Source organism: Stenotrophomonas sp. 59, assembly GCF_030291095.1.
In the GTDB taxonomy this organism is placed as follows: Bacteria; Pseudomonadota; Gammaproteobacteria; order Xanthomonadales; family Xanthomonadaceae; genus Stenotrophomonas; species Stenotrophomonas maltophilia_Q.
On sequence record NZ_CP127408.1, the window covers coordinates 2,522,505 to 2,577,964 of the forward strand.

Sequence of the window (55,460 nt, forward strand, 5' to 3'; positions counted from 1 at the left end):
GTTGATCTTCGACCCGCCATGGGTCACCACCTCACTGCCGCTCAACTGCACGGTGCCGCCCTGGGCCGCCCATTCGCCGATCGAGTGGCGCTGGTTGTCCAGGTAGCCGCCCACTTCCAGCAGACCACCACCGGCATACCAGCGCTCGGCGGCATAACCGCCGATACCGGCTGCGACGCGCTGCAGTTCACGACGATCGATCCAGACCTCGCTGCTGATCAGCGTGCCGCTGTCACGGTTGTCAGGCGAATCGCGCAGTTCGTTGCCCTGCACCTTCACCTGCACGTTGTTGCTTTCCATCGCCACGCGCACGCCGACTGCACCGGAGACATCGACCTGCGCCGCGTTGCCCACGTAGCTGCGGCGCGCCGCATCGCCGACCACCTGGCCGCCGGTCGCAACGGTCAGCGAGCCATCCTTGAAATTGATGTCGCCACCGGAGACGATCTCCACGCGCGACTGGTCACGACGGTCCTGCAGCCGCGAGAGGTTGTCGAACGTGCCAGCGCTGCTTGCCGCGCGCAGTACATCCTGCTCCGCCGAGGCCTTGATCAACGCGTCGCGCTGGCTGTCCAGCACCGCGCTCTTGCCGTCGTCTTCGATCAGCACCGCGGTGGTTGCACCGGATTGCAGGGTCACCTGGCCCTGGCGATCACTGATCGCGTTGAGCAGATGGATGGTGCCGCGCTGGCCCAGCGTGGTCGTGGCGACGGCAACGCCGGCCTGCTCGACCCTGCGCCCGGCCAGGGTGATGTCGCCCTCGCGCGCCTGGATCAGGCCACTGTTGCGCACGTCGCCGGCACTGCTGCCCTGCACGAAACGCGGCGCGATCTCGTTGCCGGCCGTGGTCGACGCAGTGTTCTGCGCGGTGCCGACGCCGCGACGGATCACGAAACTGTCACCCGCCGCCAGCTGCGCCTGGCCCTTGCGGGTCTCGATCTGTCCCGCATTCTCCACGCTGCTGCCTGCCAGCAGCACGTAGCCGCCGCCGCGGGTGGCGCTTGAAGGATCGTGGGTGGCAATGCGCGCGCCCTGCTCCACCATCACCTTGCCGAAGGCCTCGGTCAGCGCGGCAGTGGTGCCGTCGGCACTGAACAGGCCGTTGTCGCGGAACTGCCCATCACTGATCCGTGCGGCTGCGGCAACCAGGTTGCGGACGTTGACCTGGCTGTTGTTGCCGAACACCACGCCATTGCGGTTGGCCACGAACACCGTGCCATTGGCCTTCAGCTGGCCGAGGATCTGGCTCGGCCTGGCAGCGGGGTCGTTGACCCGGTTCAACACCGCCCAGTCCGCATTCTGCTGGAAGGTCAGCGTGGTGTTGCCACCGATGTTGAAGGTTTCCCAGTTCAGGATTGCCTTGTCCGCCGTCTGCTCCACGCTCACCTGGACGCGGCCATCGCTGCCCTGTGTCTGGATCGCCTCGCGCGCATTCAACCAGCCACGGGTCAGCGGGTTTTCATCGACCTTCAGGCCGTCCTTGCCCAGCCCGTCGGCCACGATGAAGCCAGCCTCCCGACGCACCTGCCGGGCCTGCTCCTGCAGCCGCTGCTGCAATGCAATCGCCTGTGCGGCGGTGCCGAGGTTGTCGATGGATTGCTGCAGCTTCTGACGCGCGGCGTCCTGCTGTTGCGCCGGCAGCTGGAACTGGATCGGTACCCCGTTGGGCATCCGTCCACTCTGCGCTGCCGCGCCCTGGGCCGCGCCGCGATCCGCGAACCATCCTGGGCTGAAGGCCTGCTGCGCCTGGCTGGCGGGAGCGACCACCGTACCCAGCGCGACCGCGACGGCCCACGCCATCGGGTGACTGCGGCGCAGCATGGACGGACGGGAAACGGTCGTGAGCGGATGCGACATCTGGACCTCGTCAACCTGATTGGGCGGCCGCAGCCGCATCACTGTCTGATGGATGGGGCGATGGGTGCCCTGCACCTGTTAGACGAGGCTGGGGGCGTGAAGCCGACATCAAGAAAGCGTTCGCCACAATGAAAAAGGCGCCGGCAATCCTGCCGGCGCCTGTTCATGGCATATCGCCAACACCGCCACGTCACGGACGACCGATGCCCGCGCAGGTGCTCGGGTTGTTCAAGCCCGTCGGCACGCCCGCCACGGCGAACCGGCTGCGGATGGCTTCGGCCCAGGCGGAGGACAGCGGAACGAACCGATGCGCGCTGACGGCCGCATCATTCCGCCTGGCGTAATGCGGAATCAGAAACACCCGCAGCGACATCGCTTCCCAGACCTCGGCATAGCACTGGCTGAAGATCAGATTGGTGGTGCCGACGATGGGATAGCCCACAGGCGGGTAGCTGTACGTCGGCACCCAGTTTTCCGGTCGCTCTGCCGCAGAACCGGTCGGAGGCGCGATCGAGTTCAAGGTCGCGCGCACGCTGGCATCATCGGGCGAGTAGCCGCGCACCCTGGCAACGCGGGTTGGATCGGACAGCGGTGCGGCGATATCCGGACCGCTGTATCCGATGGCACCGGCAGTGGCCAGCACCCGGTCGTACTGTGCCTGCTCGCTGGTTGCAGCCACGAAGTTGGTGGGCAATGCAGAGAACAGCGAAGCAAAATCGCGGGTGGTCCTGAACGTGCCTCCCACCAGCCTGGAACCCTCGGTATCCATCCGTGAGCACGCCGTGGACAGGAAGCGGGTCAGCAGTTCAGTGGTTCCGCTTTTCTCGGCGCGGTAGACCACCGTGACCACGCCGGCACGGCCAGGATCGAGGTCATTCCAGTACTCGACCTTGCCCGAAAACAGGCGGCACAGCTGCGGCACGCTCAGATCCAGGGTGCTGCCGGGCGCGTTGAACGGCAACGCAACCGCCAGGCCGGCTACAGGCACCTGGATGAGCGCACCAAACTGCTTTGCATATTGGGTGTTGTATGCGTGGATCTCGGCGCTGGTCAGCACCGATTCGGTTGCGATGAAATGGGGCGGCCGGGCCTCACCGGCAGACTCGGGCACATTCTCAAGGAACGCCCGCCGCGCAGGTTCATCACCCACAGCGCGATAGGTCACGTTGGCCGGCAGGATCCTGTCCACCGATTCCGCATAGAGCTGGGCGGGCACGGCCGATCCCGCGCCCTTGATGGGCAGGACCTTGACCTGCGCAGCTGCGGTTCCACACAGCGAGGCACCGATGCACAGCGCTGCCACAACCAATGTACGTTTCATCTTCCTCTCCCTTGGGTACCCACGTCCTTGCCGACCCGGGCCGACACGCAAGAAGGCGCCGACCTCGCGGCCGGCGCCCTTTTCAGCAGTACCGCTGGATCAGCGGCCGACGCCGGTGGTGCAGGTGCTGGGGTTGCTCAGGCCGGTGACGGCCGAAGAGGAAACCAGGTTGGCAGCAACCGCTTCACGCCAGTCCTGGGTCAGCGGGATGAAACCGTGCGCACGCACCGCGGCATCGTTGTTGCCGGTCGCGCCCACGTTGTAGTGGTTCTGCAGGAAGTCGCGGATCGCATTGCGAGCCAGGGCGACGCGGTAGCACTGGCCGAACACCAGGTTGGTGTAGCCAGCGATCGGGTAGCCCGCCGACGGGTTGGTGAACACCGGCACCCACTTGGCCGGGTTGGCGATGTCGGCAGCCGAGGACGGCGGAGCGATGGTGTTCAGGGTGGCAGCAACGCTCACTTCATCCGGCGAATAGCCCTTCAGCTTGGCAACCTTGGTCGCGTCCTGCAGGTTCGGGATCACGTCCGGGCCGACATAGCCGATGCGACCGTCAGCGGCGTACACGGCGTTGTACAGCGCCGTGCCACCGGTGGCCGGCGCAGCGACGAAGTTCGACGGCACGGTGGTGAACAGGTTGGCGAAGGTCGACTGCACCGAGAAGGCCGGCGCACCGTTGGTCAGCTTCAGGTTGGTGCCGGCAACGTCGCCCGGCTGGCAGGCGCTGGTCAGGAAGCGGGTCAGCAGCTCGCTGGTGCCGCTGCTCTCGCCACGGTAGACAACCTGGATCGGGCCAGTGCGGCCGGTGCCGGTGCTGGACCAATCGGTGATCTTGCCCGAGAAGATGCCGCAAGCCTGGGCCACGGTCAGGTCAACGGCCGAGCCAGCCTTGTTGAACGGAATGGTGACCGAGGTGGCGACCGACGGCATCTGCAGCAGCGGACCGAACTTGGTGGTCGAGGTCGCGGAGTTGTAGGTGGTGTTGTAGGTGTCGATTTCGGTCTGGCTCAGCACCGAGTCGCTGCCGGCGAAGTGGACGTTGCCGGTGCCGGTCGGGATGAACAGCGCGATCTTGTTTTCCAGGAACGCCTTCTTGCCGGTGCCCGAACCGGTCACGGCGTAGCTGAAGGTCGACGGCAGGATGCTGTCGGCCTGGCCCTTGTACAGATCGGCCGGCAGCGAAGCGCCGCCGCCGTTGACGAGGGACTGCTGCGCCGAAGCGGCACCGGCGGTGGCGAGCAGCGCGGTGGCAACCAGCGCGGCCAGGGTCTTGTACTTGTTCATGATCTTCTCCTGAAGGGTTTACTGCGAAGGGAAACACCAAGGGAGGAACGGTCACTACACGCCTGCTGCCGCCGAGGGCCTCCCAGCCCACTCTGCGGCGACGTGGCTATGCTGGTCCGCGCCGATGACAGGCTGCTTAAGAAACCTGTGGAAGATCGAAAAAAGGTGTGGAGGATTGTGTGGAGAATCGGCCCATGCCACCTTCCAGCGACGCCGTTCGATCGACTGGATGGAATCGACTGGATGGAATCGACTGGATCGAATCGACTGGATCGAATCGATTTGATGGGATCGACTGGATCGAATCGACTGGGTAGAGTCGACTGTTAGTCGACTGCTCTTCACACGCAGCAGCAGTACGAAGCACGCGCTCTGCACGCTAGTCGACTAACAGTCGACTCTACCCGTGATGCGCGTTGCGCATCACTGCACCAGCTGGTTCATTTCCATGATCGGCATCAACACGGCCAGCACGATCGTCAGCACCACGCCGCCCATCACCAGGATCATGGTCGGTTCCAGCAGCGCAGTGAGCGCCATCGCGCGACGCTCGATCTCGCGCGAGATGGTCTGCGCGGCGCGATCCAGCAGCGGCGCCAGCGAACCGGTCTTCTCGCCACTGGCCACCAGATGTACCAGGATCGGCGGATACACCTTCTGTACCTTCAGCGCGGCACCCAGTGCCGCACCTTCGCGCACGCGCGCGGACACGTCATCGGCACAGCGCGCCAGCAACGCGTTGCCCAACGTCTGCCGGGCAGCTTCGAGTGCACGCAGCAGCGGCACACCGGCATCCAGCAGGATCGCCAGCGTCGAGGCGAAACGCGCGCTGTTCACACCCAGCACGAAGCGCCCGACCATCGGCAGCCGCAACAGCATCGCATCCCAACGCAGGCGCAGCTCGGGCTCGCGCAGGGCCAACCGCCAGGCCACCACCAACGCCGCGATGCCCAGCCCCACCCACACGCCCCAGCTGCGTACGAAAGCACTGGCCGCCAGCATCACCTGCGTGAGCATCGGCAGCGTCTGCCGCGCCTGCACGAACGCGGTCACCACCTGCGGCACCACGTAGCTGAGCAGGAAGATCACGATCGCCACTGATACCAGGCTGATCGCCGCTGGGTAGATGAAGGCGGTCAGCACCTTGGCCTGCAGCGCATTGCGTTCTTCGATGTAGTCGGCCAGGCGCTCCATCACCCGTGCCAGATCACCGGAGTCTTCACCTGCACCCACCAGTGCCCGATAGATCGGCGGGAAATCACGCGGCCGCGCGGCGAGTGCCACGGTCAGGCGCTGGCCAGCACGTACATCCGCACGCACGGCAGTAAGTGCATGCGCAACATGCGGGCGCTCGGCCTGCTCGATCACCGCGCTCAAAGCACCTTCCAACGGCAGGCTGGCGGCCAGCAGGCTGGCCAGCTGGCGCGTGGCCCAGGCCAGCTCGCTGGCGGACAACCGGCGAGCACCCCAACCATGGCCGGCACTGCGCGCCGCACTCACCTGTACCGGGGTCAGCCCGCGCCCGCGCAGCAGCTGGCGCGCACCGCGCGGGCTGTCGGCGTCGAGCTGGCCTTTCTCGATGCGGCCCTGCGCGTTGGCGGCCTGGTAATCGAACAGTGCCATCGTCGTCTCAGTCGTCGCCAGTGACGCGCAGGATTTCTTCCAGCGTGGTCACCCCGCTGTCGACCCAGCGCTGACCATCCTGCCGCAATGTCCGCATGCCAGCGCGCCGTGCCGCCTCGCGCAGCGCAGGCTCACCTTGCCCTTCATGGATCAATGCGCGCACGCGGTCGTCGACCACGAACAGTTCATGGATGCCGGTACGACCCCGATAGCCGCTGTTGGCGCAGGCCGCACAGCCCACCGCGCGCCACACGGTTCGGCCTTCGCCATCCACCTCGGCCCGCCGGCACTGCGTGCACAGCCGGCGCACCAGCCGCTGCGCCAGTACGCCGCGCAACGACGAGGCCAGCAGGAACGGCTCTACGCCCATGTCGGCCAGGCGGGTCACCGCCGAGATCGCATCGTTGGTATGCAGCGAGGCGAGCACGCCGTGGCCGGTCAGTGACGACTGCACGGCAATCTGCGCGGTTTCCAGGTCGCGGATCTCGCCGATCATGATGGTGTCCGGGTCCTGGCGCAGGATCGCGCGCAGCGCGGTGCCGAAGCTCATGCCGATGCGCGCGTTGACCTGGATCTGGCCGATGCCTGCGAAATCGTACTCCACCGGGTCTTCCACGGTGAGGATGTTGCTGGTGCTGCTGTCGAGCTGGCCCAGGGCAGCGTACAGCGAGGTGGTCTTGCCGCTGCCGGTCGGTCCAGTCACCAGCACGATGCCATGCGGCTGCCGGATCAGGCCGGTGAACGTGGCCAGCGTATCGTCGGCCATGCCAAGGCGCTGCAGCTGGAGGCGACCGGCATCCTTCTCCAGCAGGCGCAGCACGGCGCGTTCGCCATGCCCGGTCGGCACCGTGGAGACGCGGATATCCAGCGGTCGACCGCCCACGCGGATCGCGATGCGCCCGTCCTGCGGCAGCCGCTTCTCGGCGATGTCCAGGTGGGCCATGATCTTGATGCGCGACACCAGCGCCGCGTGCAGTGCGCGCCGTGGCTGCACCATGTCACGCAGCGTGCCGTCCACACGGTAGCGCACCACCGAATGGGTCTCGAACGGCTCGATGTGCAGATCGCTGGCGCCATCGCGCGCAGCCTGTGCCAGCAGCGCGTTGATCATGCGGATCACCGGCGCATCGTCCTGCGCATCCAGCAGATCGGTCACCTCCGGCATGTCCTGCATCAGCCGGTCCAGATCAACTTCGCTTTCGGCGGCACCGACCACGGCCGCGGCATCGCCGCCGTCACGATACTGCTCACCCAGTCGCTGCTGCCAGGCTGCCGCATCCAGCGCCTGGAACGGCAGCGGGCCATGCCGTCTGCGCAGCTCGGCGACGGCCCAGGCCGCGGTATCGGCGGTGCCCAGCAGCACCGGCTCGCCACCGGCTTCGGACAGCATCACACCGTGGCTGCGCACCCACGCATACGGCAGAGGCACAGCGGCGCTCACGGCCCGATCACCAGTTCCGGCGTGTAGCCCAACCCGCGCAACTGCTGCAATGCCGGATCCAACTTGGCCGGATCACGCGGCAGGCGCACGCGCAGGCGTTGCCCACTCTCGCCCGGCGTCGCCTCGGCGTAGGCCTGCAGGCCCAGGGCCCGCACCTGTGCAACCCCCTGGCTGGCACGGGCCGGGTCCAGTCCCTGCGCGAACTGCACCAGCTGCGCGTCGCCATCACCGGCCGGATACAGCGCCGCCAGGCTGGTGTTCTGCAGTGGCTGGCCCTGGCCGTCGCGCGCATTTCCCTCGCCGAGTACGGACAGGTCCTGCGGTGGCAGTTGCGGCGCCGACAGCGCGGGCAATGCCCAGCTCTGCACCGGCTGCGCGCCGGCCTGCGCATTGCGCATGTAGTCATAGCGGTCGCGGGTCAGGCGCTGTCCGGCCGCCGGGTCGCGCACCACGTGCGGGCGCAGGAACACCATCAGGTTGGTCTTGGCACGCTTGCGCGTGTCGCTGCGGAACAATGCCCCCAGCACCGGCAGCCTGCCCAGGCCAGGCACCGCATCGCGCCCATGGCTGACACTGTCTTCCAGCAGGCCGCCGAGCACCATGATCTGGCCATCATCCAGCAGCACGCTGGTGTCCAGTGCGCGCTTGTTGGTGATGATGCCTGCGGTGCTGTTCGCGCTCTGCGCATCGATGCTGCTGACCTCCTGGTAGATGTCCAGCTTCACCGTGCCACCTTCCGAGATCTGCGGCCGCACTCGCAGCTTCAGCCCCACGTCTTCGCGCACGATGGTCTGGAACGGGTTGTTGCTTCCGCCGCCACCATCGGTCACATAGCGCCCGCTGACGAACGGCACTGTCTGGCCGACCATGATGCTGGCCGCTTCGTTGTCCAGCGTCATCAGGTTCGGGGTGGACAGGATGTTGGCACCGCCCTTGCTCTGCAGCGCGTTGGCCAGCGCCTTCATGTTGAGGATCTGGCCGACACCGGGCAGGTTGATGGTGCCGTCGATCACGCCGATCTTCAGGCCATCCTTGGGCAGCACGTCCAGGGTAGTGCGCGCACCGGTGTTGAGCCCGCTGCCGCCGGTGGAGCCGCCGAAGTGGGTGCCGCCGAAGGTGCGTCCGTTGCCCAGCATCCACTGCACGCCCAGCTCGGCGGCGTCGGTCTGGTTGACCTCCACGATCAGGCTTTCCACCAGCACCTGCGCACGGCGCTGGTCGAGCTGGTCGATCACCCTCCGCAGGTTCCGGTACACCGGTTCCGGCGCCGAGATCAGCAGCGTGTTGGTGGCCACGTCGGCCTGTACCGAGATGCCGTTCTGGCTGAAGCCGGTGCTGCCGGCGTCGATCGGGTCACGCCGGTTCGGGTCCAGCCGCTGCGATTCCAGTGCGTTGCCGCCGGTCTTGGCCTGCTGCGGCTGTGACGGCTGTGCGGGTGTGGAGCGGTTGGCGTCGCCAGGCAGCGGCGTGATGCCTTCGTTGCTGCCCATCGCCGGGGCATCGCTCTGGCCGGCCACCACGCCGCGCAGCACACCAGCCAGCTGGTTGGCCTGGGCATTGCGCAGATAGACCACATGCAGATTGCCGGACTCGTCCTGGGCACGGTCCAGCTTCTCCACCAGCTGCCGCGCCAGGCGCGTGCGACCGGGGCTGCTGGAGCGCAGCAGCACGCTGTTGCTGCGCGGGTCGGCCATCACCACCACCTTCTGGCTGGGCTCGGCGCCCTGCGCATCCAGCAGCGGCGCGACCATCGCCGCCACGTCAACGGCAATGCCCTGCTGCAGCTTCACCACGTCGGTGTCCATGCCGGCAGGCGTATCGACGCTGGCGATCACCCGCGCGATGCGCTCCAGGTTGTCGGCATAGTCGGTGATCACCAGGGTGTTGTTGCCCGGATTGGCGGTGATCGGGTTGTCCGGGCTGATCATCGGCCGCAGCACCGCCACCAGCGCGGCCGCATTCTCGTAGCGCAGCGCGAAGGTGCGCGTGGCCACTTCGCCACCGGCACCCCCGGCCCCCACCCGCCCACCGAGCAGCTTGGCATCGGCCTGTGGCACCACGCGGCTGACGCCACCGTTCTCGACCACGGCAAACCCGCGCATGCGCAGGGCGCCCAGCAGCAACTGGTAGGCCTGCGTACGGCTGACCGGGCCATCGGAAACCACTGTCATCTTGCCGGTCACCCGCGGATCGACCAGGAACTGCCGCCCGGTGAAGCGCGCCGCCATGCGCAGCACGCCGCCGATATCGGTATCCACAAGGTTCAACTGCACCGGTTCATCGCGGGTGTCCTGTGCCAGCACAATTGCCGGCACGTGGGCCATGCCCACGATCAGGGCCAATGCGGTGCTGCAGGCAAGGCTGCGCATTGCCCTCATGGATGGGCACCCGCAGTGAGCGCCATCACGATGTTTCCGGAAATCCGTGCCGCCGGCATGTTCGCGTCCCCTGTCCGTGTCAATTGCAGCTGCTGCAGTTCGATGGCCGGATCGGCCAGCACCGGCAACAGCCAGTTCCACAGCGCGTCGGCAGGCACGGCCTGCACCTGCAGGTGCCAGCGCCCATCGCGTGCTTCGATATTCAGGGCACCGGCGAGACCGGCGGCCTTGATCTGCTCGCGCAGCCCGGCCAGCGTCGGGCGCTGGCCTTGCGCCTGTTGCTGGCGTTCACGCGCGCGCAGCAGTGGTGCCAGCGTGCGGGCCTGCGCCTGCAGCCGCGGCAGCTCAGCCTGCCAGTGCGTGCGCTGCTTCAGCAGCGGCTCAAGCCAGAACGACCACAGGCCCGCTGCCAGCATCGCCACCACCATCACCCGCAGCATCAGCCGGTCGCGCGACGTCAGGCGCTGCCAGCGGTGCTGCAGAGCCGCCATCCTTTCACCCAGCCTCAGCGTCCTGGCGGTCACTGTTCGCCCCCGCTCACGCGCAGGCGTCCACCCGCTTCACGCGCCAGCTGCAGGCCCTGTGCCTGCACCGCTTTCTGCCAGTGCTCCATTCGCTGCGGATCATCGGCCAGCGCCTGCGTATCGGTGTCCAGTTCCATGTCCAGTTGGCCGGGCTGGTAGTGCAGGCTGCGTACCTGCCCCGCCAGCTCCGGAACCGCCTGCAGCGTGCTGGCCACCTGTCGCTGCACCGACGGCAACGGCTGGGCCGGAACTGGCACCGCCAGTGCACGCCTTGCCTGCAGCACCGGGTCCACCACGTCGGTGATCTCGGGGAAGCGCGCACTGAACTGGCGCGCCATGTCCTGCTGCAGTGCCTCGCCCTCGCTTCGCCAACGCGAGACCTGCAGCTGCAGGCCCAGCGCAGCCATCAGCATCGCCGTCAACGCCAGCCCGATCGCAAGCCGCGGCGCCCTCTGGCCGGAACCCGGCAGCGGCAATGACCACCCTGGCAAGGGCCCAGAGCCTTGCCGTTCATGTGCAACGGTGGTGGCCGGCAGGCTATCCGGCCATGCCGGCGGTACGCGGTCGATCCATTGCACCGCGTGCACGCCGGCCTGTTGCAGACGCGATGCCAGGGCCTGCATTACTGCGCCCGCGTCACGTCCGCCACACCATTGGACGGAACCCCGATCGCGCCCGCTGCGCACCAGCAGATGCTCGCCACTGGCCTGCAGCGTTGCCTGGCCGTCCTGCCACGGCAACAGCAACGGCGTTGGATACAACGCCTGCAGCCGCAGCCCACACGACGCCAGCAACTGCCAGGCCTGCGAGATCGCCTGCTGGCCGAGCCAGGCCACCGGCACGGTGCCATCGGCGGCCTGGCTGCCGTGCGCCAGCGCCACCTCCTGCAGGTCATCCAGCAACATCGCCTCCACCTCACCCTGCAATGCGGCCTGCAGCCTGCGTCCGGACAGCGGTGGCAGCTGCAGCTCCAGCAGGATCAGGTCCTGGGGATCGAGGCAGGCCAGCACCTCGGCCTGCGGATGGCGATGGCCCAGCACAGCCAACGCTTCGCGGCCGTGGGCCTGCACAGCCCCCTTGTGCAGCTGCACCCACTCGACCTCGCTGTCGGCGCGCAGGTGTTCCAGTGGCGGCAGGCGCACCCTCAGATGCACGCTCATGCGCCGATCCTTGTCCACACGCGCTGCACACGCACGCTGTCATCGCGGTATTCGCGCCAGATCAGCGCGCGGAAGTCCACCGTGCTGCCGTCGGCCTGCACCTGGCCGACGGCGAGGAACCATTCGCTATGGATGCCAAGGGGCACTACGGCCATCTGTGCGTTGCTCAGTTGGAGTCGATGGGCGATGTCGCCGCGGTTGAGCAGCCATTGGCCGCCGTCGCGCTCGCCGAGCAGCGCCCGCAGGCGCGCCGGCTCGACACTGGGTACAACGGCCTGCAGAACGCTGATGTCACTGGTATTGGCATTGACCAGGGTCTGCGCCGGCAGCACCACCGTGCGGCGTGCCAGCGCCTGTAGTGCCACCGGATCGGCACCGGGCAGGGCCTGCTCGACCATCGCTTCGCGCGGCAGCGGCGCCTGCGCCTGGATGTCGCCATCGCGCAGGCGTGCCTGGATGTGGTCCGCCGCGGAGGCACAGGCACCCTGCCCCAACCCCTGCCCGGCGCACAACGCAACGAAGGCGCGCCGCGCTTCGGGATCCGGCTGGCCATGGGCCAGCAGATTGCGCAGGTTGAACATCGACTGGGCATCGACCAGCTGCAGCTGCACCGGCAACGGTGCCTGCAGCTGCAAAGGACGCGCCCAGCGCCCGCCGCGTACCGTGGTCAACTGCTCCCTTACATCCTCACGCAACTGCTGCGCCGCCCGCTCCAGCGTGGCATCCACCGCCATGCGCACCTGCGCGCGCAGCTGGTCACCACGCAGCGCACGCAGCTGCGCCGACTGCCGGGTCAGCAGCGCGGTGGCGATCACGGCCACAAGCGCCACCACCAACATGGCGACGATCACCGCCATGCCGCGCTGGCGGGCGCGCGAAACCGAACGCATCCGGGTTGCCATCGGTGTGCCTCACAACTGCCAGGAGCCGATGTCCGCGTTCCCGGCGTCGCCCCCGGGCTTGCTGTCCGCGCCCAGCGAGAACACATCGATGTCGCCGTGCGTGCCGGGAATCTGGTACTGGTACGGATGGCCCCACGGATCATTCGGGAGGCGGTCCAGATAGGGCGTGACCGGCATCGCACCGCTGCCCTGCGGCGGCTTCACCAGCACCTGCAGGCCCTGCTCGGCACTGGGGTACTTTCCGTTGTCCAGCTTGAACAGCTTCAACGCCTGCATCAGCGCCGCGATGTCCTGTCGCGCCGCGACAACGCGTGCCTGGTCGGGGCGATCCATCAACCGCGGCACGATCAACGCGGCGAGGATGCCGATGATCACCACCACCACCATGATCTCGATCAGGCTGAAACCCTGCTGCCGAGCCCTGCGACCACGAACCTGCCTTGCCATTGTTCCGCCCTCGTCATCCTGGAAGAGACCGCCGCACCATGGTCAGCGGTGCATGTGTCAGTACGATAAACAACCGCCGGCAATTCGCTGCGCGCGCTCCTGTGCAGGCACGGCACGTGCAGCCGGTGCACATGCAGCCTCGAACAGATGGCGCGGGATGGCGGCCAGAGTGTCGTCGATGCAGCCACGCAGCAGCGGGTTCGCGCAGGCCTGCAGCAGGCGCACGCACTGCATGGGCGCCCATGCCGTCCCATGATCGAGGCCGATGAACGACCTGTATGCCTGGTGGTAGCGCAGGTCGTCGTACACGCGTTGCGGACTGTTGAGGTCACGCACGACCACCAGCAGCGCTGCACGTTGCACCAGCCGCGCGTCGACTGCTTCAAGCGGCAGCAGGCTCATGGCCGCTTCGGGCCACGGCCGCAACTGCAGGTCGAGCGCCCTGCGCAGCGCCAGCAGCGGGTGTGAGCTGCTGTCCAGAGCAGCCCAGCGCGCCGCGTCCGCCCACGCATCGCTGGAAAGCACCCAGACCCAGGAATGTCCATAGCGCTGCACGTTCAGGGGAGTGTGCCGCGCCTGCTCCAGCGACTGGCTCAGGTGGCGATCCAGCTCCAGCATGCTGATCCTGCGACTGTCTGCCATCTGCGTCGCCTATGCTCCGCGACGCGTGGTGCGTCGTACACTGGAGAAGACGTCAGCAAGGCAGGTGAAGCGACACCGCGAACACAACTCTGTGCGCTGCGTAGTGCTTCATCGGCAACGTCATCGCAGCGTCATCCGCTTGCAGGCTTCGCGCTGCAGGCGCGGCGCGTCGCCGCCGCAGCGGCGGGCCAGCATCGCCACGTCGCTGCGCGCGGCGAACGCGACCAATGCATCGGTCATGTCCACGTCATCGCACCATGACGCCATCGCAACGCGCAGCGCCGGCAGCTGCCAGCCCTCCATCACGCCGTGGCTGCCTGCCACGAACCAGTGCCACAGCCGGTGGTGCAGCACCTGCTCGTGCAGCTGCACGAGATCGTCAACGCCATGCATGTCCATCAGCAGCAACGCACGCGCAAGCGCCGCAGGTGGCAGTGCCCCGCTTTCAGGCAGCTGCAACAGCTGCTGCTGCAGCCGCAGCAGCATTGCCAACGGATGCGATTGCGGATCGAAGTCCAGCAGCACCGCCTGTTGCTGCCACTGCGCGTCGGACACCACGCACACCCACGGCGAGCCGTAGCGATGCACCATCAAGGGGCGTCGCTGCGTGGTTTCCAGCAGCGCCGACAGATTGCGACGCAGATCCAGCACGCCGATGGTCTCATTGCGCATCCTTGGCCTCTCCTTGCTTGCAACAGCCCTGCGCGACGCGCATGGCCAGCGTCTGCATCTATCCAAGGACGGCGATGCCACCCGGAAAGCGACGCAGATCCAGCGACATCGTCAGGCGCAGCTGCTCCAGTGCCGCATCCGGATCATCGATGCGGAAGCGGCCGCTCACCGGGGCACGCGCCAACGCCGATTCACCCAGCAACACCTTTCCGCGGCGGTAACGATTGATCTCGTCGACCACCTCGCGCAGTGGTGCTCGGCGGAACACCAGCATGCCTTCGGTCCAGGCACTCACGTCCGAGGCCACAGCCTCGGCCACCACGCCACTGAGGCGCTCGTCGTACCGGGTCTGCTGGCCGGCCTGCAGCTGCAACCGGCCCTGCGGGTGCTCGATGCGGGCACTACCGTGCAGGCAGGTCACCCGCACCTGGCCTTGGGTGTTGCGTACGTCCAGGCGCACCGCACCTTCATCGGCAATCACGCAGCCCGCCCCCGCGAACAGCGCCAGGCGCAGGCCGGCCCGGGTCTCGATCGCGGCCTGCCCCTGCATCAGCTCGAAGCCTTCGCCCTGCGCGTCCGCGCGCCGGCGCAGGCTGCTCTGCGTATCCAGTTCTATCTTCAGCTGCGGCGAAGGCGCGATCTGCAGCCGTTCACCGGTGCCGGTGTGGAATTCGGCCGTCATCGCCGTCACCGAGGGCCACAACCCCAGCGGTGGGCGGATCGCCGCCACCACCACCAGGCTGGCCGGCGCCGCAATGGCAGCACCGAGGAAGGCGCGCCGGCTCCAGCGCTGGGCCGGCGTCGGCGCGACCGGTTGGCGCGCCGCGGGGGGCAACTGCTCGCCCGCCAGACGGACCTGCTCCCATTGCCGGCGCGCACGGCCGAACGCCTCGCGATGACGGATGTCGGCCTCACACCACGCGCGGAACCTGTCCCCATCGGCGGCGGTGGCTTCGCCCGAGGTCAACCGCACCACCCACGCGTGGGCCTGACGCTCGACGGCATCCAGCGGGCGTTGCGGGCGATCGTCAGGATCCATGGGGACTCATGCCGGACCCGCACGCTGCGGGGGTCTGCTCGGCGTCAAAGTGTAGACGGATGCCGCCGCTCAGAACCGCACCTGGCGCCCCTGCCCACTGCGTTCGGCCAGGTAATCCTGGGCCGCCTTCAGCTCGCGCTGCACCAGCCGCAGCGATACACCGAGGTGATCGGCCACGTCGCGCTGCTGCAGGCCGTCGACGCGGATCGCCAGCAGGATGCGGCGACGGCGCTCAGGCATGCGCTGCAGCAGCCCGACCATGTCTTCCAGCGCGAACTCCAGCTCGGCCGCCTGTGCCGGGCCCGGTGACGGATCGGCCATGTCCATCAGCGTGTCCACTTCTTCCAGGCTGAGCAACCGGTGGTCGGCACGTTGGCGATCGATCACGGTGTTCATCGCCATGCGCAGCAGGTAGGCCGCCGGATTCTGCACCGCATCCAAGCGGTCACGGCGCGCGCTCAGGCGCATCCAGGTGTCCTGCAGCGCATCGCCGGCCAGCTCCTCCGAACCCAGCTTGCGCACCAGCCTGCGCTTCAGTTCGTCATAGGCGCCCAGAAGGTGGTCCATCAGGTCAACTGCCCCAGCCGTACCGTTGCTCATGTTCGAATCCTTGAAATCATGGAAGGGGCGCACGCCGGCCACAGTCGTGGTCGGTGCCGGAAGGGCGGATCTGCAGCGTCACCGGCTGCGGCAGCGCGGCGGCTTCGGCAGCCAGCACCAGGCCCTGCAGCGCCTGCAGCAGGCGCGCGTCGCGACTGGCGCTGCCACTGCCGGACAGCAGTTCGGGGTCATGCACCTGGCCGTCTCTGCCAACGCTGAAGCGCAGGGTCGCGGCATAGCGACCCGGAGCCAGCTCGGAATCGTCACAGAACGCTGCGCGCAGGCGTTGCTGCAGGCCACCGTAGCGACGGCGCCGCTCGGCATCGGGCAGTTCCGCGCCAATGCCGGGCTCGGCCGTGGAGGACGCGCTCCGACGCAGCACCACGCGCTGCTCGCCGATCACCTCGGCCTCGATACCGGAATCCTGCAGCAGAACCCGCAAGGCAGGCAGCGGCGCCAGGCTGGCGCGCAGCACGTGGCTGCTGCGGCCCGCGGCAAGGTCGCCCGGGTACATCACCGACCACCCACTGATGACACTGAAGCGCTCGACCGCCTGTTCCAGCGGCTGCGCAGGGATGTCGTAGGCATGAACACCGTCCTGGGCGGCCGCGGCAAAGGCCAGCAGCAACCATCCGGCGATGGCCAGCCTCCACGTTCTGATCGCATGGTGTCCATTCAGCCCCCTGACGTAGAACACATGACCCTCGGCAGCGACAGCGGCTGCAAGCGGATCAAACCGTACCGGGAGCACATGTCATTGCGATGACCGCCGCGCACGGCCAACCGTTGGGCCAGCCCCCTGGAGCCAGTCACTAATCAGGAATCAGGAATCAACGAATCGAACAGACATGTTCATCTGCTCCTGGGGTCAGAGCCCGTTGCGCAGCAACGGGATCCGACCCCGTGCCGACCAGAACGTGTCGACCAAGGTCGACACCCACCAAGAGCAGCTCATGCCGTTCCGGCAGCCTGCCTGGCCATACCGCCACGCCGCCCCAAGCAGCATCGCCGTTGCTGTTGCTGTTGCTGTTGCTCCTGAGGTTGCCGGCCAGCGGCCGTCACTACCGCGGGTGCCGGGTGCAACCCGGCCGTACCTCTCAAAGCGGCAGCTGGGTCGTCTGCTTGATCCGCTGCATCGGAATCTCGGTCTTGGTGTTCTGCACCCCGGCAATGCGGTTCAGGTGCTGCATCTGGAACTGCCGGTAGGCATCCAGGTCGGCGACCGCCACCCGCAGCAGGAAATCGCAGTCACCGGCCATCAGATGGCATTCAAGCACTTCCGGGAAAGACTTGATGCTGTTGATGAAGTGATTGGTGGTGTCCTCATCCTGCCCGCGCAGCCACACCCGCACGAACACCGTGAAGCCACGGCCCACCTTGGCCTCGTTCAGCAAGGCCACGTAGCGGTCGATATAGCCGCCCTCCTCCAGCAGCCGCACCCGGCGCAGGCAGGCCGAGGGCGAAAGGCCTACCAGCCGGGCCAGCTCCAGGTTCTGCAGGCGGCCGTCGCGTTGCAGGGCGTCGAGGATGCGCCGATCGAGGTTGTCGAGCTGGTACTGCATTGAATTTCACTCTTGGCGACCCTGGCCGCACGGAACATCAATATTCCCGAATCCAATGGCATCAACGCAACCCGATTTCGTGATCGGACCGCTAGCATGGGCCACCCCCACCCTTGTTGCAGCTCCATGGACGCCCGCACCACCCTCCCCCTGCCAGACACCTGCGATACCGCGCCGCGTGCCGAGTTCCTGCGCGGCCTGCGCGCCGCCGTACCGGTAATGATCGGCTTCATTCCCTTCGCCCTGGTACTCGGCGCCCAGGCGGCCCAGAAGGGCCTGAGCGCACTGGAAGTGCCGCTGATGACCGGCCTCAACTTCGCTGGCGGCTCGGAGTTCGCCGCCGTCGAACTGTGGACCTCGCCACCGCACATCGCGTTGATCGTGGCCATCACCGCGCTGGTCAACAGCCGCCACCTGCTGATGGGCGCCAGTCTGGCCCCGCTGCTGCAGCACCTGCCACGCCGCCGGGTGCTGCCGGCCCTGTTCTTCATGTGCGATGAAAGCTGGGCAATGGGCGTGGCCGATGCGCGTCGCCGCGCCCTTGGCTTCAGCCTGGCCTATTACCTGGGCGTGTCGGCCGGCCTGCACACGGTCTGGGTAGCCTGCACCGCATTGGGCGCGATCATCGGCCCGATGCTGGGCGACATCCACGCCTATGGTTTCGACATGGCTTTCCCCGCCGTGTTCCTGGTGCTGCTGCGCGGCATGTGGCAGGGCATGAAAGCGGCGCGGCCGTGGCTGGTCAGCCTGGTGGTGGCCGCTGCCACCTACCTGCTGATCCCGGGCGCGTGGTACGTGGCCAGCGGCGCCCTGGCCGGCCTGGCGGCTGCCTGGCTGCTGGCGGAGGACGCAGCATGATCTTCAACGGCCTGATCCACTGGACCTCGGTGCTGACCATCGTGCTGATGGCTGCCGCCACCTACCTGACCCGCATCGTCGGTTTCCTCGCGCTGCGCAACCGCACGCTGAGCAAGCGCGCGGTAACAGTGATGGAAGCCGCACCGGGCTGCGTGCTGATCTCGGTGATCGCCCCGGACTTCGTTGCCGACAAGCCCGCCGACCTGGCCGCGCTGGCGATCACCCTGCTGGCCGCCACACGCCTGTCGATGCTGCCGACCGTGCTGATCGGCGTGGTCTCGGCCGGGGTGCTGCGCTATCTGATGGGCTGACGCCTCTTCGCCGGGCATGGCCCGGCGGAACACCCCTGCGACACCCGGTCGCAGGCCATCGCGCACCCCACTTGACCAATGTCAAACCGCCCGCCGCCGTGCGGGCGTATCTCTATGCAGGACCCGAACACGCCGGCATCACCGGCATCCAAAAGGACCCTGCGATGAGCTACACCCCCGACAACGCCCAGCTGCTGAACGCCATGCAGAACGTCATGGTGATCTCCACCACCGACCTGCAGGGCAACATCACCTACGCCAACGACCTGTTCTGCACGCTCACCGGCTTCGCCCGCGAGGAGCTGATCGGCCAGCCGCACAGCATCGTGCGCCACCCGGATGTGCCCAAGGCGGTCTACAAGGACATGTGGGACACCATCAAGGCCGGCAAGACCTGGACCGGCATCGTGCCCAACCTCGGCAAGGGCGGCGTGCTCTACGTGGTCGATACCACCGTGCAGCCGCTGTTCGACGCCGACGGCAACATCACCTCCTACATCAGCATCCGCCGCGTGGTGAACGACCTGATGCAGAACTACGACCTGGTCGAGTTCAGCAAGGAAAAGTTCGACGACTTCTACGAGGCCGCGTGAACGCCCTCCCGACCAGTACGCCCTTCAGCCGCCTGCTGGTGGGTTTCGCGTCCGAGTCGGGCAATGCCCGCGCCCTGGCCCAGCGCCTGGGCGCGGACCTGCAGCCGCACGGGCCGCAGGTGCTTCCGTTCAACGACATCGACGTGGCCAGCCTCGGCCACGGCGATGTGCTGCTGGCGATCTCCAGCTCCTTCGGTGATGGCGAGCCGCCAGCCAACGGCGAGCAGTTCTTCGAAACGCTGCGCCAGACCCCGACGCTGAGTGGCCTGCGCTACGCGGTATTCGGCCTCGGTGACACCGGCTACCCCAGCTTCTGCGGCTTCACCAAGGCACTGGATGCCGCACTGAGCGAGCGCCAGGCGCAGCCGTTGCTGCACCGCGTGGATGCAGACCTGGGCTACGAGCAGTTCTTCCAGCAATGGCAGCCGGTGCTCGGCCAGGTGCTGGACGGCGACCTGAGCGCTGGCCAGGACCTGCACCTGCAGGTCACCGCCTATGGTGAAGACAATGCGTTTGCCGCGCCCATTCTTGAACGCCGCCGCTTGAACAGCAGCGATCCGGCGGCCTGGCATCTGCGGCTGGACATCAGCGGTAGCGGCATGGCCTACCGTGCCGGCGACACGCTGCACGTGGTGCCGGAAAACGATCCTGCCCTGCTGCAAGCGCTGGCCACCTGGTATGGCGACACCGCCGCCGTGGCCGCCCTGCATGACCGCGAGCTGCGCCTGCTCAGCAAGGGCGTGCTGCGCGAACTGGCCAAGCTGGGGGGCAGCGAGCTGCTGAAGGGCCTGTTGAAGGTCAGCCAGAAGCGAGAGTTGGAAGCCTACCTACACGGCCTCGACCTGCTGGACGTGCTGCAGGACCACGCCACGCCGGACAGCGTGCCGCTGGCCCGGTTGCGCGAACTACTGTCACCGCGGCTGCCGCGCGCTTATTCCATCGCCTCGCACCCGTGCGACGACCAGTTGAGCCTGTGCGTGCGCGAAGTGCGCTACACCCTGCGCGGCCGTGAGCGCTTCGGCACCGCCACCGGCAGCCTGCTGTACGGCGGCGACCACGCCCGGGTGTACTGCCGCTCCAACCCCGGATTCCATCTACCTGACACCGGCGAAGCGCCGCTGCTGCTGGTCGGCACCGGTACCGGCATCGCCCCCTTGATGGGCCTGATGCAGGAGCTGCAGGCCAACGCCAGCGAACGCGAGGTGCACCTGGTGTTCGGCGAGAAACACCGCCAGCACGACTACCTGTATCGCGACCAGCTGCAGGACTGGCACACGCGTGGCGTGCTGGCCGGCCTGCATACCGCGTTCTCGCGCGATGGCGTCGAAAAGGTCTATGTGCAGCACGTGCTGCAGCAGCGCGCCAGCGAGATGCGTGATGTGCTGGCCCGCGGTGGACATCTGTACCTGTGCGGCAACAAGAGCCACCTGGAGGGTGCGGTACGCGAGGCCATCGATGCCATCGGCGATGAAGGGCAGTGGGATGCGCTGCGCAGTGAAGGCCGCATCCACTGCGAGCTGTATTGACCCGTTGACCCTGTAGAGCCGAGCCCACGCTCGGCTGCTCTGCGCGACACCGCCAACGGCAGCCGAGCATGGGCTCGGCTCTACAGACGGAGGCCAATCGCCGACGAAGCGCCCGCCAGCACCCCCACCGCTCAACCCCCGACGATGCGGCCGTCCACCACCCGCGCCACCTGCTGGCCGAACATCGCCACATCCCGTGGATCGTGACTGATCAGCAACAGCGGGATGCCGGTCTTGTCCAGCGCCGTTTCCAGCTCCTGGCGCAGATGCTCGCGCAGGTCATGGTCCAGCGCGGAGAACGGTTCATCCAGCAGCAGCGCCTGTGGCTGCGTTACCAGCGCACGTGCCAACGCCGTGCGCTGGCGCTGGCCACCGGACACCTGTGAAGGCAGCAGATCGCCCACTGTGTCGATGCGGAATGCGTGCAGCCACTGCTCCACCGCGTCGAAGCGTTGGCCAGGACGCGGATTGAGCCAGCCCTTCTGCAATCCAAATGCCACGTTCTGGCGAACGCTCAGGTGCGGGAACAGCGCGTAGTCCTGGAACACATAGCCCAGCCGCCGACACTGCGGCGGCAGGTTCACGCCGGCCGCCGCCTCGAACAGCGCCTGCCCCTGCAGGCGCACGTGCCCCTGGTCCGGGCGCAGCAGCCCGGCCACCGCCTTCAGGGTCAGGCTCTTGCCGGCGCCCGAGGGCCCGAACAGCACCACCTGCCGCTGCGTGCACTGCAGCGATACGTCCAACACGAAATCCTGGCCGGCCGCCTGCAGGCGGCGCTGCACCTGCAGGTCAAGCCACATCACGCAGCTCCCGGCGGCGTCCGCCCACCAGCCGCGCAGCCAGCAACAGGATCACGATGCAGACCACCGAGGTCAGGATCACCAGTGCATTGGCCCTGCCATCCTGCCCCGCCTGCACCGCCTCGTAGATGGCGATCGACAGCGTCTGCGTGCGACCAGGAATGCTGCCCGCCACCATCAGTGTCGCGCCGAACTCGCCCATCGCGCGCGCAAACGCCAGCAACAGCCCAGCGAGAATGCCGCGCCAGGCCAGTGGCAGCGTGATGCGGAAGAACACTGCCGCTTCAGACACACCGAGCGTTCGTGCGGCCTGCTCCAGCTGTCCGTCCACTTCCTCGAACGCCGCGCGTGCCGGCTTGAACACCAACGGCAGCGAGGCGACCGCCGCAGCGATCACCGCCGCCTGCCAGGTGAACACCAGGTTGATGCCGAACCACGATTGCAGCCACGCGCCGATCGGGCCATTGCGGCCGATCAGTACCAGCAGGTAGTAGCCCAGCACCGTCGGTGGCAGCACCATCGGCAGGGTCAGCAGCGAATCCAGCAGCTCACGGCCTGGAAAGCGCCGGCGCGCCAGCAGCGCGCCCAGTGCCACGCCCAGCACCAGATTGATCGCCGTGGCCCAACCGGCCACCTTCAGCGACAACCCCAGCGCGCTCCAGTCCAGATCCATGCCTCAGGGCTTGCCGAACCCGTGCTTGGCCAGGATCGCCTGGCCCTGTGCCGAGCGCACGAAGTCGGTGAAGCGCTTGGCCTCCGCCGGCTGTGCACTGGCCTTGATCACTGCCAGCGGATACGCGATGCGACCGGCCACCGGCACCGCAAACGCCCGGCGCACCCGGTCGGCCATCGCCTGCGCATCGGTGGTATAGACGAAGCCGGCATCCACTTCACCGCGCGCCACGTAGTCCAGCGACTGGCGCACGTTCTGCGTGGTGATGACCTTGCCCTTCACCGAAGGCCACAGGCCCGCCGCTTCCAGTGCACCCTTGGCATAGCGGCCCACCGGCACGCTGTCCGGGTTGCCCAGTGCGATGCGCTGTACGCCAGCACCGGCCAGGTCCTTCAACGTACGCGGCGCCGCCTTGGCCTGCGGCGGCACCACCACCCACAGCGCATTCACCGCGAACACCTCGCGGGTACCGGCCGCCAGCAGATCCTGCTGCTGGGCCTGGTCCATGGTGGTTTCGTCGGCAGACGCGAACACGTCCACCGGCGCGCCACGACTGATCTGCTGCAGCAGCACGCCTGACGCAGCGAAGTTGAAATCGACCTTGGTGCCCGGGTGCGCCTTCTCATAGGCCGCGCCCAGCTCGCGGAAGCTCTCGGTCAGGCTCGACGCCGCCGACACCGTCAGCTCGGCCGCCCAGGCCGGCACCGTGGCCAGCATTCCCAGCAACAACAGCCCCGCTCGCTTCATGGTCGGCCCCTTGGTTGTCTGATCAGTCCAGTCCGGATTCCCGGGTCACGGCCAGTTCCGCCAGCCGCTCGGGTTGCAGCAACAGCATCTCACGTTGGTTCACCGCAATCACACCCTCGTCGCTCAACCGGCGCAGCACCCGGCTCACCGTCTCCGGCGCCATCCGCAGGTAGTTGGCAATCTCGGTACGGGCCATGCTCAGGTTGAACCGAGTGGCCGAGAATCCGCGCCGTGCATAGCGCTCGGAAAGATCCAGCAGGAACGCCGCCATGCGCTCCTCGGTGCGATGGTTGGCGGCCAACGTAGCGACCTTGCCGATCTCGGCACTGAGCAGGCTGAACAGCCGTGCCTGCAACCCCGGCATGCGGGTGGCCAGCAGGCTCAATCGCGGGAAGGAGATGCGGCACAGATAGACCGTGTCCAGCGCCACGGCATTGCAGGGAAAGCGCGCACCGTGGATGGCATTGAGCCCGATCACTTCACCGGGCAGGCTGAAGCCCAGCACCTGCTCGTTGCCCTGGCTGTCATCGACAAAGGTCTTGACCATGCCGGCACGCACGGCGGCGATCGAATCGAACGGATCGCCGGCACGGAACAGGTAGTCACCGGCCTGGAACGGCCCCACGTGGTCAACCAGCACATGCAGCTCGCCCAGCGCGGTCTTGTCATAGCCCTGCGACATGCAGGCATCGGAGAACGCGCAGGTGCTGCAGAAATGCAGCGCATCACCGTCATCGGCCGCCGCAGGATTGGGCGTGGCCGGTCGCAGCGGAGAAGGAGCAGAGGGGTTCAGGGGCATTGCAGCGACGCAGGAACGAAGGCCCCCATCATACGACAGCGTGCCGCCCGCCCATGCGCAATGCACCTACTCCGACGCAGGCTCCGAACGCCGTTGCGCACCGCGCTGCCGCACGCTGTCGCGCACATCCACGTCGAACTGGAGTTGCAGCATGCTGTCGTCATCCAATGCGATGCCGAAGCCAAGACCCTCACGGCACGGCAGGCGCGCTGCCAGTGCCTCCACTGCTTCGCGTGGCAGCACCAGCCGGCAGAACGTACCGCCATCGAGCAGCACCGCCTGATCGCCGGCATGCAGCGACAGTGCCACACCCCAGCCACCGCCGCCGCCAAAGCGGGTCAGGTTCTCCAACGACTCACCGGCCAGCAGCCGCGCCAGTTCCTCTTCATCCACGCGCAGGCGCATCGATTGCTGTTGCAGCTGGACTTTCATGATGCGGTGGACTCCCATTCCGACGGGGTATTGCAGTTGAGCAACAACGCCTGATCCCCTGGCGCCAGTGGCAACCGGGTCACGCCCAGGCGTTGCTGCAGGACGCGCAGTGAACGACGCGCGGTCGGATCTTCAATCAGCTCCTGCAGCACGCGGCGGCAATGATCATCGATCTGCAACCGCATCGGCAATGGTTCGTCGGCAAACACCGCGCAGGCGGTGTCTTCTGCCAGGCACAATCGCTGCAGCAGTACCGCGCTCAACAGTGGCGTGTCCACCGGCACCACCCAGGCCGGGCCGTCAGGCATCTGCATCGCCGCGCTGTAGAGCCCGCCCAGTGGCCCGCATCGGGGCACACGATCAGGGATGCCGCCGAAGGCCGGATAGTTGCCGCTGATCCAGACCGCGCGCGCGCCGGCCTGCGTCAACAGGCCCCGCATGTGCTCCAGCAGGGTGCGGCCCTGCCACGGCAGCAGCGCCTTGTCGCTGCCCATCCGGCTGGACAGGCCACCGGCCAGCACGATGCCGTTGATCGTCCCGCTCACGGTAGAGCCACGCCATGCGTGGCTGCATCGGCCGGGTGCGTCGGGAAAGCCCCATCCACGCATGGCGTGGATCTACTGGCGTCACGGGCTGTGGCTGTGCGCATGCGCAGGCTCATCGTCCGCATGGCACAGGCTGCAGCCCTCGCTCCATTCGCTGTCGCCGTCCTCGTAATGCTCTTGTTTCCAGATCGGGCACTGGTGCTTCACCACCTCGATCAGCTGCCGGCAGGCGCGGAAGGCCTCGTCACGGTGCGGGCTGCCGGCGGCGACCACTACCGCCACATCACCAATGCCGAGCCGGCCCCTGGCGTGGGCCACATACAGCTTCAGCCTCGGGCCGAACGTGACCTCGACCTCGGCGCCCAGGCGCTTGAACTCGTTCAGCACCAGCGGCTCGAACAGGTCGTAGGTGATGCCGGTCACTGCGCGGCCGACGTTCACATCGCGCACCTTGCCGATGAACACATCGATGCCGCCAAACCCCGGATCGGATACCGCCGCGATGCCTTCGGCCGGATCGATCGCCGCCTGCGCGCGGTCCACCACCTTCGCGATGATCTTCTCGTTCATGGCTCAACCCCCGCTTACCGGCGGCAGGATCGCCACCCGGCCATCGTCGGGCAGTGCGTCGTGGTCCCGCAGCACGCGTTGCTGGTCGGCGAAAGCCGAATAATCCAGCAGGCCGGCACGGAAACCCGGCCAACGCACCGGCAGCAGCTCGCGCAGCGCCTGGCGCAGATCGGCCACGGTGCCACCGCTCACGTCCACCGCAATCTCGCGGCTGGCGTCCAGATCGGAGAACGCACCAAACAACTGCAGCGTTATCTGTCTCATTGCATTTCCTGGCTCACCAACTGCACCGGATCCTGGTGACCCCAGCCATGTACGCGCACATAGGTCCCCGCGCTGGCCAGGTCACCGTCGGCCTCCAGCACCACCCAGGCGTTGGCCTGCAGCATGGACATCAATCGGAACGACTCCTGCCCTGCCAGCACGCGCGCACTCAGGCGGCCCTGCCCGTCCATTTCCACCCGCGCCCGCGCGTGGAAGCGCAGACCGGGCGGCTTGCGCACGTCGGCCTGCAGCGGCAGCCGCAACACCGGTTCCGGTGCAAGCCCCAGCAGGCGGCGCAGTACCGGCTCGACGAAGAAGCGCTGGCCCACGGCAGCCGAAACCGGGTTGCCGGGCAGGCCGAAGTACAGCGCGCCATTGGGCAACACCGCGAACAACAACGGCTTGCCGGGGCGGATCGCCACCTTATGGAAGACGATGCGCGCACCACGGCCACGCAGCGCGTCGGGAATGAAATCATAGCGCCCGGCCGACACCGCGCCGGTGCTGATCAGCAGCTGCGCGCCGGCGGCCAGCGCCTCATCCATCACGGCATTGAACGCGGCCGCCTCATCACCCACCGTGCCCTGCCAGACCACTTCGGCACCGGCGGCCTGCAGGCGGCCGACCATGTACGGTCGGTTGCTGTCACGGATCTGGCCGGATTCCAGCGTCTGCACTGCTTCGGTCACCAGCTCCTTGCCAGTGGCGATCACCGCCACCTTCGGCCGTGCCACCACCCCGACCTTGCCCACGCCGATGGCATGCAGCAGCGTGCGCGCGTTGGTATCCAGCACCTGCCCGGCCTGCAGCACACGGTCGCCGTCGCTCACATCCTGGCCGCGCAGTCGCACGTTCTGGCCCGGCTTCACCATGCCCTTCAAGGCAATGCGGGTCGGATGGCCGTCCTCGCTGGCAAGGATCTCCACGTTCTCGACCGGCACCACCGTATCCAGCCCGGAGGGCATGCGCGCACCGGTCATGATTTCCCAGGCCCCCTCGCCGCCCTCGGCACCGGCATCGCCGGCCGCCTGCCAGCCCTGCACCGCGAACCCGGTACCGGCCTCGAACGTCGCGCCGTTGGCGCGCAGCGCGAAACCGTCCATTGCCGAGTTGTCGAACGGCGGCAGCGACTGCGCGCTGTGGATGTCACTGGCCAGGACCCGGCCGGCCGCCTCATGCAGCGGCAGGTGTTCGGCCGGCAACGGCGTGGCCGCGTCCAGCAGGTGCTGCAGCGCTTCACTGTAGGCAATCATGCGTGCCCATCCCCCTCGACCATCGCCAGCGCATGGCCCAGCACTGGCGCCAGGATATCCAGGCACTGCGCCGCCGCCTTCGGGCTACCCGGCAGCGCGAACACCAGCATGTTGCCCAGTTGCACCACCTCGGCGCGGCTCAGCCAGGCCATCGGCGTGTGCTGCGCGCTCAGCGCCCGCACCATCTGCGCCAGGCCATGCACCGGCCGCGCATTCAACGAACGCAGCGCCTCCGGGGTCAGGTCGCGCGGGCCCAGCCCGGTGCCGCCGGTGCACAGGCACAGGCGCACGCCCTCGGCCGCCAAGGCCCGCAGGCGGCCGGCCAGCGGCTCGATGCCATCAGGCAGCACTTCGGCGGCCACCACCTCGCCACCCAGCTTCTGCAGGCCCGCCACCAGGGTTGGGCCGGACACGTCTTCATACGCGCCGTCGCTGGCGCGGTCGCTCAGCGTGATCACCGCGCAGGCCGTGCCTTCCAGGCCCTTCGGCGCACGCGGCTTGAAACGCGCGCGCTCGGCATCGTCCATCCCGTCGGGGTGCAGCCAGACACCGCGCTTGCCGCCTTCCTTGAACAGCAGGCGGATGCCTTCGATGCGCAGCGCCGGTTCCACCGGCTTGCTCAGGTCGTACAGGGTCAGCAGCGCCGCGTTGACGCCGGCCAGTGCCTCCATCTCCACGCCGGTGCGCGCCTCGCTGGCGCACTCGCACCACACGCGGATCGCCTGCCGCTCCGGCACCGGCGCGCAGAACACCTGCACCAGTTCCAGCGGTAGCGGGTGGCACAGCGGCATCAGCATCGAGGCCATCTTGGCGCCCTGCAGGCCGGCAATCTCGGCCATCACCAGCGCATCGCCCTTGGGCAGGCGGCGCTCGACGATCAGCGGATAGGCCACTGGACCGGCATGCAGCTCGCCCACCGCCACCGCACGGCGGCGGCTGATGCGCTTGTTGCGGACATCGGCCATGTGGAAGGCCGCGTTCAATTCCCCACTCATCGTGTTGCTCATCCTCCGATCGAGGCCAGGTGCGGGGTCAGCCCGGTCTGGCCCTGGTGCAGTCCGTGCCCGGCCGCTTTCAGGCCAAGCTGGGTAGTGATACGTGCCAGCAGCGCGTCATGGTCCTCGTCGCTCTGCAGCAGCGGGCGCAGCGGCACGCCGAACTCGCCGAACAGGCACAGCCGCAGGTCACCCTTGGCGGTCACCCGCAGGCGGTTGCAGCCCTTGCAGAAATCACGCGAATACGGGGCGATGATGCCGATGCTGCCGCGATGGTCAGGGTGGCCGAACTCGCGTGCCGGACCGGCATCGGCCGCGCGCGGGCGTTCGCGCCATCCGGCGGCCAGCAGCTGCTCGATCACCACGTCGGCGCGCAGGTGGTGGCGCTGGAAATAGGCTTCGTTGTCGCCGGTGCGCATCAGTTCGATGAAGCGCACGCTGAAGGGCCGGTCACGCAGATACTCCATCCACTGCGGCAGCTCGTCGTCGTTCAGGCCGCGCAGCAGCACTGCGTTGAGCTTGATTGCCGAAAGGCCCAGCGCCTGCGCCAGCGCCAGGCCCTGCTGGATCTCCGGCAGGCGGTCATGGCCGGTGATGGTGTGGAAGCGCTCGCGTTGCAGGCTGTCCATGCTCACGTTCAGCGCGGTCAGCCCGGCCCGGTGCCAACCCGGCAGGCGCCGCGGCAGCAGCGTGCCGTTGGTGGTGATGGCCACCTTGCGGATGCCCGGCACCGCCGCCACGGTGGCGATGATCTCGTCCAGGTCCTTGCGCAGGCTGGGCTCACCGCCGGTCAGGCGGATCTTGCTCATGCCCAGCGCGGCAAACGCACGCACCAGGCGGCCGATCTCATCCACCTGCAGGAAGCGCGGGCGGCCATCGGCCTGGTAGCCGTCGGGCAGGCAGTAGCTGCAACGGAAGTTGCAGGCTTCGGTAAGCGACAAGCGCAGGTACGGAAAGCTGCGTCCGAAGCTGTCGGTGAGTTGGCTCATGGCTGTTCCACCTCCTGGTACCACCCTGCAGCCTTCCCCCTGAACGGGTTGTCGACCCCAGAGCGCAGAGTGCGCTGGGGCGGTGAAAGCGTCAACCCGGGAAGTGCCCAACCTGAATTGGCACCACCTGTCGCAATAGGCCCTCCCTGCCCGTTCCGATCGCGGAGACAACCTCGACACCTGTCGCAGATTGCACGGTGCGGGCGGATCACCACGCCAGCCAGCACTGGCGGTGCTTAACAGCGTGGGAGAATGCCGCAAGCGTCTCCAATCGAGTGATGTTTGCAACTCTTCTGATTGGCATTGCACAGCGCCACGGGCTCAGATGGCGTGCCACCGGAAAAGGGTGGCCGGGCTTCGAATCCCGTGTTGGCTTTGAGTTAGTGCGCTTGCCAGCCGGCGTCACCATGCGTGGCGCCGGCTGGCAATCCGTCTGCCGGCTATGGCGGGCGGTGCGTTGGGGGCGTTCGCGCCCGCCGGCTTGAGGCCAACCCGGATTCGAACCACGTACCGCCCGCCACCTTTCGGGTGGCGGCTACCGATTGCGCTGCACGGAGCCTTGCCATGAACGAATCGGACTTCCCCCATCTGCACGCCTACCGCGGTACCGCCCACGACGTCGGTTCGCCAGAGGCTGCGCCTGCGGTGGGCAGGAACACCTTCATTGCCAACCTCAACCGCATTGGCTGCGGCGCGGCGGCCGATGGCCAACCCTGGCCGGAGCGGCATCAGCTGCCCGGCCGCTGCCTGGCCCTGGCCGATGCCGATTGCGCGTTGAGTGGATTGCGGGTGGTGCTGGAAATGCTCTTGGCGGCGGAACGCACCCGGCAGAACGGCGACCCCGGGCAGTACGTGGGCGACCGGGTGATGGAGGGATTGGTCATGGCCTGCCAGTCGTTGTGCGCCCAGGCGGTGGGACGATTGCAGCCAGAAGGGTGAATGCCATCTGCAATGCCATTCAACGAGGATCGCTTCCCGCCCGACACGCCGTCGGCGCAGCGCCCTTGTCCGGGGGAATCGCGTGTACATTCCAGCGCTCTGCCAAAGCGCGTTCGACGCGGAAAGAAAATGACCGTGCCTCGGCGGGCATCTTCCCTTCAGAGAAGCCAATAGCTATCTCGAAGCGATCCAATCCGAGGTTCCCCGCCTCCAGTCCAGAGCCATCTTCCCGCTTCACTCCGACGTAGACGACGGGGCGCTTCATGTCCACCTTTGCCCTGGCAAGCTGGCGATCCAATTCAGCGCTGCCATCAAAGAACTGCATTCCTTCGTCGTTGGCGATAGAGCTGAGGGTCTGCTTGAACCGCTTCAAGCCGTCTTGGTCATGCACGCAGAACTGGATCATCTTGAAGGGCCGCTTTCCTAGAGCCCATGCGCCGCCAGAGAATCCAAGTCCGACTCCAATCAGAAGTAGTGCTGTCAGGATCCTCACCATCATCAAGGCCCCAATATGCAAAGTGTGGCGGCCAACGCCGCCGCAGAGCCAAAAATCATGACTCCAAGTACATCTCCGCTCGGTCTTCTCAGGCAGCTTCCCCTGGATGAGGGAGACCTCGTCGGGGGTGAGGAATCGGGGCACGGAATGTCCTGTTGAACGCACTGACGTTCGCATTCACCACGGTCAACAGTTGCCGGATGGTGTAGCTGGCGGTACCTGCCGAGGTGGCCAGCGCGATGCGATTACCTGTGACGTCATGATCTCAAGCCCCCTTGCAAAGAGGGGGTTGAGAAGGCCCGCTACTCCGGGGACCCATCTGCAAAATGCTGCTTTCTCCTAAAGGCAACGAGAACGAAGGCTGTCGCAGCCAGGAAGGCACCACACGCATCCCAGATTCGGCCCAGCCACAGCATCAAAGCGAAAATGGCCAGCCACATTACAGATAGTGCAAGAAACCATCCGCGCGTCAGCTTCATAGGGCTCAATACACAGTTTGAATTCCAACCATAGCGCAGACGATAGCCAATGCAACCTAATAGATTGCCGGCATCCCTTCCTCCAAATGCTGCAACGCCGGCGACAAAGGGTAAAAGCAGCGTCAGATCCGACGCACCAGATGCCGGCAAGGTCAGCCGCGTTGATAGGCGGGCGGAACAACCCGCAGCACAGGCGCAGCGACCTCATGCACCATGACTTCCTGCACAGGGATTAGGTGTTATACATCACTACATTACCAGCACGACCTGTCGCGAGGTCGGCAGGCTGCGGCGCTCCGCTGCAGACCTGACCCATCGGAAGGGCTGGCACGCGTCACGGCCCAGGGGAATGGCAATGAAGAGCAGCCGAGTGACGTTGTGGGCGCTGGCCGCGATGATGGCCACAGTGGGCACCGCGCACGCAGGGGAAATCCAGGTGGATCGAGGCGCCTACGCACTGCAGGCCGAAGAGACCGGGGCCGGCCCGCTCACCGTGGTCTTTGAATCCGGCTTCGGGCAGGGCGCGGGCGCCTGGAAGGAGGTGGTTGCCGGTCTGGGGCGCGACTACCACAGCATCACCTACGCCCGTGCGGGACTCGGCAAGTCCGGCAGCGACGGTCACCCCAAGCGCATCGATGCGCATCTGGCCGACCTCACGGCCGTGATCGATACGCTCGCCCCCGGTCGCCGCGTTGTGCTGGTGGGTCATTCCTATGGCGGCCTGCTGGCCACGGAGTTTGCACGCCGCCATCCGGAGCGCCTGCAGGGCCTGGTGCTGGTGGACCCGGCCACGATGGGGCAGCGCCATGCGTTCAAGCAGGCCGACAGTGCCCGCGTGCAGGCAGACGATGCCCAGCTGCAGGCAATGCTGCCGCCGGCCATGGCCGCCGACTATGCCGTGCTGACCGAACAACTGGATGCACCCGGTGCGGAAACCCCGCGCACGATGCCGGACGTGCCGGTGGTGCTGCTGACTGCAACCCAGCTGGCTGCCGAACCGCTGTTCTTCGAGGAAACCGCAGCGGGCAAGGCGCTCTGGAAAGCACAGCACGCCCTGCTCTTCTCGGAGTTCACGCGCGGCACGCATCGCTACCTGGCGACCGGGCACACCCTCCAGCGCGAGGATCCTGCTGTGGTGGTGGCCGCGATTCAATCAGTCTCCGACACCTTGAAGTAGCCGTTCCAGGCAACGGCTTCCCCCGTTGTACCCGGCTACTGCCAACGCAGGCGAACCGCAAAGTACCGCGCCGGGGAAAGGCCAAGCGCCTTCTTGAACATCGTGATGAAGGCCGTCACCGACTCATAGCCCAGCGTCTCGGAAACGCGCTGTACCGGTGCGCCCGCGGCGAGTTCACGAATGGCGATGAGCAGGTGCAGCTGCTGCCGCCAGCGTCCGAAGGACAAGCCCGTTTCTCGCTCAATCAACCGGGTCAGCGTGCGCTCGCCCAGGGCCAGGCGCACGGCCCACTGGCTGATGGTGCTGCGGTCTGCCGGATCCGCCGACAATGCCGCAGCCAATGCACGCACCTTCGGGTGATGGCTGACCGGCAACGACAGGTGCTCGGCAGGCATCTGCACCAGCTCGTCCAGCAACACCCGCGCCAGCCGGTCGGTGTGGCTGCCATGCGGATAGTCCAGCGGCGCGTCGGCCAGGTGCAGGATCATCTCGCGCAGCATCGGGGAGATCGCCAGCGTCACGCACTGCATGGGCAGATCGACGATGCCGGGTTCGACGAACAGATAGCACAGGCGGGCGTTCGCGGTGGCGCGGTTGCTGTGCGGCATGCCGCCCGGAATCCAGACGCCGCACTGGGGCGGCACAATCCACAACGCATTGGCCACTTCGCAGGTCACCGCCCCATGCAGCGCGAGAATGAGCTGGCCCTTGCGGTGCTCATGTACGGGAATTTCTGCGTCGTGCTCGGCCACCTGCAGGCGGCTGGCAACCGCCGGGCGATCGGTCTCGTCCGGGTCCAGGTCAAAGCCGGGGAGCGAAATGCGAGCCATTCTCACATTGACCGGTTTTAGCGATTGATTGTCATTGTAGCGAAATTCGCCAGTGCGGCCGATCACTAGCATGAGCCGCATGCACTCCCCCACTCCTGCCCGTCCCCACGTGTTCCAGGCATTCGCCCGGTTGAAAAGCCCTGCCCTCAGGACCGATCAGGAGGCGGTGCTGTTCTCGCTCAAATGCCTGCTCGCCGCGTCGCTGGGGCTGTATGTTTCTCTAAGGGTCGGCCTGAATCGCCCGTTCTGGGTGATCGGCACGGTCTATCTGGTGTCGCAGCCCCTTTCCGGGGCGACACTCAGCCGCGGCCTGTTCCGTCTGCTCGGCACCGTGGGCGGGGCCTTCGCCACCGTCGCACTGGTGCCACGATTTGCCAATGCCCCCCTGGTGCTGAGCGCCGCGCTCGCGGCGTGGATGGCGCTGTGCCTGTACCTGGCGATGCTCGACCGCACGCCGCGTGCGTATGCGTTCCTGCTGGCCGGCTATACCACCAGCCTGATTGGGTTTCCTGCGGTGATGGTGCCGGGAGACGTGTTCACCATCGCCATCACGCGGGTGCAGGAAATCTCCATCGGCATCCTGGCGGCTACGCTGGTACATGGGCTGGTGCTGCCGCGCCGGGTCTCGATGCGCGTGCACGCGCGGGTTGCCGCTGTGCTGGATGATGCGGAACGATGGACACGCGACATGCGGGCCGGTGCATCGGACACGGTACTGGCGACGGACCGCTCGAAAGTAGCCGCCGACCTGCTCGAGCTGCACGTGCTGTCGATCCACCTGCCCTACGACAGCGCCCACGGCGTGGTGCAGGTGCAGATCCTGCGCGCCCTGCACGACCGGATGCTGGACGTCCTGGTGCTGTCCAGCGCGGTGGAAGATTCCATCGACCGGCTGCGTTCACCACAGGCCGGCGCGATGGATGCAACGGGCTGGCGCGATCTGCTGCAGGCCAGCCTCGCCGCACAACAGGCCGAGCTCGACCTCGCCCACGCCGACTGCCGCGTGCTGCAGGCACAACTGCGCACTGCCCGCTCCGACTGGCGCCGGCATGTACCTGCTCGCCTTGTGCGACATGCGCAGGGTGCGGTACTTCACCGGGATCATCGGCTTGCCCTGCGTAGCGCGCTGGGCGCGTTCGTCGGCATCCTGCTGAGCTGCGTTCTATGGATCGCTACCGGCTGGTCGGACGGCGCCACGGCGGCGTCCATCATCGGCACGGCGTGCGTGCTGTTCGGCACGATCGAAGCGCCGGCACCGCATGTCATGCGCTACCTGGTGGGATCGTGCATCGGCGTGGCCGTCGGCCTGCTCTACGGTCTGCTGATCTTCCCCGCGCTGTCCGATTTCGTCGGCCTGCTGGCCGCGCTCGCGCCGGTGCTGCTGCTGTGCGGATCGTTCCTTGCCCGGCCGCCCTTCATCATGGCCGCCCTGGGCGTGGTACTGACCTTCCCGCTCATCGCGGGCCTCGGTGCGACCAGCACGGTCAACATCGTCGGCGCACTCAACAACAGCGTTGCGTTGTTCGTGGGTACGACGGTGGCACTGTGCAGCATGCAGCTGTTCCAGACCGCCGATGCAGGCCGCAACCGCGCACGGCTGGAGCGTTCGATCCGCCGGGACATCGCACGACACGCCGCCGGACGAGGTGATGTGACCCGAGCCTGGCTCAGCCGCATGCTGGATCGCATCGGGCTGCTCGCTCCCAGGTTGCAGGGCCGTGCCAGCGCAACACACGACCTGCGGGCATTGTTTGCGGACGTTCGTGCGGCACATGCATCCAACCAGCTCCGCGATCTGGAAGAGTATCTGGACAACCCATACGTACGGCCGCTTCATGCGGCGCTGATCGAACGCGTCGCCGCACATTTCAGGATCCGCGCCCACGCGGCACGCAGTGTCGACACCCATCTTCTGGAACTGCTGGACCGCATGCGCGAGACAGCGGTGGCCAGCAGCGGGGCTGAGCAGGAGCATCTGTCGCACCTGCTCTGTGGATTGCGCCGCGATCTGCTCGTTTCCCCGCTTACCCATCGGCACTGACCTCATGCCTTCTGATCTTTCCATTGATGGCGTGCTCATTCCCGGCCTGCTCGCCGTGGCCGCTGCCGCCTTGGCGCTGTCGATACTGACTTCACGCCTGCTCGCCAGCCTCGGTCTGTACCGGTTGTTCGCCGCGCGGCCCCTGGTGGGCCTGTCCCTGTTCGTGATCCTGGTGGAGCTGATGGCCCGGCTCTCGCCCCTGCTCGAGAAATGAAATGAAACACCTGCTTGCTGTCATCGGGCGCTGGAGCGCAACACTGGCCGTGTGTGCGCTTGCCGCCATTGCCGCGCTCTCCCTCTGGAATCGTTACGAAATACGCCCATGGACGCGGGATGGGCGGGTGCGCGCCGATGTGGTGCGCGTTGCGTCGGACATGGGGGGACTGGTCACCCAGGTGCTGGTGCACGACAACCAGCGGGTCAGCGCCGGACAACTGCTGCTGGTGCTCGATCAACCGCGCTTCGCTGCCGCGCTTGAGAAGGCCGACGCAGCGGTCAGCAGCGCACGCGCCACGCTGGCGCTGGCCCGTCGCGAATCGACGCGGGACAACGCACTGGGTAACCTTGTCGCCTCGGAAACACGCGAACGCAATGCGGCCAAGGTCGATACCGAGCTGGCCGCCCTGGCGCAGGCACGGGCCGAACAGCGCGTAGCCCAGCTCAACGTGCAACGCACCGAGGTGCGCGCGAGTACCGATGGCATCGTCACCAACCTGGACCTGCATGCGGGCGACTACCTGCAACCGGGCGCGCAGGCGCTGGCGCTGATCGACACCGGCAGCCTGCGTATCGAAGGCTACTTCGAGGAAACCAAACTGGGCTGCATCACCGAGGGCGATGCCGCCGTGGCCCGGCTGATGGGCGACGACCACGACGTCCGCGGACACGTGGATACCATCGCCGCCGGCATTGCCGACGATCAGCGCTCAAGCACGCACAATCTGCTGCCGGCCGTGGCGCCGACCTATACCTGGGTGAGGCTGGCACAGCGCATCCCGGTACGCATCCGCATCGATGATGCGCCGTCGGATACCCGCCTGATCGTGGGCCGCACTGCGAGTGTAACGATCACGCCCTCGGCACAGGGAGCCTGCAAGTGAGCGTGCGAACAGTACGTGGTGGGCTGCTCGCCCTGCTGCTGCCGATGACGGCCTGCGTGTCCGGCCCCGACTATCACCTGCCAGCAAATGCCATCGCAGCCTCCCCCCGAGCGGCGCGGGCGTTCGTCTCGGGTCAGGAAGCACCGTTCAGCCGCGACGCGCCACCGGATCGATGGTGGCACCTGTATGGCGACCCCCGGCTTGACGCCTACGTACGCGAGGCACTGGCTGCCAATACCGACCTGCGCGCCGCCGATGCCAACCTTCGGCGCGCCAGCGCAACCGTGGCGGAGTATCGCGCGCGCGGTTCCGTGCAGGCCGACGTGGATGCATCGGGCACGCTCACCCATGCCGGTGGTTACACCCAAGCGTCGGCCGCACCGCAATCCTATGCGCTGGGCCTTCACCTCTCCTATCCGCTGGATCTAGCAGGCGGCATCCGCCGCGGCATCGAAGCCGCCAACGCGGACGCGGAGACCGTCGCTGCGGCACGGGACCAGGTCCGCGTGGTCGTCGCTGCTGCCGTCACCCGTGCCTATCTCCAGATCTGCACAAGCAATCACACGCTCGCTGCGACCCGGCAGGTGCTGGCGATACAGCGCGCCACGCTGGAGGCAACCCGTCGCCTGGCTGCGGGCGGGCGCGGAACGGACTTCGATGTCAGCCGCGCCGGAGCCGCAGTCAACCGGAGCGCGGCGGCGGTACCGCATCTGACGGCGGATCGCCAGGCCACCCTGTTCGAGCTGGCCGCACTGATGGGCAGGGTCCCGGCAGACTATCCCAGGGAGGCGGAAACCTGCTCCCAGCCCCCTGAGCTGGAGCAGGCGCTGCCGGTCGGTGACGGCTGGCAGCTGCTCCAGCGGCGCCCCGACATACGTGCCGCGGAGCGTAGCCTTGCGGCGGCCACGGCGATGATCGGCGTGGAGACCGCAGACCTCTATCCGCGGGTCACCTTGGGCGCATCCCTGGGCACAGCAGGCACGCGAGGGCAGCTGCTTTCGGCCGACAGTTTCGGGGCGAGCGTCGGGCCGCTGCTCTCATGGCACTGGCCCAACCGCCACGTGGCCAAGGCCCGCATCGCGGCGGCCGGCGCAAATGTGGATGCCGCTCTTGCTTCCTTTGACGGCATCGTGCTGCAGGCACTGCGCCAGACCGAGACCGCGCTTTCTGCCTGCACGCAGGAGCTTGAACGCGAGCGCAGCCTGGCGCAGGCGCGTGGGGACGCGGCGCGCGCCGCCGGGCAGGCACAGCAGCTCTACCGCTTCGGTAGGATCGATTTTCTCGACGTGCTTTCGGCCCAGGCCGCGCTGGCAGATGCGGAGTCCGCACTGGCGGCCTCCCGCGCGGAGCGCATTGACCGGCAGATGGATCTTTTCCTGTCGTTGGGCGGAGGCTGGGCCGCAACGGATTCGGCCGCGGGCGGGGCCCGGTGACCGTTCGGAGCAGCGACTGCATGCCGCGCCATCTGTTCAGGTACGTGCCGCCCACACCCGTATTCATTCACTCGGACTACCCTATATTCACGCCACAGCGCCGCATGCTGCGGCGATGACGGAGGGCTTTCCATGACAACCATGCGTCTGCTTGCCATCGCGTTGACCACCGCCACTGCCCTGGCGGCGGCACCCGCCTTCGCCGATCCACCACACCACGCCCGTGGCAATGGCCCACCGCCGCACGCCGGTGGCCCGCACAACCGTGATGCACCGCCGCCGGGCTGGCAGAAGAAGGCCTGGCGTCGTGGCGATCGCCTGCCTTGGGCTGAAGTGGACCGCCGTTACTGGGTGAACGATTACGCGCGCTATGACCTGCGCGAGCCGGGCCGCGACCGGCGTTGGGTGCGCCAGTCCGATAACGAGTACCTGCTGGTGGAGATCGCCACCGGGCTGATCATCGACGCCCTGCATCGCTGAAGCGACCTGCAGCGTCCCCACACGCAGCGATTTACATCGGTGCAGACACCTTACGACCGGGGCCGTCCCGGTCGGCGGTGTCTGCGCCCACGGCGCCCCGCCCGCCTCTGCGGCCCGCCATGCATGCCCTCCCGCAGCGCGATGTACCCGCACATCAGCGCTGTGGCAAAGAGCCCCATCGCCACCAGTAATTCGAATCCTCGATCACCAAAAAGCAGGCGGATGGAGATCTCCAGTGAGCACAGCCTGCCGCAGCGCAGGCCCTGCTCCTTGAAGCCATGGATGAGCACCAGCACGCCCATCAACGTGCACCACGCCATCAGGACCAGGCTTGCGATGAAGATGAAGGGACGATGGATACGCATGCGCTTGCTGCGGTCCTCTACGGTGATGTCAGGCGCGACGTTGCGATCACGCGATCGGAAGCATCCAGTTCCACCGACCAGGCTTCGGTATCCAGTCCCAGCCGGTTCTCATACCACCATCGCTGCGCACAGCGACCACTGCATCCACGGCTGGCATAGCGGGTGAAGGGAACATCGGCGTGCTCCACCACGTCAGGGGGCCCCAGCGCCCGCAGTACCTCGGCCCTGCTCGCCCCGACCGGGACCGAGGCAAGCGCGTGGGAATGCCACGCTGAGATCGCCGAGCAACCGGCCACGTACGCCACGAACAGGCCGACCAGCCCCACATCAGTGTCCTCATTGACAGATCCCCTCCTGCGCCGCGCGCCCGCGCATCATCCGCGCAGACTCTCTTCGACGTCAAACCTCGACACGCGGGCCTGTTGCAGCGCCCGGCATCCGTGCTAGCGTGCGCCGTCAAACTCTCCATGGGGTGCGGGATGCGCAATGGAATGGGACGGAATCTGGTGATCGCCTGCATGGTCCTGGCTGTTGCCCCAGCGGCGGCAACAGCGGCCGCACCACCGGGTGATCGTGGGCAGGATTTCGTGCAGACACAGACGATCGCCGCGCGCTGCCAGAAGAGCCTGCCCGGCCTGGAACTGCAGTTGCAGGAGGGCCGCAAGCACTGGCTGTCGACACTCGACGCTGCGCAACTGCAGGCCGCCGAGGCCTATGCCAGCAGCAAGGAAGGCAAGACTCTGGGAAAGAGTGTGGAGCGGGATGCCTCCCGCGCCTTCGGTCGCAATACCTTGTCCGCCGCAGCGACCTGCGTTGGCCTCCTCGCCGAGTACGGCCCGGCCCACCCGCTGCCTTCCGGCACGGCAATACCGGCCGACCGGGTGCAGCACTACATGCTGCACTTTGCACCGATGGTGCTGGCCCGGCTGCAGTGCGCGCGCCTGGACGGCGTCGACGTGGCCGCCCAGCCCGATGGCTCGGAAACCTGGCAGTACCGGGCCTGTGGCCAGACCGAATCCGTGCGCATGGTCCCGCTCGGGCAGAGCTGGTCGATGAGCGATGCGGACCGCAATCGCCTGTTCGACGCACTGACCCGATAGGTCGGACGGCATTCCTCGGGGTAGCAGGAACCATGTTTCCACCCACCACCTGGATCAAGTTGCGATCTGCCTTTCCATTGGCGGCCTGCACGGTGCTATGCGCCTGCGGCCTGGTGATGGACAGTTCGTTCGACACCCTGCGCGAGGCGCTTGACTCCGACATGGTGAACAAGGGATGGATTCCCGGCTGGGTGCCGCAAGCGGCGACCGACCTGCGGGAGGTACATGACCTCGACTCGAACACCAGCGCGCTGGCCTTCACCAAGCCCCCTGCGGTACTACTGCAGCTGCCTGCGGATTGCCAGGCAACGACATTCAGCAACAGCGATCCTGTTGCGTTCGATCGATACTGGTGGCCGGGCGACGGGACGCTCAAGTCGTCGTACCGCGTCTTTCGCTGCGCGCCCGAATCCGGAAAATCAGTCTTCGTCGCCGTCAACAGGACCGAAGACCACGTGCTCTTCTGGCGAACCTACGCGCGGTGATGCGCCCGCACCGCCACCCCTCTTCTCAGAAACCCATGATGCCCAACGCACGTGCACGCTTCGCCGCCCTCGCCCTCTCTCTCGCGGCGTTCCTGCCGGCCTACGCCGCGCAGAACGCCCCCGCCGACGTCAAGGCCATCGAACAGGTGGTTGAATCGTTCCGTACTTCGCTGATCAACAAGGACAAGCCGACCTACATGGACCTGTTCTTTTCGGACAAGCCGGAAGACATCGGCTGGCAGTATGTTTCCGAGGACGCGCGCCTGCAGGACATCCGCAAGGCCAAGCCCGATGCGATCAAGGCGCGGCAGATTCCCGCCAACAACTTCATCGCGCTGATCGATGGGGCCGTTGCCTCGCCGAAACCGAAGGAGGAAAAATTCTCCAACACGAAGATCGAAACGGACGGCGATGTGGCCTCGGTGTCGTTCGACTACAGCTTCCACGACGATGGGGTGAAGACCAACTGGGGAAAAGAAATGTGGCAGCTGATCCGCACCGAACAGGGCTGGAAGATCTTCTCGGTGGTCTATTCGATCCGCGATTCACGCAGCCCGGCCGATTGAACGTCGCTTGACGGGGCCGAACCCAGGCCGCGATCCATTCAGCAAGGGCATTGGCATTCGGCCATCGATCGGGCAGAGTTCGGCCACGCGCAAGGACGCATGCCATGACCCGTCTGCTGATCATCGAAGACAACCCCGAGCTGGTTGCCAACCTGTATGCCTTCTTTGAGCCGCTGGGCTACGTGCTGGACGACGCCCGCGACGGCGCCAGTGGCCTGCGCCGGGCCACGCAGCACGACTACGACGCCATTCTGCTGGACCTGATGCTGCCGCGCCTGGACGGCATGACGCTGTGCCAGAAGCTGCGCCAGGAGTTCCAGAACCCGGTACCGATCCTGATGCTGACCGCGCGCGATCCGGTCGAAGACCGCGTGCAGGGCCTGGCCCTGGGCGCGGATGACTACCTGGTCAAACCGTTCTCGCTGATGGAACTGGATGCGCGGATCAAAGCCCTGGTGCGACGGGCACAGGGTCGCCAGGTCCAGAGCGTGCTGGCGTGGAAGGACCTGAAGGTGGACACGCGCTCGCCACAGGCCTGGCGGCAAGGCCGCTGCATTGCGCTGACGCCCACGTCGCACAAGCTGCTGATGTGCCTGGTGCGTGCGGCGCCCGCCGTGGTGCGCAAGCAGGAGATGGAATACCTGGTCTGGGGCGACGAGCCACCGGACAGCGGCGCGCTGCGAACACACATCCATGAGCTGCGCCTGCAGGTGGACCGCAGCTTCGACACCGCGCTGATCACCACGGTGCACAGCGTCGGCTGGCGCATGCAGGCGTGAGCCCTGCCTCCCTCTACCGCCGCCTGAGCCTGCGTACCCGAATCACGATCTCGTTCGTGTTGTTGATGGCCGCTGCCATGGGTTTCATCGTTCTGGCCGAGCAGGTCGACTACGACCAGGTCCGGACTGCTGTCGTCGCGCGGACCCAGCACGGCGAAGTGCAAAGGCTGCAGGCCGCGCTGGCTCGTGGCCAACGCCCCGCCCTGCCACCGGGGACCCAGCTGTTCGACGCCCATGACGTGCCTGTCGTGCTGCGCCAATACGGCCCGGGCCATCACGGCGAAGAGGCGCCCAACGAGTGGCACCTGAGCGTCTTCGACAACGGCGACCGGCGCTACTACCTGCTGCAGGACGCGGCGCACTATGCCTATCTGGAACACCTGATCAACGCCTTTGCGGCATTGGTCATTTCGATCTGCGTGCTCGGCGCCTTCCTGATCGGCCGCAAGGTAGCGACGCACGTCATCGCGCCCATCACGCGATTGGCGGACGCGGTGCAGGACGGCCAGAAGCCCTTTCCCTACCAGGACGCGCGCGATGAGATCGGCGTACTCGCCCGCGCCTTCGCCCGGCACAGTGACGAGCTCGAACGGTTCCTGCATCGCGAACAGTGCTTCAGCGGCGATGCCAGCCACGAGCTCCGCACGCCGCTGGCCATCATCGGCGGCGCTGCGGAGACATTGGCCTGCCAGCTTCCGGCCGAGAGTCACCTGGTTCCCAGCGCAGAGCGCATCCTGCGTACCACCCAGGAGATGCAGCGCCAGCTGACCTGCCTGCTGCTGCTCTCACGCGCCCCCAGCACCGTGCCACGCAATGAAGTGGCCCTGCGTCCGCTGATCGAATCCTGCATGGAGCGTTGCCAGCCCTGGATTTCCGGAAAGCCGGTGATCATTGCGTTTGATGCCCGGCATGACGGCGTTCTGCACACCAACGCGGATCTGGCGCACAGCGTGATCTGGAACCTGCTGCGCAACGCCTGCCAGTACACCGAAAGGGGCGAAGTGAGGATCACCCTCCACGACACCGCACTCATCGTCGCCGACACGGGACCCGGCCTGCCCTCCAGTATCGACCCACAGCAGTTCCAGCGCTTCGTGCCCGGTAGCCTGCACAGTGGCGAGGGACTGGGGCTGTCCATCGTGCAGCGCATCGTCGAGCACCTGGGTTGGAGGATGACGGTGCGCTCCTCGCAGCAGGGATGCCGGTTCAGCCTGGAGTGGCCCATCTGACGGTTTCCTGACGCGCGCCTGCACATGCTGGGGGTTGCTCACTTCACGGCGGAAACGGCATGCAGCACCCCAAGGACAGCGGCAAGTACCCGCACGGCAAGACCGGTCTGAGCCGCATCTTCCACACCCTCATCCATTCGCGCGATGGTTTCATCGCCACCTTCCGTGGGGAGGCCGCCTTTCGTCAGCTGCTGCTTCTGCACGCGCTGTTGATCACTGCAGCGTTCGTACTGGAAATCAGCACGGTCGAGCGCGCGATAGTGCTGGCGGTCTGCTTCATCAGCCTGCTGGTGGAACTGCTGAATTCCGCGATTGAGGCTGTGGTTGATCGCATCTCGCTGGAGCAGCACCCGCTGTCCAAGAACGCCAAGGACATGGGTAGCGCCGCGCAGACCACCGCGTTGTTGATGGTCGGCGCAGTGTGGGGCGTGATCCTGCTGGGCTAGCCCGGCAATCCTGACAACTTCCTGATAAAGCCGTTTCGATACTGCGCGCACTCCTGTTCCGCGGAACCTGCTCGTGCGTCAATGCTTCCGTTTCCCCCGGCTCCATCCGATCGTTCTGGTCTGGGCCGCCGCACTGTTCTTCACCACGATTGGAAACATCGCCCTCTGGAAGACATTGTGGGGGCTGATCGACCTCAACAGCTTACGCGGCGTGCTGTTCCTGGCCAGCCTGCCGGTGGTGCTGTTCTGCCTGTTCAACCTGCTGCTGACGCCACTGCTGGCACTGCCGTTCCTGCGCAGGCCGCTGCTGGTGCTGCTCGTTGTCATCAGCGCCGCCTGCAGCTATTTCATGCTGCACTACAACGTGCTGATCGACCGCAGCATGGTGCAGAACGTGTTCGAGACCAACCAGGCCGAACTGAACGCCTATCTCTCGCTGCCACTGCTGTTGACCCTGCTGGCGCTGGGCGTGCTGCCCGCTGCCGGGCTGGCCCTGGTGCGCACCACCAGCGGGGCCGGTTCGATACGTTCGCTGATGGCGTGGCCAGTCAACGTCCTGGTATCCATGATGGTGCTGCTGGCGATCGGCTTTGCGTTCTACAAGGACTATTCGTCATTGCTTCGCAACAACCGCTACATCCGCGACCAGGTGCTGCCGTTGAACGTGGTGCGGCATACCCACGGTTACCTGAAGAGCCTCTACAGCACCCGCCAGCAACCGCTGCGCGCGATCGGCATGGACGCACGGCGAATACCGGGCCCGCGCCCGAAGCTGGTGATCCTGGTCGTCGGCGAGACCGCGCGATCACAGAACTTCCAGCTCAACGGATACCCACGCGCGACCAATCCCCGGCTCTCACGCAAGGAAGGCGTCATCAGCTTCAATGATGTCTCCTCATGCGGAACCGCCACGGCCATCTCGGTGCCGTGCATGTTCTCGCAGATGACCCGAGGCCAGTACGACGACGTGCGCGCCGCAACCGAGGAGAACGTGCTCGACATCCTGCAGCGCACCGGCATCAGCGTGCTCTGGCGCAACAACAACAACGGCGGCTGCAAGGGCGTATGCGAACGCGTACCGACCGAGGACATGCCTGCGCTGAAGGTGGCCGGCCAGTGCGTCAACGCCGACGGCACCTGTTACGACGAGGTGCTGCTGCATCAGCTCGGTACACGTATTGACGCCATGAACGGTGACGCCCTGGTCGTGCTGCACCAGCTGGGCAGCCACGGCCCGACCTACTTTGAACGCTACCCGGCACACTCGCGGGCATTCAGCCCGACCTGCGACAGCAACCAGATCCAGCATTGCAGCAACGAGGCACTGGTCAACACCTATGACAACACCCTGGTCCATACCGACCGCATGCTGGGCAAGACCATCGACCTGCTGCAGGGCTATGCGGACCAGCGTGATGTCGCACTGATCTATGTGTCCGACCATGGCGAGTCGCTGGGCGAACGCGGGATGTACCTGCACGGCACGCCCTACTTCATCGCCCCGCGCGAGCAGACCCAGGTGCCGATGGTGATGTGGTTCTCAGCGGAATTCAGCCGCAACGCAGGCCTGGACCTGGCCTGCCTGCACCAGAATGCCCTGCACCGGGCGCACAGCCACGACAACCTCTTCCACTCGCTGCTGGGCCTGTTCGCGGTCAACAGCGGGGTGTACCAGCACGATCTGGATGTGTTCGCAGGTTGCCGCGCGTCGGCTTCGCCGGCTGTGGCCACCTCACCAGCGAAAGAAAGGCGCCGGCTGATGCCGGTCGCTGCCCGGAACGTGGCGCGCTACTGCGCCGCCAGGGCGAAATCCAGGCCCGCGCACACCGCCGCCACCTGGGCGTCGTTGCATTCTTGCGGGTTGGTGCGCGGGCTGTCCGGGTAGACCTCGGTGGTGGTCGCAAAGCGCGCATCGGTGAAGCCGGCGCAGGCGCCGATCGAACGCGACTCACCCCAGACCACGCCCGGCGACTGCAGCGGCAGGCCGACCAGGTTGCCCTCGGCGTCGGCCGGGGCAATGTGGGTGACCGGGGCGACGGCGGTGATCAATGCCTTCTGGAACTCGGCCTGCGGATCCTCGCTGTTGCCGATCACGTAGAAGCCATCCGGGATGGTGTCGCGCTCGAACGGCTTGCCATCGCGGGCGCAGCGGGCCGGGTCGAACTCGTGCAGGTCGCTGTCGGTGGTCTCGTGCAGGTCCAGGTGCACCAGCAGGTTCGGCTTGCGTTCGGCCACCCAGGCCATCAGGGCGGCCGCTTCCTCGATCTGGCCGCCGTCACGGAAGCTGCGGTTCGGGTCGATCGCATCCGGGTTCCAGCGCTGGATGCGCTCGTAGCCCCACGGGCTGACGCACGGCGCCACGATCAGGTTCAGCCGGCCCAGGTAGCGCTCGGCCTGTTGTTCAAGGAACTGCAGGGCACCGTGCACGCCGCTGGTCTCGTAGCCATGCACGCCACCGGTGATCAGCGCGGCCGGCAGCGCCGGGTTCCAGTCGTGGTTGACCACGGCGAACAGCGGGTAATGGTCCGGCGCATAGTCCAGCTGGCCGTACTGGATCACATCAAAGCTGTCGTCCAGGCGCTCAAGGGCGGTCACCACGTCATCGTGGTAGCTTCGCTGGCGCTGCTGGCGGGCCCGCCACTGTGCGCGTTCCGCGTCGCCCCAGGGCTGTCCGGGGGTGCCGATCGGGTAGAACTGCGCAACAGTCATGGGGTACTCCAAGGGTCGAACGGGTGGGTGCAGCCGGACATTCTAAGCCTTGTCGCGCCTGCGGGCGCCCCACCCCGGCCCCGCCTTCATCCAGCCGGGGTCATCTGGTTGTAAAATCAACGGTTTTTGGCCCCCTCACCCCTTGATGGCGAACGCAGCGCAGCCGGTCCTGGGTGGACCGGAGTTCCTCCGCCTGCTCGCCCGTCTCAGCGACGGCGCGATGCCGGCCAGCAGTCCCGCCCTGACCGATCGCCTCGGCCAGTGGGTGGACTGGAGCCGTGCCGTGGCCCTGTCCGGGGCGCTGGGCGGACGCCTGCCCGAGCCCGGCGAAGCCGCCGAAGCGGCCGAGGATGTGCTGGCCGACTGCGCCCAGGCGCACGCCAGCCTGCTGGCCTCGATCCGCGAGGATGCCGAGGCCGAGCGCCTGCTGGACCTGGCCGAAGCCGCCGCTGCACCCAACTTTGCCTCGCTGCGCCAGCGCTATCGGGTGCTGCAGCAGGCCATCCAGACCGCCACCGGCCGCCTGCGCGGCCGCCTGCGCGACCAGCTGGTGCAGATTTCGCCCGAGCTGGCGCGGCTGGCCGAGGTCGATGCGGTGATGGAACAGACCCTCACCCCGCGCGAGCACAGTCTGCTGGCCACTGCGCCGGCCGTGCTCGGCGCCCGTTTTGAACGCGTGCACGGCCAGCCCGGCTGGCGCGCGGCCTTCCGCCATGACATGCGCACGCTGCTGCTCGCCGAGCTGCAGCTGCGCTTCCACCCGATCGAAGGGCTGCAAGACGCCCTGCGCTCCCACTGACCGGAACACCATGTCCAGAACTGCTTTCCATGTCGTTGTTTTCCTTGTCGGCCTGCTGGCCGTGTGCTGGATCGGCATTGGCTACGTTTCGGTGCATCCGCTGGGTGCAGCGGTGGCGGCGATCATCGCAGCCTGCTACATCGCCGGTAGCGTGGAGCTGTACCGCTACCGCCAGGCCAGCAACGGCCTGCGCGCCGCACTGAACGACCTGTCCAGCGCGAAGGAAAGCCTCGCCCCCTGGCTGGAGCGCGTGCCGGTAGGCCTGCGCAACGCCGTGCGCCTGCGCGTGGAAGGCGAGCGCACCGCCCTGCCCGCACCGGTGCTGACTCCTTACCTGGTCGGCCTGCTGGTGCTGCTGGGCATGCTCGGTACCCTGCTGGGCATGATGGACACGCTGCGTGGCACCGGACTGGCCCTGCAGAGCGCGACCGACATGGCCGCCATCCGCGGCTCGCTGGCCTCGCCGGTGCAGGGCCTGGCGGTGGCATTCGGTACCTCGATCGCCGGTGTGGCCAGCTCGGCCATGCTCGGCCTGCTGGCGGCGCTGCTGCGTCGGGATCGGCTGCAGGCCGTGCAGCAGCTGGACCGGGCCATTGCAGGCGACCTGCATCCCTACTCGCAGGCCTGGCAGCGCGCCGAGTCGCTGCGCCTGCTGCAGGTGCAGTCCGCCGCCCTGCCAGCGCTGGTCGACCGCCTGCAGGTGATGACGCAGACCTTTGAGCAGCACAGCACGGCCGCCAACGAGCGCCTGCTGGCCGGCCAGGCCGAGTTCCTGACCCAGAGCCAGGCGCTGCAGGAGCGCCTGGCGGTCTCGCTGCAGCAGTCGCTGCGTGAAGGCGCCGAAGCCAGTGCCGCCGCCATCGGTGGCGCGCTTCAGCCGATGGCCGAAACCACCCTGGCCGGTCTGGCTCACCATGGCGAAGCGCTGAACGCTCGCGTCGAGCAGGCTGTGCAGCGGCAGCTGGCTGGCCTGAGCGACGGTTTCGAGCGCAGCCGCGTTGCGACCGAAGCCAGCTGGGCAAAGGTGGTGAGTGAACAGAGCCAGACACAGCAGGCCCTGGTGGACGATCTGCGCCAGCACCTGCAGGCCTTCAGCGATGGCCAGGGCACGCAGGCCGAAGCACTCGTCGCGCGCATCGGCGAGCGCCTGCAGGCCGATGCCAACGGCAACGTCGAGGCCTGGCGCGCCGCCATCGAACAGCAGCAGGCACTGAACAGCGCGCTGGTCGAGCGCCAGCAGCAGGCGCTGCTGGCGGCCGGCCAGCAGCTGGACGAGCATGCGCAGGCGTTGCTGCAGGCACTGGAGCAGCGCCACAGCGCCAGCCAGTCGCTGCTGCAGGACCACGAACAGCAGCGCGCGCAGGATTGGCAGGCCGCGCAGGCCGCCGCCGCGACCGCACACGCCGAACTGCAGGCCAGCCTGGAACGCCGTGAACAACAGCGCCAGGCGCGCTGGGACGCGGTCAGCGCCGAGCTGCAGCAGGCCCACGCCACGCTGCAGGCGCAGCTGCAGGCCGGCGACGAACAACGCCTGCAGCGCTGGAGCGATGCCCTGCAGCACGTTTCCTCCGACCTGGCCGAGCGCCTGCAGGCCAACGGCGAACGCCTGGCTGCGCAGCAGCAGCAGGTCTGCGACACGCTGGCCGCCACCGCTCAGCAGATCGGCGAGAACGGTCGTGCGCAGGCCAGCGCCACGTTGGCCGAAGTGTCCACCCTGCTGCAGACCGCGGCGGCGGCACCAAAAGCGGCTGCCGACGTCATCAACGAACTGCGCAGCACGCTCTCTGAAAGCCTGGTGCGTGACAACGCAATGCTGGAAGAACGCGGTCGCCTGCTGGCCACCGTGCAGACCCTGCTCGATGCGATCAACCATGCCTCGCATGAACAGCGCACCGCCGTGGACGCGCTGGTTGGCGGATCGGCCGAGCTGCTGGAGCGCGTCGGCAACCGCTTCACCGACCATATCGCCGCCGAGACCGGGAAGCTGGACGGCATCGCCGCAGCGCTCAACGGCAGCGCCGGTGAAGTGGGCCAGTTGGCCAGCACCTTCGGTTCCGCTGTCGAGCAGTTCGGTACGGCCTCGGCCGAGCTGTCCGGCCGCCTGGAGCAGATCGGCGGTGCACTGGATGCATCGCTGGCGCGCAGCGATGAGCAGCTGGCCTACTACGTGGCGCAGGCGCGCGAGGTGGTCGACCTCAGCCTGCTGTCGCAGAAGCAGGTAATGGAAGAGCTGCAGCAGCTGGCCACGCGCCGCGGCAAGGCCGGCAGCGCATGAGCGACGAGCTGGAGGTCGATGGCGGCTCACACGCCCCGATCTGGGCCGCCTTCGGCGACCTGATGTCGGTGCTGCTGGGTGCGTTCGTGCTGATCCTGGTCGGCGTGGTCGCCGTGCAGCTGGAGCTTTCGCAGCGGCTGGACCAGGAAGTGAAACAGCGGCAGGCCGAAGCCAAGCGCCTGCAGACCCTGGAACAGGCGCTGGCCGGCCCGCTCGCCGCCGGTCGCGTGACGCTGGTCGATGGCCGCATCGGCATCAGCGGCAGCGTGCTGTTCGCACTGAACTCCGACCAGTTGCAGCCGGAAGGCCAGGAGCTGCTGCGCAGCCTGGCCGCACCGCTGGCCGCTTACCTGGGCAGCCGCGAAGAGATCCTGATGGTCAGCGGCTTCACCGATGACGCGCCGGTGCGCGAAGGCAACCGCCGCTTCGCCGACAACTGGGAGTTGTCGGCGCAACGTTCGCTGACCGTGACCCGCACCCTGATTGCCGACGGTGTGCCCGCAGACGCCGTGTTCGCCGCCGCCTTCGGCAGCGAGCAGCCGGTCAGTTCCAATGCCAATGAGGAAGGCCGCGCACGCAACCGCCGCGTGGAAATCGCCCCGATTCCCAAGCCCAAGGCGCCGGATGGCAAGTAAGCCGCCCGCCCTGGAAGGATTGCGCGCACTGGTGCGCGACCTCGATGCGGGGTCGCGTTCGCTGCCGCACTACCCGCAGGTGCCGATGCTGCAGCAGGTACAGCGCGAGTGGTCGGAGCTGCGCAGCGAACTGCAGGTGCGCCGCTCGCTGCGCACCGAGGCCCCGGCCGACGGCGGCCCGCTGAATTCGGCGGTGCTGGTGCAGCGCATGCTCGACACGATGCAGGCGACCAGCCCTGGCTACCTGCGCCATTTCATCGACTACGTGGACACCCTGTCGTGGTTGCAGGCGCTGCAGGATGGCGCCAACAGCGGCGCCGATACCGCAAAGCCCAAGCGCACGCGCAAACCGCGCCAAACGCCCAAGGTGTAGTGCCGGCCGCTGTCCGGCAATTGATTGACAGCCGCAGGTTCAACGGGCTGCCGGCCAGCGGCCGGCACTACCCATCCTGCGTGTGCCGTCGTGCGCCCCGTGCAATGTATGAACATGTCACCAGACAGTCATCTGTCTAGCGCACCATTTTCACGTTGACCCACGGCGCCTGCAGCGCCTGCGGTCGCATCGCTTGTCTCCCCTTTCGAACTCCATGAGCTCCGCGCCGACGCGGTGGCTCGTGCCTGCCTGAGTGTCCGCAACATGACCAAGACTTTGTTGGCCGCCGCGCTTTCCATCGCGCTCGCCCCCGCGGCCTGGGCGCAGGATGCTGCCCCGACCTCCACTGGCACGTCCGCCACCGACCTCGACGCGGTTTCGGTGATCGGCAGCGGTGAAGCGCGCCAGGTGCAGCGCATCACCCGCGAGAAGCTCGACATCCTGCCGCCGGGCACCAGCCTGCAGAAGACCCTCAACCTGCTGCCGGGCGTCAACGCGCAGTCGGCCGATGCGCTGGGCACCAACGAGCAGTCGATGACCCTCAGCCTGCGCGGTTTCAACTCCACCCGCCTCGGCTACACGCTTGATGGCGTGCCGCTGGGCGATGGCGCGTACAACAACTACAACGGCCTGACCATCAACCGCGCGCTGATCAGCGAGAACATGGCCGGCGCCGAACTCGCGGTGGGTATCGGCAGCCTCGGCACGCCTTCCACCAGCAACCTCGGCGGCACCATTTCCTATACCTCCGACCGCCCGGCGCAGGAACTCGGCGGCCGCGTGGTGCAGACCTTCGGCAGCGATGCCAACCGCCGCACCTTCGTGCGCGTGGACAGCGGCGAGTACAACGGGTTCTCCGGCTATGTTTCCGGCATGAACGCGGTCTCCGACCTCTGGAACGACCAGACCGCCTACAACGAATCCACCACCAAGCAGTTCAACGCCAAGGGCGTGTGGAACTTCGGTCGCGGCCAGATCACCGGTTTCGTCGATACGTCGCGCACCACCCAGGCCGATTACTTCTACCTGTCCAAGGACGAGATGTCGCGCGGCCTCGGCTGGGACTGGGGCGGCTACGCGCCGGACTGGAACAAGGCGGTGGCCAAGGCCTACTGCAACACCGCCAGCTTCAATGCAAAGAAATGCGACAACAGTGGCCCGGACAGGGATGCCGACGGTGCGTTCACCGCAGGGCAGATCCTGCGCGATGACAACCTCTACTACCTGGCGGGCGACTTCTTCCTGGCCGATGGCTTCAGCCTGCGGGCGCTGGCCTATCACCACGACGATCGCGGCGAAGGCCACAACTGGAACAGCGGTGCGTGGTCGAACAAGGGCACCGCGCAGGAAATCCCGATCATCTTCCGCAACACGATCTATACCATCGACCGCGATGGCGGCACGCTGTCATTCGATTGGGAACTGGGCGCGCACCGCATCGAGGGTGGCGTCTGGTACGAGCGCAACACCAGCAGCGCCGAACGCTACCAGACCGCCGTGGACGGCCCGCGCGACCTGAGTGGCATGAACACCCTGCCCTCCGATGTCGGCGTGTTCGCCCAGCGCACGCGCTGGAAGACCCATCAGTTCTTCCTGAAGGACACCTGGCGCCTGCTCGATGATCGCCTGACCCTGGAGTTCGGCGCCAAGAGCCCGCATGCCACCTCCGACGCACAGGCGCTGCCGGGCGACGCGAAGACGCCGATCTCGCCGACCTCCAACAACCAGTTCGCCACTGGCTCACTGAAGGCCAGCAAGAACTTCCTGCCAAGCGTGGGCGCCAACTTCCGCCTGGCCGAGCATCACGAAGTGTTCGCCAGCTACGCCGAGAACATCGCCATGTTCCAGGGCGGCTTCAAGCTGGGCCCGCAGGCGGTCAGCCAGGCCACCTGGAACGCACAGGGCGACCTGAAGCCGGAAGAATCCCGTTCGCTTGAGGCCGGCTACCGCTTCGTCACTGACACCCTGCAGGCCTCGATCGCGGCCTACAGCGTGCGTTTCGACAACCGCCTGCTGCAGTACAACCCCTGCGACTCACGGCAGCCGGTCGGCCCGACCTGCGGCAACCGCTTCTACAACGTCGGCGGCGTCGACAGCCGTGGCGCCGAGCTGACCGTGCTGTGGACCCCGAACGAGCACTTCAGCTGGTACACGTCGGCCTCGCTGAACCGCTCGACCTATGCGTCCAACTACGTGCAGGCGGGCGTCGAGCAGCAGATCAAGGGCAAGATCCAGACCGATACGCCCAAACAGCTGCTGGCCACCGAGATCACCTGGCGTGACAACGGCTGGTTCGCCAGCCTGCGCGGCAAGTACACCGGCGAGCGCTTCTACACCTACACCAACGACCAGGGCTTCGGTGGCTTCACCGTGTTCGATCTGGCCGGTGGCTATGACTTCGGCCAGGTCGGTTTCGCCAAGGGCATGCGCCTGTCGTTCAACGTGACCAACCTGACCAACAAGCGATACGCCAGCAACCTGGATTCGAGCGTGTTCGCACCGAGCGATCCGTCCGGCAAGCTGTACGTGTTCCATGCCTCGGCACCGCGCCAGGTGTTCGGTACGATCGACCTTCGCTTCTGATCGAACGCCCGGAGTCCACCGATGCTCGCGACCGCCCTGCTGCTGGCCACCCTATCCGCCGGTGGCTACTCCGCCCCGCACGAGGCCAGTGGTGCACCACCCCGCACGCTGGAACTGGGTGGCCGCACCTACGTGGACAAGGGGCTGGTCGCGGCCGGGCGGCTGCCGGCGGGCACGGTGGACTTCCTTGGCGACACGCTGGGCTCGTTCTCGTCGCTGGCGGTGCAGCCCGGCACCTGGAAACGGACCGCCAACGGCTACGAAGGCGTGTTGTGGACCCTGCCCGACCGTGGCCGCAACGATCCAGAAGCCGGCCTGTTCTACGACTACACCGGCCGCGTGGAGCGCATGCAGCTGCGTATCGACGTCATCCCGGGCAAGCCCGGTGCGCTGGGCACGCTGACGATGGTGCCGGACAAGGGCGTGGTGCTGAAGGACTTCAACGGCCGGCCGTTCACCGGCGCCGACCCGGGCGACCACACGATCACCCAGCGCGAGGTGGTGCTGCCCTCGCCGGCCAGCGGCACCGGTGCGGGCAAGGTTTCGCTGGACGCGGAATCGCTGCAGTTCACCGCCGATGGCCACTTCTACATCGGCGACGAGTACACCGCCAACGTCTACTACTTCGATGCACAGGGCCAGCTGCAGGGCGTGATCGTTGCACCGCCTGCGATCCGTCCCCAGCGCGATGGCAAGCCCGCCTTCGGTTCGCTGGCGCCGCCGCAGACTGGGCGCCGCAACAACCAGGGCGTGGAAGGCATGGGCCTCTCGCCCGACGGCAGCCGCCTGTTCGTGGCCCTGCAGAGCGCGACGCTGCAGGACAGCGCACAGGGCAATGCGGCCGGTCGCATCAACACCCGTGTGCTGGTCTACGACGTGACAACCTCGCCAACGCCACAGCAGCCGATCGGCCATTACGTGATGGCGTTGCCTGCCTATGCACACGATGGCAAGGGCAAGCTGGACCGTACCGCGGCGCAGAGTGAGCTGCGTGCGCTGGATGCCACCCGCTTCCTGCTGCTGGCCCGCGATGGCAATGGATTGGGCAAGGACGGCGACGACCCGATCGTCTACAAATCGGTGCTGCTGGTGGATGTGACCGATGCCACCAACCTCGCCGAAAGTGCGTATGAAACCGGCACGGCCTCGGTGCTGGCCAACCCGACCGGTACTGCACTGAAGCCGGAGATCATGCCAGCCCGCAGCGATGAACTGCTGAACCTGCTCGACCGCCCGCAGCTTGCGCGTGCCGGGCTGGACCTGGACACGAAGCGCGGCCCGCATCCCGGGCTGCTGTCGGAAAAGTGGGAAGCCATGGATGTGCTCCCGGCGCTCGACCCGCTGCATCCGAACGACGTGCTGCTGCTGATCGGCAACGACAACGACTTCATCGCCCGCCATTGCCGCATGCAGGGCCAAGCCTGCGACAGCCCGTACGACAACGACAACCGCGTGCTGGTGTACCGCCTCACGCTGCCCTGACCGCCCGCCAAGAGTCACCCGCCATATCCCGGTAGTGCCGGCCGCTGGCCGGCATCACAACCAAGCCGACCCTGCCAACGGATACTCCCCGATCGCTCCGGCCGGCCCTCGCCGCGTGGTCAAAGCAGATACCGGCGAACTGGACGATGTTGCCGGCCAGCGGCCGGCACTACCTGCAATCACCCGCCATCTCCCGGTAGTGCCGGCCGCTGGCCGGCATCAAAATACCTGCCGTCACCCGCCATCTCCGGGCAGTGCCGGCCGCTGGCCGGCATCACAGCCAAGCCGACCATGCAAACGGATACTCCCCGATCGCTTCGGTGAGCCCGGCCCGGATCGGATTCCCCATGATGTACAGGGCCTGCCGCTCAAGCGACTCCGCGGTCCTCACCGCATGGTCGTAATAGCCAGACTGCCATACCACACCCCGACGATCCGCCAACCGGTTGAACGCCAGCGAGCTGGACGACTTGAGCCGGCGTGCAACATCCGCCAGGTTCGCAGACGTCAGCTCCAGCATCCAATGCACGTGATCCGGCATCACAACCCAGGCCAGCGATCGTACGAGTCCTCGTCGTTCGATGTAGTGGAATTGATGGATCACGCAGCCAGCGGTGACTTTGCTTTCAAAAAGCCGGCGGCGCTGATGCGTCGTTGTGGTCAGAACGTAGGCCTGCCCGATGATCGAATGCCGGCCCAGACGTAGGCGATAGCTGCTCATGGCCCATGGTGGATCGGGCGACTGGGCTTGAATGTCGGAGCATGCCTTGCTGGAGGTATGGCGATTCCCGAAATCTGGCTGAGGTTGCCGGCCAGCGGCCGGCACTACCGGGCGTCAGCGGATGTCGCGCGGTCAGGTTTCAGCCGCGCAGGGTGGCGCCGCCATCCACGTACAGGTCGCTCATCGCCACGTGCCCCGCCTGCTCGGACAGCAGGAACATCACCGAATGAGCGATGTCCTCCGGCGTGGCCAGCTTGCGCAGCGGAATACCAGCCTTGTAGGTCTCCAGGCTGCCGGCGATCACGCGTTCTGCGCCGTGCGCGTCCTGCCACATGCCGGTCTGCATCGGGGTCAGTGTTGAACCCGGAGCAACGATGTTGCAACGGATGCCCAGCGGCGCCAGCTCCAGCCCGAGGCAGCGGGTGAACATCGTGGCCGCGGCCTTGGACGCCGCATAGGCCGCCATCCCGTGCCTTGGTACACCGGCGGCATTCGAGCTGACCGTGACGATCGCGCCCTGGCGGCGCGGTGACATCACCCGCGCCAACGCCCGTCCGACGTGGAATACACCATCGGCATTGACCGCGAACACCCGCCGCCAATCGTCATCGTCGGTCTCGGTGACGCTGCCCACATGCAGCACACCGGCTACGCTGGCCGCCAGCGCGATCGGCCCGACGCGCGTCTCCACCTGATCCACCAGCGCGTCCACGGCAGCACTGTCGGTCACGTCCAGGGCGAAGGCCTGTACCCGTGCGTCGGCCACGCATGGCACGTCGCGGTCAGTCGCCACCACCGTGCAGCCGGCCTCGGCCAGCAAACGTACCAGTGCCTCACCGATGCCGCCGGATGCACCGGTGACCAGCGCTACGCGGCCTTCAAAACCGGTCAACTGCATGTTGCGATCTCCTGTTGCTCGTCCCATTGGCGCAGCCGCGCCGACAACCACGGTGCCAGCTGCGCCACCGCATCGCGGCCGGTCAGTTCGGCGTGCATGAACGGCAGTTCCAGCGCCTGCACCTTGCGCGCATGCGTCCGCCACAACGCCGACTGCAGCTGTGGCCGTGCCTGATGATCGCGGCCAGCGCGGACGTGCACCAGCGTGCCGTCGAACGTCTGGTGGATGTGTTC

58 protein-coding genes (2 of these 58 cut by a window edge) are annotated in these 55,460 nt (G+C 67.0%); 24 read left to right on the plus strand and 34 right to left on the minus strand.

All coding sequences use genetic code 11. The features are described 5' to 3' along the window. From QP552_RS11735 to QP552_RS11810, 16 genes are all read right to left on the minus strand, one after another. Positions 1-1,857, minus strand: the start of a protein-coding gene (locus QP552_RS11735) for a filamentous haemagglutinin family protein (protein WP_286073697.1). Its footprint begins 10,509 nt before the window's first position; 1,857 of the gene's 12,366 nt are visible here — the first part of the coding sequence; the start codon lies at positions 1,855-1,857; its stop codon lies off the left edge, out of view. A gap of 190 nt (positions 1,858-2,047) precedes the next feature. Beyond that, positions 2,048-3,229, minus strand: a complete 1,182-nt coding sequence (locus QP552_RS11740) for a substrate-binding domain-containing protein (protein ID WP_286073698.1) — start codon at positions 3,227-3,229, stop codon at positions 2,048-2,050. A 48-nt stretch (positions 3,230-3,277) separates the two neighbouring features. Further along, a complete protein-coding gene (locus tag QP552_RS11745; RefSeq protein ID WP_111113791.1) occupies positions 3,278-4,462 on the minus strand; it encodes a substrate-binding domain-containing protein in 1,185 nt (394 codons plus the stop codon). A gap of 423 nt (positions 4,463-4,885) precedes the next feature. Continuing rightward, positions 4,886-6,085: a type II secretion system inner membrane protein GspF gene (gene gspF, locus QP552_RS11750; protein WP_111113792.1), complete on the minus strand. Its 1,200-nt coding sequence runs from the start codon at positions 6,083-6,085 to the stop codon at positions 4,886-4,888. A gap of 7 nt (positions 6,086-6,092) precedes the next feature. Further along, complete coding sequence (gspE, locus tag QP552_RS11755) at positions 6,093-7,526, minus strand: type II secretion system ATPase GspE (RefSeq protein ID WP_111113793.1); 1,434 nt, start codon at positions 7,524-7,526, stop codon at positions 6,093-6,095. After that, on the minus strand, positions 7,523-9,904 hold the full coding sequence (gene gspD / locus QP552_RS11760) for a type II secretion system secretin GspD (RefSeq protein ID WP_345782964.1): 2,382 nt from the start codon (positions 9,902-9,904) through the stop codon (positions 7,523-7,525). The genes gspE and gspD overlap by 4 nt, the downstream gene beginning before the upstream one ends. Next, on the minus strand, positions 9,901-10,428 hold the full coding sequence (gene gspM, locus QP552_RS11765) for a type II secretion system protein GspM (protein ID WP_345782965.1): 528 nt from the start codon (positions 10,426-10,428) through the stop codon (positions 9,901-9,903). The genes gspD and gspM overlap by 4 nt, the downstream gene beginning before the upstream one ends. After that, positions 10,425-11,588: a type II secretion system protein GspL gene (gene gspL / locus QP552_RS11770; protein WP_286073701.1), complete on the minus strand. Its 1,164-nt coding sequence runs from the start codon at positions 11,586-11,588 to the stop codon at positions 10,425-10,427. Before gspL ends, gspM begins: the two co-directional genes overlap by 4 nt. Then, positions 11,585-12,490 carry a type II secretion system minor pseudopilin GspK gene (gspK, locus tag QP552_RS11775; RefSeq protein WP_111111110.1) on the minus strand — a complete coding sequence of 302 codons (906 nt, stop codon included), beginning with the start codon at positions 12,488-12,490 and terminating at the stop codon, positions 11,585-11,587. Before gspK ends, gspL begins: the two co-directional genes overlap by 4 nt. A gap of 9 nt (positions 12,491-12,499) precedes the next feature. Next, on the minus strand, positions 12,500-12,937 hold the full coding sequence (gspG, locus tag QP552_RS11780) for a type II secretion system major pseudopilin GspG (protein WP_106548649.1): 438 nt from the start codon (positions 12,935-12,937) through the stop codon (positions 12,500-12,502). Between the two features lie 57 nt (positions 12,938-12,994). Further along, on the minus strand, positions 12,995-13,555 hold the full coding sequence (locus QP552_RS11785; protein ID WP_286073702.1) for a hypothetical protein: 561 nt from the start codon (positions 13,553-13,555) through the stop codon (positions 12,995-12,997). A 144-nt stretch (positions 13,556-13,699) separates the two neighbouring features. Beyond that, on the minus strand, positions 13,700-14,251 hold the full coding sequence (locus QP552_RS11790; RefSeq protein ID WP_111111114.1) for a hypothetical protein: 552 nt from the start codon (positions 14,249-14,251) through the stop codon (positions 13,700-13,702). A 58-nt stretch (positions 14,252-14,309) separates the two neighbouring features. Then, positions 14,310-15,290: a DUF4880 domain-containing protein gene (locus QP552_RS11795; protein WP_111111116.1), complete on the minus strand. Its 981-nt coding sequence runs from the start codon at positions 15,288-15,290 to the stop codon at positions 14,310-14,312. A gap of 69 nt (positions 15,291-15,359) precedes the next feature. Continuing rightward, a complete protein-coding gene (locus tag QP552_RS11800) occupies positions 15,360-15,890 on the minus strand; it encodes a sigma-70 family RNA polymerase sigma factor (RefSeq protein ID WP_111111120.1) in 531 nt (176 codons plus the stop codon). Positions 15,891-15,906: 16 nt separating this feature from the next. Beyond that, a complete protein-coding gene (locus QP552_RS11805) occupies positions 15,907-16,587 on the minus strand; it encodes an STN domain-containing protein (protein ID WP_111111118.1) in 681 nt (226 codons plus the stop codon). A 400-nt stretch (positions 16,588-16,987) separates the two neighbouring features. Further along, on the minus strand, positions 16,988-17,452 hold the full coding sequence (locus tag QP552_RS11810) for an Lrp/AsnC family transcriptional regulator (protein WP_005413654.1): 465 nt from the start codon (positions 17,450-17,452) through the stop codon (positions 16,988-16,990). A gap of 126 nt (positions 17,453-17,578) precedes the next feature. On the opposite strand from QP552_RS11810, the gene QP552_RS11815 reads away from it, so the two are divergent. The 4 genes from QP552_RS11815 to QP552_RS11830 all read left to right on the plus strand — a co-directional run bounded on the left by QP552_RS11815 (position 17,579) and on the right by QP552_RS11830 (position 20,740). Next, positions 17,579-18,310 (plus strand): AzlC family ABC transporter permease, encoded by a 732-nt coding sequence (locus QP552_RS11815; RefSeq protein ID WP_286073703.1) that lies wholly within the window; start codon positions 17,579-17,581, stop codon positions 18,308-18,310. Then, positions 18,307-18,621, plus strand: coding sequence for an AzlD family protein (locus QP552_RS11820; protein WP_005409898.1), 315 nt, complete (start codon positions 18,307-18,309; stop codon positions 18,619-18,621). The genes QP552_RS11815 and QP552_RS11820 overlap by 4 nt, the downstream gene beginning before the upstream one ends. A gap of 164 nt (positions 18,622-18,785) precedes the next feature. After that, positions 18,786-19,214 (plus strand): PAS sensor domain-containing protein, encoded by a 429-nt coding sequence (locus tag QP552_RS11825; RefSeq protein WP_005409905.1) that lies wholly within the window; start codon positions 18,786-18,788, stop codon positions 19,212-19,214. Continuing rightward, the gene (locus QP552_RS11830) at positions 19,211-20,740 is read left to right on the plus strand and encodes a sulfite reductase flavoprotein subunit alpha (RefSeq protein WP_111111680.1); all 1,530 of its coding nucleotides are present in this window, start codon (positions 19,211-19,213) and stop codon (positions 20,738-20,740) included. The genes QP552_RS11825 and QP552_RS11830 overlap by 4 nt, the downstream gene beginning before the upstream one ends. Before the next feature lie 131 nt (positions 20,741-20,871). Here QP552_RS11830 and QP552_RS11835 read toward each other — a convergent pair whose 3' ends face one another. The 11 genes from QP552_RS11835 to moaA all read right to left on the minus strand — a co-directional run bounded on the left by QP552_RS11835 (position 20,872) and on the right by moaA (position 28,807). Further along, positions 20,872-21,540, minus strand: a complete 669-nt coding sequence (locus QP552_RS11835; protein ID WP_111111679.1) for an ATP-binding cassette domain-containing protein — start codon at positions 21,538-21,540, stop codon at positions 20,872-20,874. Next, positions 21,530-22,213 carry a molybdate ABC transporter permease subunit gene (modB, locus tag QP552_RS11840; RefSeq protein WP_049455117.1) on the minus strand — a complete coding sequence of 228 codons (684 nt, stop codon included), beginning with the start codon at positions 22,211-22,213 and terminating at the stop codon, positions 21,530-21,532. Before modB ends, QP552_RS11835 begins: the two co-directional genes overlap by 11 nt. Positions 22,214-22,216: 3 nt before the next feature. Then, the gene (gene modA, locus QP552_RS11845) at positions 22,217-22,960 is read right to left on the minus strand and encodes a molybdate ABC transporter substrate-binding protein (RefSeq protein WP_111111678.1); all 744 of its coding nucleotides are present in this window, start codon (positions 22,958-22,960) and stop codon (positions 22,217-22,219) included. A gap of 22 nt (positions 22,961-22,982) precedes the next feature. Next, positions 22,983-23,759, minus strand: coding sequence for a helix-turn-helix domain-containing protein (locus QP552_RS11850; RefSeq protein ID WP_111111677.1), 777 nt, complete (start codon positions 23,757-23,759; stop codon positions 22,983-22,985). Between the two features lie 66 nt (positions 23,760-23,825). After that, positions 23,826-24,191 (minus strand): hypothetical protein, encoded by a 366-nt coding sequence (locus tag QP552_RS11855; RefSeq protein WP_111111676.1) that lies wholly within the window; start codon positions 24,189-24,191, stop codon positions 23,826-23,828. Next, complete coding sequence (locus QP552_RS11860) at positions 24,188-24,736, minus strand: molybdenum cofactor guanylyltransferase (RefSeq protein WP_286073704.1); 549 nt, start codon at positions 24,734-24,736, stop codon at positions 24,188-24,190. Before QP552_RS11860 ends, QP552_RS11855 begins: the two co-directional genes overlap by 4 nt. A gap of 81 nt (positions 24,737-24,817) precedes the next feature. After that, the gene (locus QP552_RS11865; protein WP_111111674.1) at positions 24,818-25,306 is read right to left on the minus strand and encodes a molybdenum cofactor biosynthesis protein MoaE; all 489 of its coding nucleotides are present in this window, start codon (positions 25,304-25,306) and stop codon (positions 24,818-24,820) included. A gap of 3 nt (positions 25,307-25,309) precedes the next feature. Then, positions 25,310-25,570, minus strand: a complete 261-nt coding sequence (locus tag QP552_RS11870; protein ID WP_111111673.1) for a MoaD/ThiS family protein — start codon at positions 25,568-25,570, stop codon at positions 25,310-25,312. Then, on the minus strand, positions 25,567-26,823 hold the full coding sequence (gene glp / locus QP552_RS11875; protein ID WP_111111672.1) for a gephyrin-like molybdotransferase Glp: 1,257 nt from the start codon (positions 26,821-26,823) through the stop codon (positions 25,567-25,569). Before glp ends, QP552_RS11870 begins: the two co-directional genes overlap by 4 nt. After that, the gene (moaCB, locus tag QP552_RS11880; RefSeq protein ID WP_111111682.1) at positions 26,820-27,818 is read right to left on the minus strand and encodes a bifunctional molybdenum cofactor biosynthesis protein MoaC/MoaB; all 999 of its coding nucleotides are present in this window, start codon (positions 27,816-27,818) and stop codon (positions 26,820-26,822) included. The genes glp and moaCB overlap by 4 nt, the downstream gene beginning before the upstream one ends. Before the next feature lie 8 nt (positions 27,819-27,826). Further along, a complete protein-coding gene (gene moaA / locus QP552_RS11885; RefSeq protein WP_111111671.1) occupies positions 27,827-28,807 on the minus strand; it encodes a GTP 3',8-cyclase MoaA in 981 nt (326 codons plus the stop codon). A 564-nt stretch (positions 28,808-29,371) separates the two neighbouring features. On the opposite strand from moaA, the gene QP552_RS11890 reads away from it, so the two are divergent. After that, positions 29,372-29,746 carry a hypothetical protein gene (locus QP552_RS11890; protein WP_111111362.1) on the plus strand — a complete coding sequence of 125 codons (375 nt, stop codon included), beginning with the start codon at positions 29,372-29,374 and terminating at the stop codon, positions 29,744-29,746. 19 nt (positions 29,747-29,765) lie between these two features. Here the strand turns inward: QP552_RS11890 and QP552_RS11895 are convergent, their stop codons facing one another. Next, entirely contained in the window at positions 29,766-30,386 is a 621-nt protein-coding gene (locus tag QP552_RS11895; RefSeq protein ID WP_286073705.1) for a hypothetical protein, read from the minus strand. 690 nt (positions 30,387-31,076) lie between these two features. On the opposite strand from QP552_RS11895, the gene QP552_RS11900 reads away from it, so the two are divergent. After that, entirely contained in the window at positions 31,077-31,898 is an 822-nt protein-coding gene (locus QP552_RS11900; RefSeq protein ID WP_111111363.1) for an alpha/beta hydrolase, read from the plus strand. Between the two features lie 35 nt (positions 31,899-31,933). Here QP552_RS11900 and QP552_RS11905 read toward each other — a convergent pair whose 3' ends face one another. Beyond that, entirely contained in the window at positions 31,934-32,728 is a 795-nt protein-coding gene (locus tag QP552_RS11905) for a helix-turn-helix transcriptional regulator (RefSeq protein WP_345782982.1), read from the minus strand. 79 nt (positions 32,729-32,807) lie between these two features. Here QP552_RS11905 and QP552_RS11910 point away from each other — a divergent pair, with 79 nt between their 5' ends. The 5 genes from QP552_RS11910 (at position 32,808) to QP552_RS11930 (ending at position 37,782) form a co-directional block, all read left to right on the plus strand. Beyond that, the gene (locus QP552_RS11910; RefSeq protein ID WP_258393938.1) at positions 32,808-34,769 is read left to right on the plus strand and encodes an FUSC family protein; all 1,962 of its coding nucleotides are present in this window, start codon (positions 32,808-32,810) and stop codon (positions 34,767-34,769) included. 4 nt (positions 34,770-34,773) lie between these two features. Then, positions 34,774-34,983 (plus strand): DUF1656 domain-containing protein, encoded by a 210-nt coding sequence (locus QP552_RS11915; RefSeq protein ID WP_111111365.1) that lies wholly within the window; start codon positions 34,774-34,776, stop codon positions 34,981-34,983. A 1-nt stretch (position 34,984) separates the two neighbouring features. Continuing rightward, a complete protein-coding gene (locus tag QP552_RS11920; protein WP_111111366.1) occupies positions 34,985-35,869 on the plus strand; it encodes a biotin/lipoyl-binding protein in 885 nt (294 codons plus the stop codon). Then, positions 35,866-37,302 carry an efflux transporter outer membrane subunit gene (locus tag QP552_RS11925; protein ID WP_286073707.1) on the plus strand — a complete coding sequence of 479 codons (1,437 nt, stop codon included), beginning with the start codon at positions 35,866-35,868 and terminating at the stop codon, positions 37,300-37,302. The genes QP552_RS11920 and QP552_RS11925 overlap by 4 nt, the downstream gene beginning before the upstream one ends. A 132-nt stretch (positions 37,303-37,434) precedes the next feature. Continuing rightward, entirely contained in the window at positions 37,435-37,782 is a 348-nt protein-coding gene (locus QP552_RS11930) for an RcnB family protein (RefSeq protein WP_111111368.1), read from the plus strand. Positions 37,783-37,832: 50 nt separating this feature from the next. On the opposite strand, the gene QP552_RS11935 is transcribed toward QP552_RS11930, so the two are convergent. Beyond that, a complete protein-coding gene (locus QP552_RS11935) occupies positions 37,833-38,147 on the minus strand; it encodes a hypothetical protein (RefSeq protein WP_111111369.1) in 315 nt (104 codons plus the stop codon). A gap of 518 nt (positions 38,148-38,665) precedes the next feature. On the opposite strand from QP552_RS11935, the gene QP552_RS11940 reads away from it, so the two are divergent. From QP552_RS11940 to eptA, 7 genes are all read left to right on the plus strand, one after another. After that, positions 38,666-39,247, plus strand: coding sequence for a hypothetical protein (locus QP552_RS11940; RefSeq protein ID WP_286073708.1), 582 nt, complete (start codon positions 38,666-38,668; stop codon positions 39,245-39,247). Positions 39,248-39,279: 32 nt separating this feature from the next. Beyond that, positions 39,280-39,732, plus strand: coding sequence for a hypothetical protein (locus tag QP552_RS11945; protein ID WP_111111371.1), 453 nt, complete (start codon positions 39,280-39,282; stop codon positions 39,730-39,732). A 35-nt stretch (positions 39,733-39,767) separates the two neighbouring features. Next, on the plus strand, positions 39,768-40,298 hold the full coding sequence (locus QP552_RS11950) for a nuclear transport factor 2 family protein (RefSeq protein WP_111111372.1): 531 nt from the start codon (positions 39,768-39,770) through the stop codon (positions 40,296-40,298). Positions 40,299-40,402: 104 nt separating this feature from the next. Beyond that, positions 40,403-41,077, plus strand: a complete 675-nt coding sequence (locus QP552_RS11955) for a response regulator transcription factor (RefSeq protein WP_111111373.1) — start codon at positions 40,403-40,405, stop codon at positions 41,075-41,077. Next, positions 41,074-42,306 (plus strand): HAMP domain-containing sensor histidine kinase, encoded by a 1,233-nt coding sequence (locus QP552_RS11960; protein WP_286073709.1) that lies wholly within the window; start codon positions 41,074-41,076, stop codon positions 42,304-42,306. The genes QP552_RS11955 and QP552_RS11960 overlap by 4 nt, the downstream gene beginning before the upstream one ends. 59 nt (positions 42,307-42,365) lie before the next feature. Then, entirely contained in the window at positions 42,366-42,752 is a 387-nt protein-coding gene (locus QP552_RS11965; RefSeq protein WP_111111375.1) for a diacylglycerol kinase, read from the plus strand. Positions 42,753-42,825: 73 nt separating this feature from the next. Continuing rightward, a complete protein-coding gene (gene eptA, locus QP552_RS11970) occupies positions 42,826-44,637 on the plus strand; it encodes a phosphoethanolamine transferase EptA (protein WP_286073710.1) in 1,812 nt (603 codons plus the stop codon). Here the strand turns inward: eptA and QP552_RS11975 are convergent. After that, positions 44,541-45,461 (minus strand): M14 family metallocarboxypeptidase, encoded by a 921-nt coding sequence (locus QP552_RS11975; protein ID WP_106548689.1) that lies wholly within the window; start codon positions 45,459-45,461, stop codon positions 44,541-44,543. The genes eptA and QP552_RS11975 overlap by 97 nt on opposite strands. Before the next feature lie 145 nt (positions 45,462-45,606). Between QP552_RS11975 and QP552_RS11980 the strand changes: the two genes are divergently transcribed. The 6 genes from QP552_RS11980 to QP552_RS12005 all read left to right on the plus strand — a co-directional run bounded on the left by QP552_RS11980 (position 45,607) and on the right by QP552_RS12005 (position 53,608). Continuing rightward, positions 45,607-46,260 (plus strand): DUF3348 family protein, encoded by a 654-nt coding sequence (locus tag QP552_RS11980; protein ID WP_286073711.1) that lies wholly within the window; start codon positions 45,607-45,609, stop codon positions 46,258-46,260. Between the two features lie 10 nt (positions 46,261-46,270). Further along, positions 46,271-48,535 carry a DUF802 domain-containing protein gene (locus QP552_RS11985; protein ID WP_286073712.1) on the plus strand — a complete coding sequence of 755 codons (2,265 nt, stop codon included), beginning with the start codon at positions 46,271-46,273 and terminating at the stop codon, positions 48,533-48,535. Beyond that, a complete protein-coding gene (locus QP552_RS11990) occupies positions 48,532-49,170 on the plus strand; it encodes an OmpA family protein (protein ID WP_099553377.1) in 639 nt (212 codons plus the stop codon). The genes QP552_RS11985 and QP552_RS11990 overlap by 4 nt, the downstream gene beginning before the upstream one ends. Continuing rightward, the gene (locus QP552_RS11995; RefSeq protein ID WP_286073713.1) at positions 49,160-49,543 is read left to right on the plus strand and encodes a DUF2894 domain-containing protein; all 384 of its coding nucleotides are present in this window, start codon (positions 49,160-49,162) and stop codon (positions 49,541-49,543) included. The genes QP552_RS11990 and QP552_RS11995 overlap by 11 nt, the downstream gene beginning before the upstream one ends. Before the next feature lie 264 nt (positions 49,544-49,807). Continuing rightward, on the plus strand, positions 49,808-52,126 hold the full coding sequence (locus tag QP552_RS12000) for a TonB-dependent receptor (protein ID WP_286073714.1): 2,319 nt from the start codon (positions 49,808-49,810) through the stop codon (positions 52,124-52,126). 21 nt (positions 52,127-52,147) lie between these two features. Next, positions 52,148-53,608, plus strand: a complete 1,461-nt coding sequence (locus tag QP552_RS12005) for an esterase-like activity of phytase family protein (protein WP_286073715.1) — start codon at positions 52,148-52,150, stop codon at positions 53,606-53,608. A 274-nt stretch (positions 53,609-53,882) separates the two neighbouring features. Here QP552_RS12005 and QP552_RS12010 read toward each other — a convergent pair whose 3' ends face one another. From QP552_RS12010 to QP552_RS12020, 3 genes are all read right to left on the minus strand, one after another. Further along, complete coding sequence (locus tag QP552_RS12010) at positions 53,883-54,329, minus strand: transposase (RefSeq protein WP_286073716.1); 447 nt, start codon at positions 54,327-54,329, stop codon at positions 53,883-53,885. A gap of 139 nt (positions 54,330-54,468) precedes the next feature. Then, the gene (locus QP552_RS12015) at positions 54,469-55,227 is read right to left on the minus strand and encodes a 2,3-dihydro-2,3-dihydroxybenzoate dehydrogenase (RefSeq protein ID WP_111111384.1); all 759 of its coding nucleotides are present in this window, start codon (positions 55,225-55,227) and stop codon (positions 54,469-54,471) included. Beyond that, positions 55,218-55,460, minus strand: partial view of an enterobactin synthase subunit F gene (locus QP552_RS12020; RefSeq protein ID WP_286073717.1) — the 3' end only. It continues 3,648 nt past the right edge of the window; the window shows 243 of its 3,891 coding nt (coding positions 3,649-3,891); its start codon lies off the right edge, out of view; its stop codon occupies positions 55,218-55,220. Before QP552_RS12020 ends, QP552_RS12015 begins: the two co-directional genes overlap by 10 nt.

What these genes read in the sequence shown, in the direction of transcription:
- QP552_RS11995 (WP_286073713.1), top strand. Translation starts at nt 49,160, where the DNA reads ATGGCAAGTAAGCCGCCCGCCCTGGAAGGATTGCGCGCACTGGTGCGC.
- QP552_RS11975 (WP_106548689.1), bottom strand. Translation starts at nt 45,461, where the DNA reads ATGACTGTTGCGCAGTTCTACCCGATCGGCACCCCCGGACAGCCCTGG.
- QP552_RS11820 (WP_005409898.1), top strand. Translation starts at nt 18,307, where the DNA reads ATGATCTTCAACGGCCTGATCCACTGGACCTCGGTGCTGACCATCGTG.
- moaA (WP_111111671.1), bottom strand. Translation starts at nt 28,807, where the DNA reads ATGAGCCAACTCACCGACAGCTTCGGACGCAGCTTTCCGTACCTGCGC.
- QP552_RS11945 (WP_111111371.1), top strand. Translation starts at nt 39,280, where the DNA reads ATGTTTCCACCCACCACCTGGATCAAGTTGCGATCTGCCTTTCCATTG.
- QP552_RS12010 (WP_286073716.1), bottom strand. Translation starts at nt 54,329, where the DNA reads ATGAGCAGCTATCGCCTACGTCTGGGCCGGCATTCGATCATCGGGCAG.
- QP552_RS11785 (WP_286073702.1), bottom strand. Translation starts at nt 13,555, where the DNA reads ATGCTGGAGCTGGATCGCCACCTGAGCCAGTCGCTGGAGCAGGCGCGG.
- QP552_RS12005 (WP_286073715.1), top strand. Translation starts at nt 52,148, where the DNA reads ATGCTCGCGACCGCCCTGCTGCTGGCCACCCTATCCGCCGGTGGCTAC.
- QP552_RS11745 (WP_111113791.1), bottom strand. Translation starts at nt 4,462, where the DNA reads ATGAACAAGTACAAGACCCTGGCCGCGCTGGTTGCCACCGCGCTGCTC.
- QP552_RS11965 (WP_111111375.1), top strand. Translation starts at nt 42,366, where the DNA reads ATGCAGCACCCCAAGGACAGCGGCAAGTACCCGCACGGCAAGACCGGT.
- gspF (WP_111113792.1), bottom strand. Translation starts at nt 6,085, where the DNA reads ATGGCACTGTTCGATTACCAGGCCGCCAACGCGCAGGGCCGCATCGAG.
- modB (WP_049455117.1), bottom strand. Translation starts at nt 22,213, where the DNA reads ATGGATCTGGACTGGAGCGCGCTGGGGTTGTCGCTGAAGGTGGCCGGT.
- gspG (WP_106548649.1), bottom strand. Translation starts at nt 12,937, where the DNA reads ATGGCAAGGCAGGTTCGTGGTCGCAGGGCTCGGCAGCAGGGTTTCAGC.
- gspL (WP_286073701.1), bottom strand. Translation starts at nt 11,588, where the DNA reads ATGAGCGTGCATCTGAGGGTGCGCCTGCCGCCACTGGAACACCTGCGC.
- QP552_RS11905 (WP_345782982.1), bottom strand. Translation starts at nt 32,728, where the DNA reads ATGGCTCGCATTTCGCTCCCCGGCTTTGACCTGGACCCGGACGAGACC.
- QP552_RS11930 (WP_111111368.1), top strand. Translation starts at nt 37,435, where the DNA reads ATGACAACCATGCGTCTGCTTGCCATCGCGTTGACCACCGCCACTGCC.
- QP552_RS11940 (WP_286073708.1), top strand. Translation starts at nt 38,666, where the DNA reads ATGGTCCTGGCTGTTGCCCCAGCGGCGGCAACAGCGGCCGCACCACCG.
- QP552_RS11850 (WP_111111677.1), bottom strand. Translation starts at nt 23,759, where the DNA reads ATGCCCCTGAACCCCTCTGCTCCTTCTCCGCTGCGACCGGCCACGCCC.
- QP552_RS11835 (WP_111111679.1), bottom strand. Translation starts at nt 21,540, where the DNA reads ATGTGGCTTGACCTGCAGGTGCAGCGCCGCCTGCAGGCGGCCGGCCAG.
- gspD (WP_345782964.1), bottom strand. Translation starts at nt 9,904, where the DNA reads ATGAGGGCAATGCGCAGCCTTGCCTGCAGCACCGCATTGGCCCTGATC.
- QP552_RS11910 (WP_258393938.1), top strand. Translation starts at nt 32,808, where the DNA reads ATGCACTCCCCCACTCCTGCCCGTCCCCACGTGTTCCAGGCATTCGCC.
- QP552_RS11985 (WP_286073712.1), top strand. Translation starts at nt 46,271, where the DNA reads ATGTCCAGAACTGCTTTCCATGTCGTTGTTTTCCTTGTCGGCCTGCTG.
- QP552_RS11855 (WP_111111676.1), bottom strand. Translation starts at nt 24,191, where the DNA reads ATGAAAGTCCAGCTGCAACAGCAATCGATGCGCCTGCGCGTGGATGAA.
- QP552_RS11815 (WP_286073703.1), top strand. Translation starts at nt 17,579, where the DNA reads ATGGACGCCCGCACCACCCTCCCCCTGCCAGACACCTGCGATACCGCG.
- QP552_RS11810 (WP_005413654.1), bottom strand. Translation starts at nt 17,452, where the DNA reads ATGCAGTACCAGCTCGACAACCTCGATCGGCGCATCCTCGACGCCCTG.
- glp (WP_111111672.1), bottom strand. Translation starts at nt 26,823, where the DNA reads ATGATTGCCTACAGTGAAGCGCTGCAGCACCTGCTGGACGCGGCCACG.
- QP552_RS11870 (WP_111111673.1), bottom strand. Translation starts at nt 25,570, where the DNA reads ATGAGACAGATAACGCTGCAGTTGTTTGGTGCGTTCTCCGATCTGGAC.
- QP552_RS11955 (WP_111111373.1), top strand. Translation starts at nt 40,403, where the DNA reads ATGACCCGTCTGCTGATCATCGAAGACAACCCCGAGCTGGTTGCCAAC.
- QP552_RS12000 (WP_286073714.1), top strand. Translation starts at nt 49,808, where the DNA reads ATGACCAAGACTTTGTTGGCCGCCGCGCTTTCCATCGCGCTCGCCCCC.
- moaCB (WP_111111682.1), bottom strand. Translation starts at nt 27,818, where the DNA reads ATGAGTGGGGAATTGAACGCGGCCTTCCACATGGCCGATGTCCGCAAC.
- QP552_RS11980 (WP_286073711.1), top strand. Translation starts at nt 45,607, where the DNA reads ATGGCGAACGCAGCGCAGCCGGTCCTGGGTGGACCGGAGTTCCTCCGC.
- gspK (WP_111111110.1), bottom strand. Translation starts at nt 12,490, where the DNA reads ATGGCAACCCGGATGCGTTCGGTTTCGCGCGCCCGCCAGCGCGGCATG.
- QP552_RS11935 (WP_111111369.1), bottom strand. Translation starts at nt 38,147, where the DNA reads ATGCGTATCCATCGTCCCTTCATCTTCATCGCAAGCCTGGTCCTGATG.
- QP552_RS11790 (WP_111111114.1), bottom strand. Translation starts at nt 14,251, where the DNA reads ATGCGCAATGAGACCATCGGCGTGCTGGATCTGCGTCGCAATCTGTCG.
- QP552_RS11825 (WP_005409905.1), top strand. Translation starts at nt 18,786, where the DNA reads ATGAGCTACACCCCCGACAACGCCCAGCTGCTGAACGCCATGCAGAAC.
- QP552_RS11795 (WP_111111116.1), bottom strand. Translation starts at nt 15,290, where the DNA reads ATGGATCCTGACGATCGCCCGCAACGCCCGCTGGATGCCGTCGAGCGT.
- QP552_RS11800 (WP_111111120.1), bottom strand. Translation starts at nt 15,890, where the DNA reads ATGAGCAACGGTACGGCTGGGGCAGTTGACCTGATGGACCACCTTCTG.
- QP552_RS12015 (WP_111111384.1), bottom strand. Translation starts at nt 55,227, where the DNA reads ATGCAGTTGACCGGTTTTGAAGGCCGCGTAGCGCTGGTCACCGGTGCA.
- QP552_RS11865 (WP_111111674.1), bottom strand. Translation starts at nt 25,306, where the DNA reads ATGAACGAGAAGATCATCGCGAAGGTGGTGGACCGCGCGCAGGCGGCG.
- QP552_RS11915 (WP_111111365.1), top strand. Translation starts at nt 34,774, where the DNA reads ATGCCTTCTGATCTTTCCATTGATGGCGTGCTCATTCCCGGCCTGCTC.
- QP552_RS11920 (WP_111111366.1), top strand. Translation starts at nt 34,985, where the DNA reads ATGAAACACCTGCTTGCTGTCATCGGGCGCTGGAGCGCAACACTGGCC.
- QP552_RS11990 (WP_099553377.1), top strand. Translation starts at nt 48,532, where the DNA reads ATGAGCGACGAGCTGGAGGTCGATGGCGGCTCACACGCCCCGATCTGG.
- QP552_RS11890 (WP_111111362.1), top strand. Translation starts at nt 29,372, where the DNA reads ATGAACGAATCGGACTTCCCCCATCTGCACGCCTACCGCGGTACCGCC.
- QP552_RS11900 (WP_111111363.1), top strand. Translation starts at nt 31,077, where the DNA reads ATGAAGAGCAGCCGAGTGACGTTGTGGGCGCTGGCCGCGATGATGGCC.
- modA (WP_111111678.1), bottom strand. Translation starts at nt 22,960, where the DNA reads ATGAAGCGAGCGGGGCTGTTGTTGCTGGGAATGCTGGCCACGGTGCCG.
- QP552_RS11950 (WP_111111372.1), top strand. Translation starts at nt 39,768, where the DNA reads ATGATGCCCAACGCACGTGCACGCTTCGCCGCCCTCGCCCTCTCTCTC.